Genomic DNA, 57,671 nt, shown 5'->3' with positions numbered 1-57,671 from the left:
CTATTTTGGAATGAAATTAGGTCCACATTGGGAAAAGGCTGCGGATATTGTTGGACAATATATGCTACCGATATTATTAGTCGTGATTATTGTTGTCGGTGGTATATTTATCTATAAATTTATGAAAAAAAGAAACAAAACGGAATCTATCTAGCCACATGAATATTTTTTGAAAATAGACGAATAGTACAGGCAAAAGACTCTGGGGGACATACACATATAGGGAATATAAAAGAGAGAGGGGAAACAACTATGTCTTGTGAGTGCTCAGGGTCAGCTTTAACTTGTTGTCCAGATAAAAATTATGTGCAAGATAAAGTGTGTAGTCCGTGGTCAGGAACTGTAGTAGCAACTGCTATTACGAATGTACTGTACAACCACAAAGTAGTGGGTCATTTACAGTAAGATACTTTACTACAATTCAAATCGTAACAACGGGAACGGGAGTAAGTCAAGGGCAATTATGTCTAACAGTACGTTATCCAATTTCATAAGAAAAAGCATACCAAAATGGTATGCTTTTTCTTATAGTTTGTAAGTTGAGGTCATAAATCACTTTAAAAGCAAAATGAGAATTGACAACAATATTTTCCTTCTATATACCGAATTGGATTATTTGGGAGATTAATAATTGCCACAGATTGTAATGATTGACCTGTATATGACATTGTGTTGCCAGGATAGACAGTGAAAGTATTTGTCACCTGTCCAATAATTTGAACTGTAACCGCTTCAGTACTACTAGTGCTATTATACACAGAAATATTACCCGATATTTTAAGTACACCATCTCCTTCCCATAAGATTAATGTAGAACCTTCAGAAGGCGGTGGAATTTCTTTTGTTATAAAAAAATTACCAGCGAATTCATTGTTGACTAATTCACAAGATGGTGGGTCAGGGGGAGTAGGTGGATCATAGGGAGGGCAAATGATAGATAAAGGGGCATAACAGCCGATATTTTTTTTACAAGCCATTAATAGCTCCTCCCTTCATAGTTTCTTTTTATTACTATTAAATGTGGCAAAACGATAGTTGTGTTAATAAAGGGGCAAAAAATTTCAGGAAAGTTTGTTTAATAGGCGTCCAACTCATAATCATGAATAAGAGTCTGTTAGACAAAAGATGGTTGTATAAGATAATACAAATAATGTTGGATGTTACAGTAAATTGACTGTATATTTACAAAAATTAAATAAATTTTATTTCTAATTTATATGAAGTTAATATGTGTTCAGTACAATAATCATTGTAATTAATTGATTATATGAGGAGGATTCATGTGGAAAGAACAGCTTTACGAAAAGTAAAAGGACTTATTGGATTATTAATGGTTTTTGTATTAGCGTTCGTATCATTTCCGTGGAGTACATCAGTTAAAGCGGAAGAGAAGAAGCAAGAAAAGGCACCGAGTGAGAAGAAGATAGTTTTTCCAGTTGTAAGTGATGTACATATTAAGAATAGTGGAACGGATGATACGTTTCGCTGGAAACGAGCAATCGAGCAACTGAATACACTTGCACCTAAACAAGATGCGTTTGTAATTGTGGGAGATTTTACTGATTCAGGATCACTGCAACAATATGATCGTTTCATGCAAGTGTATAATGAAAATGCAAATAAAGATGCTGTGCGAATGAATTCTCTTGGTAACCATGATTATTGGAACGGTTTATCTGTAGAGGGCGCACAGAAGCGTTTCTTAGAAAAAACAGGAATGGAATCGATTTATTATCACAAAGTGGTAAAAGGGTATCATTTCCTTGTTATGTCTCCGGAAGATGGGACAACTCATGGATATTATTCAGATAAGCAAATTAATTGGTTAAAAGAAGAAATGGCAAAGGCACAAAAAGATGATCCAGAAAAACCAATTTTCGTATTTTTACACCAACATATTAAAGATACAGTATATGGTAGCCAAGAGTGGGGAACAAAAGATAGTGCGAAAATTAACGAGGTGTTAAAAGAATATCCACAAGTTATTACATTTTCAGGCCATTCACATTATCCGTTAGACGACCCGAGATCGATTCATCAAAAAGACTTTACATCAGTTGGTACATCTTCAGTAAGTTATATGGAAGTTGAAGGTGGTAAAGTACAAGGGAATATACCGCCAGGAGCTAGTACATTAAGCCAAGGCTTATTAGTGGAAGTAGACGATAAAGAGGTAACGATTAATCGCCGTGATTTCCATACAAATTCTTGGACAGGCGAGCCTTGGAAAATTAAATTACCAGCAAAGAAAGAAACATTTACACATGTAGAAGATCGTGATAAAGAAAAGCCTTACTTTGCAAAGGATGCAAAGCTTGCGGTATCAAATGTAACAGAAAATGCAGCAACAGTAACATTCCCACAAGCGCTGGATAACCTTCTTGTTCATTCTTATCGCGTACAAGCTAGAGATAAGCAAACGGGAGAAATAAAGAACAAATTGTTGGCATTCTCAGAGTTTTATCGTGATCCAGTGCCGAAAGAGCTCACATTTACACTGGCAGGGTTAGATGGTGGGAAAACATATACACTTGAAGTAGTTGCGATTGATTCATTTGGCAATGAAAGTGTACAACCATTAACGGCGGAAATTACTACGAAAAAAGATAATATTGACCCGAATGTGAAAGTACCAAAGGCTGATGTTTTCGATGTGAACTTTGCAGATGGTACATTTAAAGACAATTCACCATTTGGTACAAAAGGTGATGTGAAGGGCAATGTGACTATTGAATATGATAAAGCATTGAAAAAGAATGTTATGAAATTAAACGGAAAAGCAAACACATTTGGATACCTTCCATTTTCAGCAGCACAAAAAGAAAAAGTTGCAAATACGTTTACTTTAGAAACAGTATTTACAATGAATGAAATTCGCGGACAAGGTATTTTGCAAAATACAGAGAGTGGCGGAATTGGTTTTGAATCTACAGGAAATGGATATGTTGAATTATGGGCTCACATTGGTGGCAGTTATAAACGTGTTGGCGTTCAATTAGAAGCAAACAAAACATATCACTTAACAGGAACGTATAACGGAAGTGAGGTAGCTATTTATGTCGATGGCAAAAAAGTAAATAGCCAACCGGCTACAGGAAAAGTGTATCATCCAAATGTACCATTTGCACTTGGAGCGGATCCTGATAGCAATGGGAATGGTGGCATTCCGTTAAATGGACAAATCGCGCTTGCGAAATTATATAGTAAAGCGTTAAGTTCTTCAGAAGTATTAGCAGCGTACAATGAGTTTTCTAACCGTACGAAATTAGAGCAAGTAAATGCGTTATTTGAAGAGCTTGGAAAAGTGAAAGAAGTGCTAGCTGGTACGTATGAATTTGGTGATAAGCCAGGTCAATATTCAAAGGAAGCTTTTCAAGAATTAGAGAAAAGCTATAATAATGCAAAACAAGTATTTGAAAATGTAGCGAGTACGGGAGAACAAATTGTTCAAGCGTATAATGAATTAAAAACTGCAAATCAAACATTTATACAATCTAAAGTAGTAGAGCAACCGAAAACATTGAAAGAAAAATTACAAATGAATATTGAATCTGCAAAAGCAGTATTGAAAAAAGCGCAAGCTGCAAATGTAACGGACGGTTCAGTGAAATCATTGAGTCAAAAAATTACAGTGGCAGAAGCTGTATTAAAAGATGCGAAAGTAAAAGATGCACAAGTAGAAACGATGAACCGTACGATGGAATATGCGATTTCACTCGTTGAAAAAAGCATAAACAAATAAGAGTGAAGAAAAGAAGCTTATCATGATAGGCTTCTTTTTTGTTATACTAAAAGTAGCATAGAATGAAGGAGCGAATAATTTGGAAGAGAAAAAGTTAAAAAGAATTCTTGAATATGTATGGATCGCGGTTGTGCTCCTTGTAGGATATTATTTCTTAAAAGAAAAAAGTATATGGGTTCTATTTTTAATGACGTTTTTATTAGCGGGTTTAGGCACGTTATTTATTAACTTCTTCTTTGATAGTTTAAATGCATGGAAGAAGAAAAAGAAGGGAACGAAGTAAAGGAGGGAATATATGCAAAAGTGGAAGCTTATATATCAGGTGATTATTTTTCTATTGCTTGTAGGTATTGGCGTTTTTAAATACTCAACACCGATAGGAAATTGGGCATCGTTTACAGCTTGCATCGGCATATTTTTCATTTTACAATCGTTAACGAAAAAATATAATAATACAGAAAGATAGCTCGCCGTTTTATTGGCGAGCTATTTTGTTATGCTTTTTTCTGTTCATCGTTTGCTTTTTCAGTAGCTAAATGACTATGTTTTCTAGAGTAGAAGAAATAGAAGCATAAACCGACTATAAGCCAAGCTATAAAGCTAATCCATGTCGTTTTAGATAAATTAGCCATTAAATATAAACAGCAAAGAATAGCGACAACTGGTAATACAGGTACGAAAGGTGTACGGAATCCGCGTTTCAAGTCAGGGTGTGTTTTTCGTAAAATAAGTACTGCGCAGCAAACGAATGTGAAGGCTGTTAATGTACCGATATTTACTAAATTCGCTAATACGTGCAGATCTAAAAGTCCTGCTAATAAAGCGGCAACAACACCAGTAATCCACGTATTTAATAAAGGGATTTTCACTCTTTTATTTACACGTGCTAACGCTTTTGGAAGTAGGCCATCGCGGCTCATCGCATATGAAACGCGAACTTGTCCATACATAACGACTAAGAGAACGGTTGTCATTCCAGTCATCGCTCCAACAGCGAGTAGTCCTGCAATCGTATCTTCACCAACGAAATGCAAAGCAAACGCAACTGGATCAGAAACATCTAATTGTGTATACGGAACCATACCTGTTAAAACGAAAGATACAATCATGTATAAAACAGTACAAATAAGAAGGGAACCGATAATGCCAATTGGTAAATCACGCTGTGGTTTTTTCGTTTCTTCCGCAGCGGTTGCGATTGCATCAAAGCCTAAGAAGGCGAAGAATACAGTAGCAGCTCCAGTAATAATACCGTCGTATCCGAATGGGATGAACGGTGTCCAATTTTCAGGTTTTACATATTTTGCACCTGCTACGATAAAGGCGATAATAACGGCTAACTTGATCAGAACCATAATATTATTAATGCGTGCGCTTTCACGTATACCAAAACTTAAAAGACCAGTAATGATGAGTAAAATACAAACAGCTGGTAAATCAATGAGACCACCTTTTCCTACGCCAGGTGCCGAGGCGATTATGGCGGGCAGATGGATGTTAAATCCTTGTAGTAAAGACTGTAAATAACCAGACCAACCGACAGCTACTGCTGCGACTGCCAGTAAATATTCGAGCATTAAACACCATCCGACGATGAAGGCGACGACTTCCCCGACTGTCATGTATGCGTAAGTATACACACTTCCTGAGACAGGAATAGAAGAAGCAAATTCGGCATAACAAAAGGCTACACAAGCACAAGTAAATGCAGCAATAAGAAATGATAACATAATACCAGGACCAGAATGTTTCGCTGCAACAATACCTGTTAATACAAAAATCCCTGTGCCAATTACGGCGCCAATTCCTAAAAACGTTAAATCAAGTGCGGTTAATGTTCTTTGTAGTTGTCGTGGTGATTCAGTAGTAATCGCCTTTTTTCGTAATAATGATTTCACTTTGGACTCTCCCCCCGTTTTTCATTTCCATAACTGCGAATGTAGTATGAGCCCACTAGAAAAGAGTATGTAAGGAAATCGAGGTACAGTTATGGTGCGTAGTTTTTAAAATTGCTGGATTAATCTTAATATAATTCAGAATATTTTGTCAAATAAAAATATGACAAATAAAATGCGGATGAATAGGAGAAACTACTTGCAGGAATGGACGAGGGTTAACGACCCACTGATTAAAGTTAAAGTAGGAGAAGATGCTATGTTATTTTATTTTGAACTTGTCGTCATTTTACTTTGTACGAAATTAGCTGGTGATATTAGCGTGAGGCTTGGCCAGCCTTCTGTACTTGGTAAATTAATTATCGGTATTATTATCGGTCCAGCTGTACTTGGTATTATAAATAGTTCTGAACTGATTGATGAGCTGAGTGAGATTGGTGTTTTACTCCTTATGTTTATGGCCGGACTTGAAACAGATTTAGAAGAACTAAATCGGAATTTAAAATCATCATTTGCAGTAGCAGCTGGTGGAATTATTTTTCCTTTCATCGGTGGTTATGTAACAGGATTGCTGTTTGGACTAATACAATCTCATGCAATTTTTTTAGGGTTATTACTTTGCGCAACGTCAGTTAGTATTACGGTGCAAACGCTAAGAGATTTAGGGAAAATGAATACGAGAGAAAGTACAACGATTTTAGGTGCTGCCGTATTTGATGATGTCATTGTCGTTATTTTATTAGCATTTGTTATGAGCTTTTTAGGAACGCAAGATGTGAATATAACACTCGTTATCGTAAAGAAAATTATTTTCTTTGTCAGCATCGTTTTTATTGCATGGAAAGTTGTTCCATGGATTATGAAAATGCTTGTGCCGCTTCGTGTAACAGAAGCGTTAATTAGTGCAGCTCTTATCATTTGTTTCTCGTTTTCGTATTACAGTGAAATGATGGGGATTGCAGGTATTATTGGAGCATTTGCAGCCGGAATTGCCATTTCTCAAACAGAGTATAAGCACGAAGTAGAACATAAAATTGAACCGATTGCGTATGCGATATTTGTGCCAGTGTTCTTTGTAAGTATTGGAATGGAAATTACATTTCAAGGTATCGGAAGCCAGCTTTGGTTCATTATCATTATGACGCTTATTGCGATTTTCACAAAGTTAATTGGATCAGGTTTAGGAGCAAGGTTAACAGGATTCAACCTTCAATCTTCTATTAGTATCGGGGCGGGTATGGTGTCGCGCGGAGAAGTGGCACTTATTATCGCGGCCAATGGACTTGCGGCGAATTTATTAGCGAAAGAAAATTTCACAGCGATTGTTATTGTCGTTATATTGACGACGATTATTACGCCGCCGCTTTTAAAGAAATATTTCGTGTAAAGAGGAAGAGCTTATCTGATGTAGGTAAGCTCTTTTTTTATTGGAAAAGCAATAGTCATGTGGCATGAAAGGTTTGTAATTATGGTAAAATCTATGTATGTGATATGACAAGGAGAAGGATGTGTTTGAGGATTACGAAGGGAAAGATTATAGGTGTAATTATACTTCTTTTATTGTGCATACCATTTACTGCATGGAAAGAATCAAAAGTGAAAGATTTTCCGGTTTCTATTTTCTCGGAAGAAGCAGATGGTGAGTACGACCAGAAGCTGAAATATACTGCTTTTTTACCTGATGTTGCGATTTGGATGAACGGTTGGGAAAAGAAGTGGACAGAAGGGGAAAGAACCGTTTATCAAAAAGGGAATCGCATTGTAAATGTGTTTCATCCTCCTGGCGATGATGGTTTTTACCTTCTTGAAGCAAGAGAAAATAAGTAAACGCAGCCGTAAGAAGTGGAGGTTAAATAGTGAAAGCTTCAACGTTACTATTTAAAATTGAAAGTAATATGGATCAATTTTCACCAGCTGAAAAGAAGGTTGCCATGTACATAACGGAGAATGCAGAGATTGTTCCGAACTTAACGACGAAAGAAGTGTCAACGAATGCGGGCGCAAGTGAGGCGAGTGTTGTTCGCTTTTGTAAGTCGATTGGAATCGGAAGTTTTAAAGCATTTAAAATCGCGCTCGTTCGCGAATTAACGATTGCTGATTATAATATTAACGATTTTTCAGTGATGAATACGGAAGATGGACCGTACGACTTGTTTAATAAAGTTACGTATGTGAATAAAGCTGCAATTGAGGCGAGCGTGACGGCGATAGATAAAAAAGAACTTGAAAAAGCTGCAGATCATATTGTAAATGCCGATAAAATTATTTTTTACGGGGTAGGCGGATCAGCTACTCCGGCGATGGACGGAGCTTATAAATTTACAAGGCTCGGATTTACAGCGATGATGCTATCTGATTTTCATATGATGTTGCCACTTGTGACGAATTTAAAAGAAGGCGATATATTTGTGGCAATTTCAACATCTGGTCGTACGAAAGATGTACTTGAAATGGCGCAATACGCGAAGAGACAAGGTGCAACAGTTATTGCGATTACGAAGCTCGATCAATCATCACCGTTATATAAAGAGGCGGATATTCGTCTTTGTATGCCAGATGTAGAACAAGATCATCGTATTGCGAGTATTGCTTCAAGAATGACGCAATTGAACATGATAGATGCTCTATATGTGATTACTTTTAATCGTATTGGTAATAAAGTGTTGGATCAATTTATGGAGACAAAAGAAGAAGCTTTGCGATTACGGAAGTTGAAATGAGAAGATGGGGAAACCCATCTTTTTTGCATACGGACGGACATAAATTCGTCATGAAAAGAAATTAAATTTCATAAAATAGTAAAGTAATATTGATTTTAAATTTCTTGAAGTTATAATAAAAGTATGAAATTAAATTTCAAAGTAGGTGGGAATATGTTAGAAAATTTATCGACAGAACATCGTAATGAGAAGACGATGAATTTAGATGAGATGAGCATAAAAGAAGTTCTGCAAAGTATGAATGAAGAAGATCGAACTGTTGCATTAGCAGTTGAAAATGAAATAGAGCAGATTGAAAAAGTTGTGCAGACTGTTATTAAATCTTTCGAAGAAGAGGGCCGATTAATTTACATTGGGGCTGGTACAAGTGGCCGTTTAGGTATTTTGGACGCAGTGGAATGTCCGCCGACATTTGGCACAGACGATAAAATGGTGCAAGGATTTATAGCAGGCGGATTGAAAGCGTTTACTAAAGCGGTAGAAGGTGCAGAAGATCGCGAAGAATTAGCAGAAGAAGATTTAAAAAGTATTGGATTAAATGAGAAAGATACTGTAATTGGAATTGCAGCAAGTGGTCGAACTCCTTATGTTATTGGTGGCTTGAAGTACGCGAATCGTGTAGGAGCGAGTACAGCTAGTATCTCCTGTAATAAAAATGCTGAAATAAGTAAATATGCAAAACTAAATGTGGAAGTAGAAACAGGCGCAGAAATTTTAACAGGCTCAACGCGTTTGAAGGCTGGTACAGCGCAAAAATTAGTGCTCAATATGATTTCAACAGCATCTATGATTGGTGTTGGGAAAGTATATAAAAACTTAATGGTAGATGTGCAATCTACAAATGAAAAGTTAATAGAACGATCAAAACGAATTATTGTGGAAGCAACAGGTGTTAGTTATGAAGTAGCGGCAGAGCATTATGAAAAAGCAGAACGTAACGTGAAAGCTGCGATTGTTATGGTGTTATTGCAGTGTGAGTATGGGGAAGCACTGCAGAAATTAAAAGAAGCGAAAGGGTTTGTAAAAAAGGCACTATAAAATAATAGGGAGGGGGATTCTATTATGAAGAAAGAAGAGAGAATGGCCAGAGAAATTTCAGAGCAACTTGGGGGAGTAAAAAATATTCGTGGCATTGCTCATTGTATGACGAGACTACGATTAACGCTTCATGATGAAAGTAAAGTGAATATGGACCTTTTGAAAAAGGTTGAAGGGGTTATGGGAGTTATTGAAGATGAGACGCTTCAAGTTGTCGTTGGTCCGGGGACGGTAAATAAAGTAGCAGCTGAAATGGAAGGTTTAACGGGACTCCGAATTGGTGAGGTGGCAGATCATCACCTTGAAGATCTTGGCCAAGAGATGAAGTCAGAGATTAAGAAGAAAAATAATACACCGGTGAAAAACTTTTTAAGAAAAATAGGAAGTATTTTCATTCCATTAATTCCGGGTCTTGTTGCATCAGGTATTATAAACGGGGTTGCTAACTTTGCGAAAAACGCAGGTGCTGATCCGAATGCAACGTGGCTACAAATGTTGCTACTCATTGGCGGCGGTATCTTTACATTCTTAGGCATTTTAGTCGGCTGGAATACAGCGAAAGAGTTTGGCGGGACACCGGTTCTTGGGGCAATTGCTGGTATTTTAATTTTTAACCCGGCGATGGCGACTGTAAAATTATTCGGTGAAGCGCTCGTACCCGGACGGGGCGGATTGTTTGCCGTTATTTTTGCAGCGTGGCTTATGGTTGTAGTGGAAAGACAAGTTCGAAAAGCTGTACCAAATGCAGTTGATATTATTGTAACGCCGCTTATTACTGTGTTAGTCGTAAGTATCGTAACGATGTTAGCAATTCAGCCAGTAGCAGGTTTCTTATCTGAAGGAATTACAAGCGGAATTAATGGTATTTTAAGTATTGGTGGCGCGTTTGCGGGAGCAGTACTTGCAGGAACATTTTTACCGCTCGTTATGGTCGGATTACATCACGGTTTAACACCGATTCATATGGAGTTTATTAATCAAACGCACGTAACACCTTTATTACCAGTACTCGCAATGGCTGGAGCTGGGCAAGTAGGAGCTGCGATCGCCATCTATGTGAAAACAAAAAACAAACGACTTCGTAACGTAATTAAAGGGGCATTACCAGTTGGATTTTTAGGAATTGGCGAACCGTTATTATACGGGGTTACATTACCACTTGGGAAACCGTTTCTTACCGCTTGTTTAGGGGCAGCTGTCGGTGGTGCATTCCAAGCAGTTATGAAAACAGCTGCACTCGGAATTGGTGTATCAGGATTATCATTAATTCCGTTAATTGCTGATAATAAATATTTACTATATTTCCTTGGATTAGTCGTTGCATATACGTTCGGGTTCATCTTTACGTACTTCTTCGGATTTAAAGAAGAAATGGCAGAAAACATATAGAGAAAGGGATTCCTTTCTCTTTTTTTATTCATAGAAAGGGAGATTCATATGCTAGGAGTATCAATTTATCTTTCAAAAGAGCGAGTAAAGAAACAAGAAGAATGGCTAAAAGTAGCGAAGAAAAACGGGTTTGCATCTATTTTTACATCACTTCATATACCAGAAGATGACCCTGTTACGTATAAAGAGTTAATTCAAATACTTGGGAAGCAAGCTCTTGAAAATGACATGGAATTAATGGTCGATGTTTCTCCAAAATCGTTACACCATTTAGGGATGACGTATGAAAATGTGGAGGAGCTATTGGACTGGGGCATTACAGGCTTAAGAATGGACTACGGCATTGCGCCAAAAGAAATCGCGCGCGTATCCCATAAAATGAAAGTAGCCTTAAATGCGAGTACGATTACAGATTCATTTTGGAAAGAGTTAATCACTGAAAAGATACGGATAGAGAATGTAGAAGCGTGGCATAATTTTTATCCGCGTCCAGAAACAGGACTAGCGAAGTCCTTCTTGCAAAAGCAAAATCAATACTTACATGAGTGCGGAATAAAAACGATGGCATTTATTCCGGGAGATGGTGAAAAACGTGGTCCGCTATATGAAGGCTTACCAACGTTAGAAAAGCACCGCAATATGCGCCCGCTTGAAGCGTACTTAGAACTTGTACAAGATTGTGGTGTCGATAAGGTGTTAATCGGGGATATAAGCGGAAGTGTAGAAAGTGTACAAGAGATAGCGAGTGCAAGTAGAGGGATTATTCCGCTGCGGTACAAATCGTTTATAACTGATAAAGAAGTATTAAAAATGGTAGAGCAAGTGCATACGAATCGATTAGATCCAGCTCGTGATGTCATTCGCTCGGTAGAATCGCGAGAAGAGCATAAAGTGATTTTACAGCCGATGCATACCATTTCAAGAAAGAAAGGCAGCATTACAATTGATAATGAATTGTACGGTAGATATGCTGGAGAAATGCAAGTTGCCATACATGATTTGCCTGTAGATGAGAAAGTGAACGTTGTTGGCATGGTTGTAGAAGAGGATATATCTTTATTGCCGTATGTTGGTGCTGGAAAAATGTTTCAACTTTTTTGTGCGATAGAGTAAAAGCTTGAATTAGCACTATTTTGTAAGAAAACATTATCCGTAAAAGGGATAATGTTTTTTGTTTTCTTTAAAAAAGTATTTGACGAATGAAATGAAATACCGTATTGTTTTGACTTGTGAATAAAAGTTCACCATAACAAAACAAAAAGGAGAGTTCAAAATGAATCAATACATTGGTAATTTAATTATTCGTATTGTGTTAGGAGTAACGTTCTTTGCACATGGTTTAGCGAAGTTTCAATCAGGTATCGATAACGTAGCAGGCTGGTTTACAAGCATTGGTTTACCAGGCGGTCTTGCATATGGCGTAGCAACAGTTGAATTAGTTGGTGGTATATTATTAATTATCGGTTTAGGCGTACGATATGTAGGATTGCTATTCGCTCTTATTTTAGCTGGAGCTATCGTAAAGGTAAATGGAGCAGCAGGTTTATTAGGAGATGGAAAGAACCCAGGATATGAATTAGATCTTGCATTATTATCAATGGGTGCGTATTTATTCGTTGTAAAAGCAGAAGGATATGTAGATCGTTTCGTAAAAGAGAAAGTAATGAAAACGAAGTAAACTTATTAATAAATTGTTGACTTGAATCATTGTTGTAACTATATTGATTACAATGTGTAGAGTAAGAATAAAACAATTTAAATATTTTTACACACAGTGTAACAGTTTCGGTTACACTGTGTGTAAAAAATAAATAAAACGGGAGGAAGTAACATGCCTAAATCAAATTTAGAAATGATTCGAAGTACATATGAAGGATCAGCTTCTTCGAATGCAAAACATTTAGCAGAAGCCCTCTCTGAAAAAGTAGAATGGACAGAGGCGGAAGGGTTCCCGTACGGGGGAACTTATATCGGTGTAGAAGCAATAATGGAAAATGTATTTAGCCGATTGGGATCAGAATGGGATGATTATAAAGCGAGTGTAAATACATATCATGAAGTAAGCGGAAAAGATGTAATTATTGCTGAAGGTATGTATTCAGGAGTTTATAAAGACACGGGAAAATCATTTGAAGCAGAATTTGTTCATGTATGGCAACTTGAGAACGGAAAAATTGTGAAGTTTAAGCAGTATGTAGATAGTCATCTTGTTAGAGAAGCGATGAAGAGATAATGCTTTTTAAATGGGGCGTAGGTATATGCATTACAATTATAGTAATTTTCTCGTCTATAGTTGGCGGAAAGAAATTGCTTGCATATGTGGAAAAAGAAAATAAAAATATTCAAACCCAACAAGTGGCAAACGAAAAAGAGAAGAAAATTGCAGAAGACTCTTCACAAGTTAGTGAAGGTGAAATTATTTCTACTATGCACAAAATGGTACACCAAAAGGTAAAATCCTCTGAAAAATGGGGTTTTGTAGAAATGACAAACAAGGAAATTTCTAATGTGAAAAGAGATATTGAAAATAGTACAGGTTTTCAATATAAAATGAAGTTATTTTCTATTATAAATAGATGGGAAAGAGGAGATTTTTCTCAAACTGTTGAGGAGCACAACTTTTTATGGAGCCTTCAAGGTGGAGATACTGGCAAGGCAACAGAACGTTTATCACCAGAAGAGGAAAAGCAGTATATAAAAGAAATGAAGAATAAATAAAAACATCGCCAACTCAGATGACGATGTTTTTTCATTACGAATGTTTTCGTATTAAAGCTCTAGTTGGCTGAACAGCAACTGTTTTGAAATGAGAAAATAAATAACATCCTGTCACAACGATTATTGTCCCTACAATTTGTATCCATGTTAGTTCTTCACCGAGGAACAGGAATGCTAAAATAGCGGTAAAAATGGGATTAAAGTTTAGAAAAATACCAGATGTAGTTGCTCCTAATTTTTGTACGCCAACATTCCAAAATACCATACAAAGAACTGTGGAAATGAGTCCCGTATATAAAAGTGATGTTATAAAAGAAGTGTTGATATTTGTAACAGTGAAGCTTCCAATGTTAAATGGCAGTAATAAAATAACGCCGAAAATACCAGAGTATAATGTGGCCATGAGTGGTGTCGTTGTTTTTGTTGCCCATTTACTACAAACAGAATACATTCCCCAAATGCAAACAGCCGCAATCATCCATAAATCACCGCTATTAAAATGTAGTGAAAATAAAAGTGCAAGGTTACCTTTTAATAGGACGAGGATAACCCCGAAGAATGAAAGAATCATAGATAAAATTTGAAGTGTATTTACTTTTTCTTTTAGAAATAAGACAGAAAATAGTGCGATTGAAATCGCATTTAATGTAGAAATAAGCCCTACATTCGTTGCGGATGTTTTCTCTAGTGCTAGAAATTGAAAGATGTTAAAAAGAGCGACCCCTGAAATCCCCATTAGTATTAAAGGAAGTATGGCAGCACGAGGTGGAATGATTTTCTTTTCTTTAAACCATACCATCGGTAATAAACAAACGATCGCAATCATCCATCTTAAACTTGTAAGTGTCATTGGAGATGCGTGATCAACGAGTGATTTTCCAACGACGAAATTTCCTCCCCATAATAAGCTCGTTAGTAATAGTAAAAAGATATAAAAATAAGGCATATTAAAATCCCCTTTGTTGTAATCAATGTGAATTGTAAATAATTTTAGCATTTTTCTTTATTGTGTAATATATTATTTTGTATAATGGATAAAAGTTGATAAAATGTTTCGTTTTAGATAGTGTTTTGGAAATGATATTCAGTTTTATATAAGTTGTAAGGTGTTTTTTCGAATAATCATCGGTAAGAAAAAGGGGGAATTGTAATGGAGTCGTCAGTTATTAAAGTGTTGGATGATTTGGACGTACAAATTTTAGATATATTGCAGAAGGAGTCACAAGTAAGTAATGCAGAGCTTGCGCGACGTGTTAATTTATCACCAGCTGCGATGCATGCGAGAATAAAAAGATTAGATGGAGAAGGATTCATTGATAAGCAAGTAGCCATTTTAAATCAAGAAAAGCTTGGTTTTGATTTATTATGCTTTATTTTTATGAGTACGAATATTCATCAATTTGACAAGTTGGAAGTGCTGGAAAAAGAATTAGAAGCGATGCCTGAAGTGTTAGAATGTCACTGCTTAACAGGAGAGTATGATTATTTATTAAAGGTTGCAAATCGTGATCGTAAAGAATTAGAGCAGTTTATTAGAAAGCTAAATAAGCTTGGTATTACAAAGATACAGACGAGTTTAGCACTTCGTGAAATTAAATATTCGACCGTATTACCGATACGAAATGAGGGACCGAGCATCGATTAGATCGCTTGGTTTTTTGTTTGTATAAAGTGATTGACGAGGAGAAAAGAGAGATGTATTATTATATAAAATTGTGTATTAAAATTCATTTTAAATTATAAATATTAATATTAGGGGCAAGGGGATAGAATATGAAAATCTTTAATGCGGTTACGAGTGATGTGAAAGAAATTTATGGTCTCATTGAGATTTACGCAAAAGAGGGAGTGGTTTTACCGCGTTCTCTTTTATCTCTCTACCAATATTTACAGTGTTTGTATGTTGTGAAAGAAGAGGGGGAAATCGTCGGAGTTGCTGGTTTACATGTGTTAGGGGAGGACCTTGCAGAAGTCCGGTCGTTAGTCGTTTCGCATACATATGCAGGGAAAGGGATTGGACGTATGTTAGTAAACCATGTAATAAATGAGGCAGCGAAAATAAAAGTGAGTAAAGTTATTTCTTTAACATATGAAACGGAATTTTTTCAAAAGTGCGGGTTTGATTTTGTGAATAGAGATGCATTGCCAGAGAAAGTATGGATTGATTGTAGGCATTGTCCAAAGGTAGATTATTGTGATGAAGTAGCGATGATTCGGTATGTTGGGTGAAGTTTTCAGGGAGAAAAGGGCCCATTATTATTTATGTAATAGTGGGTATCTATATTTTAGTCAAATATGAAATGTTGTTAAGAATTTCAATTAGTTTTTCATACTGTAAAATTCAAATACATGACATATAAACAAAGAAGAGCCTGATATGGCTCTCAGGCTCTTCCCTCAATAGCAAAGAGTAAGTCTTTTAATTACTCTTCTCCTACATAATACACAATATGTATTTGGATGTGTAGAGCAAGAAATTCCAATATAATTATCCGAATATAGTGTTTAAAAATAAAAACTAGATATTTTAAATAAGGAATTAAATTACAAATGCTGATTTAACGCACAATAGAAACGCGTTTATATAATGAGATGGTTAATAAAGTGATATTGCAATAATGAAATATGAAATATTGCATATCGAATTGTAGAACAAAAAAGTGAAATGATAATTGAGTGAAAATGCTATTTTGTAGAAAGGAATATATAGCTTGAAATCTGAAGAAGCTACACATCTCATTACTGATTTAGAACGAAGAAAATCAGATTTAAAAAGAATTCAAAATGGCTTTTTGGGAATTTATAGAGAGGAATATCGTGACAGTATTGCATAAGTAAATATTTATTTTGAATCAAGTGAACATGCGATTGGGATTATGAAAGATGAAAATAAAAAGAGCAGCTATAAAGTGAAGTGAACCCTAAAAGTTAGACACGGTTATTTCATTAGGCAGCTTGATAAAAGGGAATCCGGTATTGTACCGGGCTCATTTTTAATTTTGCCTTAATCCGTTTCGTATTATAATAATCGATATATTTTTTTAATTCTATTTTAAAATGTTCTACACTTTCAAATTCTTTTATATAGAGGAACTCCGACTTCATAATCCCAAAGAAATTCTCTATTACTGCGTTGTCGTCACAGTTACCTTTTCGAGACATACTCTGGACAATCGCTCTTGATTCAAGTGTACGGACGTATTGTCTCATTTGATAATGCCACCCTTGATCCGAATGCATCAGTAGTTGGTGGTTTTCAGGTAAACGTTCTAATGCCTTCTCTAACATCTCTGAAACAAGTGAATACGTCGGTCTAGAACCAATTGTATAGGTAATCATTTCACCATTATACAAGTCTAATACAGGTGATACATACAGTTTTTCTCCAAACAATTTAAACTCTGTGATGCCCGTTACCCATTTTTGATTCGGGGCATCTGTGTAGAAATTACGCTCTAACATATTAGGTGCAATTTTACCGACTTTTCCTTTATAGGATTTATATTTCTTCATACGCACAACACACTTTAATCCAAGCTCTTTCATAATGCGCTGAATCTTCTTGTGATTCACTTTCTGACCACGATTCATTAATTCATCACGAATGCGACGGTAGCCATAACGACCTTCATTTTCCTCATAAATCGCTTTAATTTCAGCTTTCAAATCGGCATCTTGATCCGGAAGATTCATTTTTTTTTACTAAATCATAATACGTAATCCGTGGAATACCAGCTAGCTCCACGAGTGCCTTCACCGAATATTTATGCCTTAATTCATAGACTACTTGCGCGTTGTCTTGTTTCGTGATTTTTCCTTGTTTTGAACTAAGGCATTCAACTTTTTTAAGTACTCATTTTCCATTTCAAGCTGTTGAACACGTGCTTCAAGTGCCTCAACTGACCCTTCAGCTAACGCTTGTTTTAATTGTTTATTTGAATCTTTTTTCATGGATGGACGCCCCTTTTTCTTAGATTGAAGGGCATCAATTCCTTGTATTTCGAACTGTTTTTTCCAAACAGAAATCGTTGAAGGGCAGGAATGTTAAAGATAGCTGCCGTCTCAAATAAGGACATACCGTTTTCAATCATAAAGTTTAGTACGTCTAGTTTAAATTGTTGTGTGTAATTTGTACACCGTTTTAGAAAAGCTTCCACACCATTCTGTTTATATTGGTTTACCCAATTCAGAATGATTGTGTTACTTATACCGATTTCTCGACAACTTTCATTTCCTTTCAAATAACGTAGAACGATTTGTATTTTTTCATCAGCTGTAAATTTAGCCATAGAAAAACTGCACCTCCAATTGTTAGACTGTGTCTAACAATTGGGGTGCAGTTCATATTCAAGGGATCTCTCCAAGGGGGAGTGGAGAAAATATTATGTTACTAGCAGTATTGACAGGTTATTAGGAAATATACAAATCGGATGGAATAAATTTTTGGCATTGACAGTTTTTTAAATATTCATGTACAATATTTATGAATGACACTCAGTCATTTTGTGTAGCAGGATGCCATTTGCTTGAAAACGGAACAAATATAAATGGTAAATGAGGATGATAGTTGTTTATATAGTAGTGATGAAAGAGTATATTTTTTTAAAACAAAAATGACTGATAGTCAGTCATAAGAGGTGAGAGGTATGAAGAATAGAGCTTGGTTATATGTCATATTAACATGTATCTTTGAAATTTTTTGGGTGTTTGGTTTTAATACAGCCGATACTTGGTGGCATTGGATTATTATTTTAGGCGTTATCGCTGTTGATTTTCACTTCCTTTCTAAAGCGTGTGAGCATCTTGCAACAGGGACTGTATATGCTGTTTTCGCCGGAGCTGGTACGGTAGGTACTTTCTTAATGGATGTATTCCTTTTCGGCGGGAGTTTCAGTGTAGGGAAATTATTCTTTATCGTGATGGTTGTAGCCGGCGTTATCGGTTTAAAACTAGCTGATAATAAAGAAGAAACTGTGGAAGGAGCTGCTTAAAGATGGGTTGGTTTTTCGTATTTTGTGCTGCAATTAGTGAAATAGTCGGTGTGATCGGTCTTAAAATGTATAGTAAAGATAAAACGTTAGCAAATGGTGCACTTTATATAGGTGGGTTTGCTACATCTTTTGCATTCTTGTATACATCTTTCTTATTTTTACAAGTAAGTGTCGCGTATGCGGTTTGGATTGGTATTGGAACAGCAGGTGCCGTTTTATTAAACATGTTCCTGTTTGGGGAGTCGAAAAGTAAAGCACGTATCATTAGTGTGGCTCTTATTGTATGTGGCGTGACAGGGTTAAAGGCTCTTTCGTAAAGATATACTGTATCTCCTAACAAGTCGTTAGGAGATTTTTATCGTAAAAAGTACACGATAATTGACAGTATAGCTAGTTATTCTATAAAATGAGTGACAGTCATTCAATACGCGTGTGAAAGGGTTTAGATGATGAATAAAAAAGAGAAAATTGTCTATGCAGCTATTGAAGTGTTTCAGGAAAAGGGCGTTGAAAAAACGAAGATTTCTGATATCGTGAAATTGGCTGGCATTGCACAAGGAACTTTCTATTTATATTTTCCTTCTAAGTTATCTGTTATGCCTGCAATAGCAGAAGTGATGGTTGAGAAGATGATCCTTGCAGTGAAAGAAAAAGTGCAAAACGATGCGCCTTTTTCAAGTAAAGTTACGCAAGTAATAGATGCGGTGTTTCACTTCATAGCGGAATATCGTGAAATACAAGCTTTAATGTATGCGGGTCTTGCATCTACGGAACATATAAAAGAATGGGAAGCTGTGTATGAGCCTCTTTATATGTGGCTAAGTGAATTTTTAAGTGGGGCGAAAGAAGCTGGTGAAATTCGTGATTCGGTTCACGCAGAGCGAACAGCGAAGTTATTTATCGCTCTAGTTGAATCAGCAGCGGAACAAGTGTATTTATATGATCATAAAGATGATGAGCAAGTGGAGCTACAAAAGGCAGAAGTACTAGATTTTTTAACACATGCATTACATATAAAGAAATAGTGAGATGAACCTGTCTGAGAAGGTAGGTTCATTTTTGAGGAAAACTGAATGATAGTCATTCACCTAATGCGTATGTATGTGTGGAAGGATATAGTGAAATTCTAACGAGTGGGGGCATCTCTACTCATGATTAGCCCACAAATAGCAGGATAAAGAAAAAGCTTCTTGGGCATTATTTTTTGAGAGGAGCTTACGGGAAGAGGTGTTAAAAGTGAAGAAACCGATAAAAGAACAAAAGATGGTATTGGTCATTCTTTTGAGTAATATATTTATCGCTTTTTTAGGGATTGGATTAATCATTCCGGTTATGCCGTCCTTTATGAATGATATGGGTTTAACAGGTAAGACGATGGGATATCTCGTTGCAGTGTTTGCAATGGCTCAGCTTATTGCTTCACCTATTACAGGTCGGTGGGTCGACCTTTATGGTAGGAAGAAAATGATCATCATTGGATTATTTATTTTTGGTGTTTCAGAGCTTCTGTTTGGATTAGGAACAGATGTATGGATGCTCTATGCAGCGAGGGTGTTAGGTGGAATTAGTGCTGCGTTTATTATGCCTGGTGTTACGGCATATGTTGCGGATATTACATCTATACAGGAACGTCCAAAGGCGATGGGATATTTATCTGCTGCTATTAGTACCGGCTTTATTATAGGACCTGGAATCGGCGGATTTATTGCAGAATACGGTATACGTGTGCCGTTTTTCGTTGCAGCAGCAATTGCTTTTATAGCATGTGTAATTTCGATCTTTATTTTAAAAGAACCGTTAACGAAAGAGGAGCTTGCAGAGATTTCTTCTAATACGAAAGAATCAAGCTTTATTGGTGATTTAAAGAAATCATTACATCCAATGTATGCAATCGCATTTATTATCGTATTTGTACTTGCGTTTGGTTTATCAGCGTATGAAACTGTGTTTAGTCTGTTTTCTGATCATAAGTTTGGATTTACACCGAAAGATATTGCAGCAATTATTACAATTAGTTCAATCTTTGGGGTAGTTGTGCAAGTATTTATGTTTGGTAAATTGGTTGATATATTCGGTGAAAAAGTGTTAATTCAAATATGTTTAATTGTAGGTGCAGTATTAGCGTTCGTTTCAACTGTAGTCTTTAATTATTGGATTGTACTTCTCGTTACGTGCTTCATTTTCCTTGCATTTGATTTACTTCGTCCAGCTTTAACGACGTTTTTATCAAAAGCAGCTGGAAAAGAGCAAGGATTCGTCGCTGGTATGAACTCAACTTATACGAGTTTAGGAAATATAGCAGGACCGGCGATGGGCGGAATATTATTTGATATGAACATTCATTATCCATATGCATTTTCAGGAGTTGTTTTAATAGTTGGTCTCGGCATTACATTTATGTGGAGAGAGAAACAGCTAGCTGAAAGTTTTGCGAAGTAATAAAACCCCTTACGACGGTAAGGGGTTTTTGTTTTATAAGCTTAATCCAAACCGTTTTAATTCAATAAATATCCCCTCTAATTGCTTTCCTTTATCCGTTAATGTGTACTCTACACGAGGCGGAACTTCTGGATATACTTTTCTCGTTATAATGCCTTGAGACTCTAATTCTTTTAGTCGAAGCGATAATGTTTTTGGACTAATACCATCCATTGATTTTTGTAAATCACTAAAGCGTAATGTTCCTTCGATAAGAAGGTCACGAATGATTAAAAATGTCCATTTCGTACTAATTACATTAAGCGTTTTAGCGATAGGACAAGGTATGCCAGGTAAACCTTTCGTTAATTCAACTGAATCTATATTGTTCATGGAACTAGCCTCCATAAAATTTTTTTGGCTGAATTTTCTTTATAGTATCACATAACTATACTTTTGGTAACTATATGAAAAAAATATCATTACTTCCATAAAGGAAGTTAGTGCATATACAATAGCAATACGAAATACAAAGGGTTTAGATGAGGAGGAGGTGATTTTCATGGGGATAAAAAAGTTGTTTAGATTCCTTAGTTTGTTTGTTGTTTGTATTGTACTTGTAGCATGCGGCGTGGAAGAAAAAACGGAAGTCCAGTTATTAAAAGAAATGCCAAAGCCAAAAGCGATGACAATTGATCCCTCATTAAGTCAAAAGGAGGCGACCGAAATGGTTCATGCAGCGCAGCGTTTTTATGCATTTTGGGATACAGGTAAAGAGGAGCTTATTCCGCAGACTGTTACTGAAAATTTTTTCGATCATACATTGCCGAAAGGGCGACCACAAGGCATGGAAGGATTAAAGTTTGCGGCGCAAAACTTTCATAAAGTTGTTCCTAACATACATTGCGAGATTGAAGATTTATTAGTCGTCGGTGATAAAGTAACAGCTCGTCTTTCTTTTACAGGAACGCATAACGATAAAAAAATCGATTTTTTTGCAATTGATATTTTACATGTAAAAGACGGAAAGATTACAGAAGACTGGCATTTAGAAGATAATCTTACGCTGAAACAACAACTTGGGTTAGTAGCTGAGGAGTAAATTATATAGGGGAGAGAAAAGTGATGAAAAATATATTTATTATAAATGGACATGAAAAATACGGTACGAAAGAAGGACGATTAAATAAAACGTTAGTTGATTATATGGTAACGGTATTAAGTGAGAAGCATCATGTGAAAACAACAACGATTCAAGATGGCTATAGTATTAAAGAAGAACAAGAGAAGTTTTTATGGGCTGATGTGGTGATTTATCAAACGCCAATTTATTGGTTTAGTGTACCGGGCTTATTTAAAACGTATATGGATGAAGTGTATGAATACGGTTTGTTCTTTAAAGGTGCAGATGAATATGGAACAGGTGGTTTATTAACAGAGAAAGAGTATATGTTCTCTACAACTTGGAATGCACCTGAAAATTCTTTTGGAGATAAGACGAAGTTCTTTGAAGGGGAAAGTCTAGAATCAACGCTTAGTCATTTACACCGCGTGCAGAAGTTTCTTGGTATGAGCCCGTTAAAGAGCTTTGCTTGTTATGATGTGGTGAAGAATCCGGATATTGAGCAGTATTTATTGAACTTGAAAGATCATTTAGATGGAGTAATTAAATAATAGTTTATACTTGTATGTGAAGAAGGTACTACTAAGGATGTAGTACCTTCTCCTTTTATAAAAACTCATACTTTAATACGTAGATGGCTGTATCCATAACTTCGCAAAATTTGCCCAGCCGAATGAATCAATTGTTACATTTTTTAAAGCAGAAGGATATGTTTTTCTTTTTAAAACGTGATAGTTAAATAAAATGATGTGTTCTGTTTGTAAAAATTCTTCAATCTCATACATGAGCTCGTAGCGTTTCTCCTTATTTTCTTCTAGTAAAAATGTATCAAGTAAACAGTTAATTTGTTTTTCATAGTGCGGGTCCATGAACCGGTTTACGAAGCAACTTTTATTTTTGAATACATTTAAGAATGCAAGTTCATGATCGGCAGCAAACACTTCTCCCATGAAAATAATATCGGCATGTTGATCGATAGAACGGTTCATATAATCTGAAACGAGAAAGGGGTGAAGCTCTACTTGTATACCTAAACTTTCACATCGTTCTTTTAAGAAATATGCATCATTTGCACTATCTTTAAATGCGAAGAAGTAAATATGTATCGTCTCTCCATTATAAGTGCTCTTTTTTAAATACTCTTTCGCTTTTTCTAAAGAGTAAGACCTTTTAGAAGCTTGGCGACTTCTTTCAGGGAAAAAGCTTGATGCAGCAATTGTTCGTCTACCCTCTATGCTACGAAGTATCGTTTCAACATCATATAGTTCTCTCCAAGCCTTTCGAAAGTAAATGTCGTGATGGGGACCAGGTTTTGTAAAGTTGAATCCAGCATAAATACAACCTATTTCTTCTATTTGTATATCATGCCTTTCATTTTCTTCTTCATTTGGTAGTTCATAATCAGCATCGATTTGTACATGATCAGGAATACCCCAAAATTCAATGCGGTCTAATAATGCGCGCTCTTTAAAATAATGAGTGAATGCTTCGAGTACGATATTATCTTCAGAGTAATGAGCAAGTTTGAAAGGTCCAGTACCTATATAATGATGATTTTCAATACTAGCATCATGTGGCAAAATTGCTAGTTGTATGGAACTTACATAGTGTAAGAAAAATAAATTTGGTTTTGCTAAATGAAATCGAATTTGCAGTGGTGATGGCGTTTCAATTTGAACAATTTCTTCTGTTAACCATTCAAAAGGAGAGTGAACTTCTTTTAGTCTTTCAAATGAAAATTGTACATCTTTAGAAGTTAAAACTGTTTCGTTATGAAAATATACATCCTTTCGTAAATAAAAAGTCCACGTAAGCCCGTCTTCACTTAATTCCCACGTATGCGCAATGTGTGGTTCCATTTTTTCCGTAACATCGTTATAAACGACTAACGTGTCAAAAATTTGACCCGTAAGATGGCTCTCTGTAGTTACAGCCACAAAAGCCGGATCTAAGGGGAATATCTTTCTCGATATAGGAATCTTTAATATGTCGTACATATCATTTGAAGGTTCGTATCCAAAATGATGATGTAGTTTATTTTCTATCTTTTTTTGAAGTGCAAGGGGTAGGGGTTCTTTTAAAAGAAGAAAGATATCTTTTAATTTTTCTTGCGCTAACAGTTCATCTGTATAGGACTCAATCGCTTCTACGAAATTATGTATAAATAGAATTTCCGTTTTATTCCCGCGGCCTCGCCCTGGAGTCCAGCTAATTAATTGCTCCTCGCTCATTTTCTTTAATAAAATCTTTACGTTTTTCGTACTGCAATATAAAGCATCCGCTAATTCTTGTAAGCTATTTCGCATATGCTGTTGATCTTGTGCATGTAGTCTTAGTCTAATGTAATAGTCCATAATTTTCATATATACACTTCCTTCTATCATAAAAGGGGAAACTCTTTAGAATATTCTAACCTTTTTCTTCCTTTTTTTCAAAGTAAAATAAATAAGCATAAGGAGGGGGAAACAATGGGATTTTGGAGTATGCATCGAAATATAAAGATTAGAATTATAACTTCGTTTTTAACACGTACTGTGTCCACGATGATTTTTCCATTTATGGCGATTTATTTTTCAATAAAGTTAGGTAGTGCGATTGCTGGTGCGTTACTACTTATTAATGTCATAGCTTCATTAGTAATTGGTTTGTACGGTGGGTATGTTGGAGATCGGCTTGGTCGTAAAAAGGTTATGATTATCGGTCAAAGTATACAAGTCATTTCCATTGCTTGTATGGGGATTGCAAATTCCGATTATGTAGATTCACCTTGGTTAACATTTATCTTTATGCTAGTGAATAGTTTAGGATCTGGACTTATGAATCCTGCGACAGAGGCGATGTTAATTGATGTGAGTACACCTGAGAATCGAAAAGTGATGTACAGCATTAACTACTGGGCAATTAACTTATCCATTGCGATTGGAGCGATATTTGGAGGACTACTATTTGAAAACTATAGATTACAATTGTTTATCGCATTAACACTTGTTGCAATTATTACTCTATATATAATGGCAGTATATATGGAAGAAGTGTATGTAGCTAGAAAAACGGTGGAGAAGAAAAATATATTAAAAGATATGGCGGATAGTTATAAAGTCGTAATGAAAGATAGAGCGTTTTTAATTTTTTGTGCAGCAAGTATATGTACGTTATCTTTAGAGTTTCAGATTAATAATTATTTAGGAGTACGTTTGCAGCAAGAATTTGAAACGGTGCACTTTTTCTTTGGGAATGGTGTTACGTTTGATTTAACAGGTATTCGCATGCTGAGCTGGATATCAGCGGAGAATACAATTTTAGTTGTGTTATGTTCAGCACTTCTTATTAAAATGCTGAAAAGCTTCAACGATTTGAAAATCTTATATGTAGGTTTATTCATTTATACAATTGGATTTACAATACTCGGAGCGAGCAATAGTTTATGGATTTTATTAATTGCAGGGCTTTTCCAAACGGTAGGCGAGATGATGTATGTGCCAGTGCGTCAATCTATTATGGCAGATATGGTGCCAAATGAGGCAAGAGGTTCATATATGGCGATTAACGGAATGGTCTTTCAAGTGGCAAAAATGAACGGGGCATTAGGTGTTATGCTAGGTTCATTTCTTGCATCTTGGGGCATGAGTGCTCTGTATTTTATCGTTGGTATGAGCAGTATTTTATTATTTATGAAGGCGATAGGGAAAGAGAAGTATGAGGGTGAAAGAAATGTGTCCCAGATTGGATAAAACGATATGAAAAGCGATGCTAGAAACCGCTTTTCATATGGCTTTTAAAATGGATCAACTTCAGCTAAATTCGGAGTGGTATCCGGCTGTAGCAAAAGATTTTTTAATGTGCCTACTTCAGAAAGAGTGACTAATATGTAGCCACTAATTAGTACAATAAGCCCAATGACGCGTAACGTTTGTAAGCTCACTTCATTATTATTCGTTTCCGTTGGATTTGGGGGCGTTGAAGGTGGATTGTTATTCATAAATAAGGCTCCCATCTTTTGTATTTATATATGTGTAAAATCATGATTTAACTTATGGATAGGAATTGTATAGTCATTTTCACTATATGAGAATTGCCTATGAAAAGTGATTGGAAATTTGGGGACGAAAAAAGAGGGATCCAAAAGATTATTAAAACTGAACTTTTGGATTCCCTTCTTTTTATTTATCCCGCTATTTGTGGAGGTCGGATTGCATGTAAACGACCAGTTGGTGAGGGCTGATTAAATTTTTTTATATAAATAAAAGGAGGTTAATCAAAGTAGCTATCCTAATATACGCAACGATTCTTCAATAAACGCGGGGATGTCCTCAGGTTGTCTACTTGTGAGCAGTTGATTTTGGCATACGACTACTTCTTTGTCATGAAAGTTGCCGCCAGCATTTCTTAAATCGACTTCAATAGATTTATATCCAGTTACATCACGTCCTTCAAGTGTTTGTGCAGTGATGAGTAGCTGAGGTCCGTGACAAATAGCGAAAACAGGTTTTTCTGCATCCATAAATGCTTTACTAAAGCGTACAAAACGCTCATCTGCACGCAGTATATCTGGGGAAAATCCACCTGGTATGAAGAGGGCATCAAAGTTATCTGGAGAAACATCATCGATACCTTTATCAATTACAACTTCACTTTTTCCTTGTTTGCCGTGTACCGTTTTCCCTTTTTCCGTTTCAATGGTTGTTAATTCATATCCCTTTTGATGAAAAGCTTCTACTGGCTCTGTGTATTCTGTATCCTCGAAATAATCCGTTATTAAAATAGCAATTTTTTTACTCATTGCGGTCAGCTCCTTACATTATAGTATCGGTTCCAGAATCATCTTTGAGCAATGCATCGTAGTGTTTGCTTCCTTTTAAATTTCTAATCCCCCCAGTTCGTTTCCCTTGTTAATTTAATACATACCCTTTTTATTAGGACGTAAACATGTATTATCGTTTTTGTATGTAAAAATCATAAAATATCGGTTGTGCCGATGATTCTTGTTTGAAGAAGGAAAATAAAAAAGCCAAGGAGAAAATTTATTCGCTCCTTGGCTTTTAAGATATTTCTTTTCGTTAAAATGCGGAAATTCGTTGCTTCGTTTTTGGTACAATAATAAATTTGATCCAGAGTAACCCGATAATCATAATGATAAGGCTATGTAAAAATTGACCTGTAGCAATGAGTATAACAATTGAAAATACAACAAGTTGAATGCTTAGCAATATAAAGATTAAGTGAAGAAATTGATTCATTCGTTTTTCAGTATCAATTGGATATAATGCTACAATAATATTTCCCGAAAAATATTTCCATAGGGAACGGAGCTGCATAGAAATCATATATAGGACGATATATGCGATAGCGCCTTTTACGTATATGTTTGGTATAAAATATAAGGCGAAGGTACCGATCAACCCTAAGCGAATATATATACCGAAATAATCATTCCCGCGTAAAAATGCGAGTGTATGTAAATAGAAGAAAGTTGCTCGTTTTTTATGTAATAAAGGTTCAATCCAATTTGTAAGCCATTTTCTTTTATTTACTTGCTTATTCAGTTGAGGAACATCGGTGAAAATGCTCGCAAATTGATAGAAACGAACGTTCATTTTTTCTTCTTGCTCAATTATGTAATCCCATGGTATTCGTTTTGTAGGCTGTTTTTTCGTGTATAGAAAAAGGAAAGTAAGTAGTAAGAGTAATCCGCCTAATATGAGAACATTTGCCGCATAAAACAGCATGTAAATAATGAGGGCGTTACAAGCAATACGAATAATGAACCATATGCTTTTTTCATGACTATCACGCCACATCCAATGTATGTACATGTTCCAAGCTTTCGTAATCATTAAAACGATAAAGATTGTACATAAGAAAGGTACAGTTAATTGTAATGATTGCAATGCAAGCGGAACGAGAATAAGAAACGTAAATAACAATGGGAAAAGCTGAATGATGTAATTATATAGAAGAGATTTTTTGAAATAAGATGTTAATTTCTCTTCTAGTGCTAGTAAATAGACAGCATCAGGTTTTTGAAGAAATGTACGGATCGGGCATCTCGTTATAATGAATGTAAGTACAATCGTGATGAGTAGTAAAGAGATTCCTTTAGAAGGAGATGCTTTTAGAAACTGAGCATAGTAGTATGCGCCAACGCATGAAATAAAGATAAAGCTATATAGTAAACCGTTAATCATACGTGCAAAGTATGTAATAATATTTTGAATATGTTGTTGGAAGCGACTGCTCCATAGTGATTCAATTGACATGTTTCTCACCTCTTTGTTCTATTATATATGTTTTAGAAAAGAAAAAACGAGCAAATTGCGTTATGCAACTTGCCCGTTTTTCTTTTCGTTATTTTTTTTCTGATCACGATTCATTAAAGGATAGAAGGCAAAGCCGATTACGAATAAACCAATTCCGAGAAGGAATGTTTTTATATCGGCTGCACCGGTTTTAATAACCCATAGTGCGTAGCAAAGTGCAATCACTGCGACTATACCATCTGTAATTCTCGCCCGCATTTCATTTTTATACGTTTCACCAGTAGCGACTAGTTTTAACTGGAAGATTGGTGAAACGAGATATGGAATGAGGTAGGCTAGTGTTGATACGGTAATAACGAATGTATAAGCTTCCGCAATTGTTCCTGATAATGTTGAGAATAGGAATACTTGCGACATAATGTTTGTTAATCGTAATGAGTAAATTGGACTTCCTTTTTTATTTGTTTTCGTAAAGAAGGAAGGGAAGAAACCTTCTTTTGCTGCTTGATACGGTACTTCTGAGCTTAATAAAATCCAGCCTAAGATAGAACCGAACAGGGAAGTAAGAGCAAGTAATGCCATCAGTTTCCCGCCGCCATGACCCATTGCAGCGTTTAATGCGTCTGCTAATGGACGTTCAGATGCTTGTAATTTATCGACGTGAAGTACACCCATTGTTAAAATTGTAATTCCTAAGTAAATCGCAACTGTAATAAGTAATCCAGCAACTGTTGCGCGTTTTACCGTTTTTGGAGAAACAGCACGGTTTGATAAAAGAACCGCTGATTCAATTCCGATAAATGCCCAAAGTGTTGTAAGAGCAGCTAAGTTTACTTGTGAAAGAAGACCGTGTGATACACCTGATTTATCGATCATCGGTGTGTACCATTGTCCAAACTTAGAAGCTTCGAATGCAAATAACGTAACGACGATGAATAAAAGGAATCCAGTTACTTTCGTTGTTGTTGCTAAGAAGTTTAGCTTTCCAGCTCCGCTTACACCGTTTGTTAATATAATATGAGTTCCCCAAAGTAAGATGGAACAAATCGTAAATGTAATTAGTTTTCCGACTTCTACGTTAAACGAACCGATTGAAAATAGTAGTCGCGTATCTTTCATAATTGGGAAGAAGAGTGATAAATATCCCGCAAATGATGTAATGATGGCAACGTTACTTGCCCAGTTTGCAACCCAATATCCCCATACCATACTGAAACCAGCCATTTTTTTCTTTTTTGGTGTTGAGAATAAAGCATATGCATGACTTTGTGGTCCTGTCGTTAAATCAGGACGACGAATTGCTAAATTACCGAAAACAAGAGCTAGCATTAAAACACCAAACCCTGTTGTTAACCAAGCTAAAGTGACACCGAGAGGGCTTGCTGTTTGTGCCAACGTACTTGGCACCATGAAAATACCAGCGCCAACCATGTTACCGACAACGAAAGCTGTGAGTACCCAAAAGCCCCATTTTTTTTGTTGCATAGAAAATACCTCCAAAGTTAGTATAACCAAGTCAAGCGAGGAGATATGTATGTCTTCCTGAGTCAGGAAGAGAAGTCCCAAACAAAACAAAAAAAGCACGTAATTTGCCGCTACATGCTTTCTATCTTATAAGAAACCCACGACATACCTCTCGATAGCTCTCCACAAACGAAACGTTTGTGACAGTTCTGCACTTATTAAATGCAGACCCAGCAAGTGTGCATGGTGGACACAACTTACTTCGGCAACCATTCCTTTCTCATTCCTTCATCAATGCCACTACATCTCCGGAAATGATACTCTTAATGATTGCAACCTCTACCTCACCGAGATACGAATGAGGATTTAAATATTAAATTAACGTATTTAAGAGTAACAAATGAATTTTTATACGTCAATGGATATAGTAATAATCAGATTATAGAGAAGAGTTTGTGATTAAAAGTATGAGGGATTATTATGTAATATTGAATTTTCATAATATAATAAATGTTATTAGCGCTAGATGATTGAAAAGGGGATGAAGTATATGTCTGTATGTCATAAACATTCAGTAATAGGTGTGTTAGATTCGGGAGTTGGGGGATTAACAGTTGCGAGCGAAATTATAAGACAATTGCCTAAAGAGAGCATTTATTATATTGGTGATAATGAGCGTTGTCCGTATGGGCCAAGAAGTGTAGAAGAGGTACAATCTTTCGTATTTGAAATGGTTGAGTTCCTCAAACAGTTTCCGTTAAAAGCTCTAGTTGTAGCATGTAATACTGCTGCAGCAGCTGCATTGGCTGCGTTGCAAGAAGCACTTTCTATTCCAGTTATTGGCGTTATACATCCGGGAGCAAGAGCGGCAATTAAAGTGACAAAGAAAGGGAAAATCGGAGTAATTGGAACTGTAGGTACGATACAGTCTAATATGTACGAAAAAGCATTGCATGAGCTTGATACATATTTGAAAGTGCATAGTCATGCGTGCCCAACCTTAGCTACAGTTGTAGAAAATCAATTAGAAGATACAGCATATGTAACCGAGCAAGTGAAACAAGCTTTACTGCCATTAACGAAAGAAGATATAGATACGCTAATTCTCGGATGTACGCATTATCCACTTTTAGAGTCCTATATTAAAAAGGAACTAGGAGAGGATGTAACGATTATTAGTTCTGCAGAAGAAACAGCGATAGAGTTAAGCACAATTTTACAGCACAAAGGAATTTTGTCTGATAATCTGAATCCGAAGCATCGCTTTTTTACAACGGGATCTGTTTTATCATTTGAACATATTGCTGAGCGATGGCTAGGGTATCACATTTCTGTAGAATGTGTGGATTTACCCGTAAAGAATGCTCGCATCTGTAATTAGACTGTATGAAAGTACTTTTTGTTCAATAAATTAGGTTAGTTGCATAAGAAGGAAAAAATGCACTTTTAATTGAAAGGATTAAGGTCATTTCAATTAAAGGGGAGATTGGATTATGGAATTATCAAGGTCTCAATTATTTGCTTTAGAGTATATTTCAAAATATGCAGAGAATGAAAAACGTGAGGCTAAAGCAACAATTAATCATATACTTAACATGTGTAATATTACAGATGAAATATTTGAAGAAGCTGTCGCTAACTTGAAATCTCATGCAAGGATTGCTTTACACTTTCATCCAGACAGACTCGATTCGAGTATGAAAAGTATTGCTGAAGCATTGTTTGAACAAGGAATATATAAAAGTCAGTTTGAAACATTGCTATCTAACGGAAGTGTGTCTGCTTATCCGGGTGGTGAACGTGACCTTTGGGAACAGAGAATATTTGGAGGCGCATATCAATTGGAAGGCGTAACGAATAATCAACGGCCAAAGTATGGGGCGCTAAATTTGATGTTACATCCAGATGGGCCTGCCCCGCGCTTTGGATCCTGTTATTTTCTCTTATCTCCAAAAGTTTCTTATCGCTCTACATATACGTATTTAGATTCGCATCAAGATCCAAAAGAAAAGGGGACTTATGAGGAGTTTGATATGATTCTAGCTGCTCTTTTGGAAGAAACATTCGTAAGAGAGTATGCAATTGGTGAAGGGAATTTGACTCCAACAAGATTAGTTAATCATTTACTGGCTAACCTGGAAAGGTCGTTTATAGATTTAATAAACAAAGAGTCAGCCCGTAACCTTAATCATTATATTGAAGCACAGGTTCATGGAGATATTTCTCTTAAAGAAGACGTGGAAGCTCTTGTTGTAGATCCTTCATTTAAGGGTACGGATGTAGGAAGAACATTAGAAGAAATGTGCCTGAAGTATGCTATTGATTTGTATTGGCACACAGGTTTTGTACTTATGGTAGACGACGTTCCAATGGATTTTAGAGGTTCAAAAATGCCATCTTTAGCAAGACGCATTGCACGGAATCATTGTATCGATGCAAATATAATTGGTTCTGCTGTAGCGGATTTGAAACGCAATCCATTATCTTGGAGTGATCGTGGAACTTATGAAGAAGTGCTTCAGGAATTAAAATTATTATGGCATGTTTTAGTTCGATTTGGAAAACCAAATCGGAAGTAGAACGAAATCCTTCGTTTTTGGGAAGTATCTATATAGAAAAGAATCTGATCTAAAATTAGATCAGATTCTTTGTATAAGATTAAACTAAGTTTAATACAGTTACTTTTTCACGTGTCATAGACTCAAGGCTCTTACGAATACCTTGTGCGCCCATACCTGAACCTTTTACGCCGATGAATGGGAAGTGGTCAGGACCGCGCTCTGTGCGTCCGTTAATTTGAACAGAACCAGTTTCGATTTTGTTCGCAATTGCAAATGCTTTGTTAATGTCTTTAGTGAAGACACTTGCTTGCAGACCGAACTCTGATTTGTTAGCAATTTCAATTGCTTGCTCATCTGAAGAAACACGGATGATTGGAAGGATTGGGCCGAATGGCTCTTCCCAAGCAACTTTCATTTCTTCAGTTACGTGGTCGATTAATGTTGGGTAAATTAAGTTGCGCTCACGTTTGTTACCGATAACGATCGTTGCACCCTTTTCTACAGCGTCGTCAACTAAACCTTGAACGAAATCAGCAGACTTGTCGTCGATTAATGGAACGATTGTGCTGTCTTGTTCTGGAGATCCAACTGATAGTTTAGCTACTTGCTCTTGTAATAAGCTAACAAGCTCGTCCGCTACGTTTTCGTGTACAAGTACACGCTTAATAGCTGTACAACGTTGACCAGAGTAAGAGAATGCACCGCTTACGATATGGTTTGCAGCATCTTGTAAGTCAGCATCTTCACGAACGATACCAGGGTCTTTACCACCAAGTTCTAATACAAGTGGAATCATTGCAGCTTTTTTCGCTAAATGTTTACCTGTGTTTGTACCACCTGTGAACGATACCATATTGATGCCTTCGTGTTCTACTAAGTAGTCACCAATTACAGAACCGCGTCCTGTCGCTACGTTCACAAGACCTTTTGGAAGACCAGCTTTATGAAGTGCTTCCACCATTTTAATACCACTAATTGCACCTTGAGTTGCCGGTTTGAAAATAACAGCGTTACCCATAATTAATGCTGGTGCAAGTTTTGCAGCAGATAAGTTTACTGGGTAGTTAAACGGTGCGATTGCTAATACAACACCAAGTGGTGCACGTTGGATAATCGCAAGTTTAGATTTTGTACCGCCCGGGAAGCTATCGCCCATCATGCTTTCTCCGTGCATATGTAAAGCTTCTTCGATTGTGTAACGAATGAAGTCAGCTGTACGAACAACTTCTTTCTTCGCATCTTTATATCCTTTACCGACTTCTTTCATAATGATATCGGCAATTTCATCTTGCATATTTACGAGCTCATCAGCCCATTTATATAAATATTTTGCGCGATCTTGTAGAGAAGCTTCTGCCCATGATTTTTGAGCTTCTTTTGCAGATGCAATTGCTTCATCTACTTCTCCGCGAGTAATTGCTTGTACTTGTCCAATTACTTCGTGTAAGTATGGAGATGGAATTTCAATTGTTTCTCCTGAAGAGCTTTCTCTCCATTCTCCGTTTAAATAAAATTTGTACGTATTGCTAGTTGTCATGATTAGTCCTCCTAAAATAGCAACTTGTAAGAGTGAGTATAAGGTGATTGTAGGGGGTTTGATAACATTTTTCAAATGAAATGTTTGTGAAAACGATTTCTTATTCCTTTTTTATTTTGTATGCCCTTTCTTGCAGAATATTCCCTTATTTCAAAATGATGTAGCGTATATTTTCGTTCAGTCTGTAAAAAAACAATTGACAGAATACTCAATAAAGTTGTAAGATTATAAATGGAAAATAAATGAAGGGGGTGTGCGTAATGATTGTAATCGTAAATGTAATGGGCTTAGCTCTGTTAAACGGCAGAAAACATTCATATCATTACGCAACCCGTACGGATATATAGGGCATCTTTGTCTTATAAAAAGCGTACGTTGCGTATATCGTAACGTACGCTTTTTATGCATTTTTGTGCATATCGTCAAGCGACGGTATGCTTTTTTTTGTTTATTTTCCATGTTACTAAATAAAATTTTGGAAGGTGGAAAAATGTGATGAGATTGTATGGGTTACGAAATGTAAATGTGATGGGTCTGGATAGTGGATAAAGAAACGAGAGGTAAACGAGAATGAGAAGGGAGAGGTTATATTGTTTTCAGTATTACTAAAGTTAAGATGGTTTTTTAAAGAACATTGGAAGAGATATAGTATCGCCATTGGTGCACTTTTAATTGTAAATATAGTTGAAGTTATTCCTCCGAAAGTACTCGGGGTTACGATTGATAATATAAAAACAGGAACGTTATCAAACGAAGCTATTATACAGTCTATTCTTATTTTAATTGGGGTTACGATCGTTGGATATGGCCTCACTTTCGTATGGCAGCATCAATTGTTTGGCGGTGCATTCGTACTTGAGAAAACGATGCGCTCTAAATTTATGGGGCATTTACTTAAAATGACGCCGACTTTTTACCAAAAAAATCGTACTGGCGATTTAATGGCGAGAGCGACAAATGATTTAAAAGCAATCGCTATGACAGCTGGTTTCGGTATATTAACGCTCGTGGATTCAAGTTTATATATGCTTACGATTGTCTTTATGATGGGATTTACAATTAGTTGGGAGCTTACATTTGCGGCACTTATACCGCTTCCGATTATGGCATATGCGATGAATATATATGGAAAGAAATTGCATGAAAGATTTACAGTTGCGCAAGATGCGTTCGGTGATATGAACGATAAAGTACTTGAGTCAATAGCTGGTGTGCGCGTGATTCGTGCATACGTACAAGAAAATGCAGATCAAGAAAGATTTCATCATTTAGGAGATGACGTCTACGAAAAGAATATGAAGGTAGCAAGAATCGATGCACTATTCCAACCAACTGTGAAAATGCTTGTTGGTCTTAGTTATTTAATTGGTTTAGTGTACGGTGCATATCTTGTATTTCAATCAAAGGTGACGCTTGGGGAACTCGTTTCATTTAACGTGTATTTAGGGATGATGATTTGGCCGATGTTCGCAATTGGCGAATTAATCAATGTTATGCAAAGAGGAAATGCTTCATTAGACCGTGTAAATGAAACGTTAGCGTATGAACCAGATGTAAAGGATCCGAAACATCCAAAGGTTGTACAAGAGCCGGATTATATTCAGTTTGATGATGTTACCTTTTCATATCCTTCATCAACTGAAACAAATTTAAAGAAGGTTTCGTTTACATTAAAACAAGGAGAAACGCTTGGTGTTGTCGGGAAAACAGGAAGCGGAAAGACGACGCTTGTCCGTCAGCTTCTTCGTCAATATCCGCTTGGAGATGGGGATATTGCAGTCTCTGATGTGAGGTTAGATAAAATGACGAATGAAAATGTACTCGGCTGGATTGGATATGTACCGCAGGAACATATTTTGTTCTCAAAAACAGCGAGAGAAAATATTTTATTCGGAAATAGGGAAGCGACGGAAGAAGAACTCGAGAAAGCGATTGAAATCGCGGCGTTTAAAAAGGATTTAGAGTTTTTACCAGAAGGGTTAGAAACGCTCGTTGGAGAGAAAGGTGTTTCTTTATCAGGAGGACAAAAACAAAGGATCTCGATTGCGCGAGCTGTTATTCAAAATCCAGAAATTTTAATTTTGGACGATTCTTTATCAGCTGTTGATGCTCGTACGGAAGCAGCGATCATTGACAATATAAGAACAGAAAGAAGCGGCAAGACGACGATTATTACGACGCATCGTTTATCTGCCGTACAACATGCGGATTGGATTCTCGTTATGGATGACGGGCAAGTAATAGAAGAAGGTACGCATGATCAGCTTGTTAAGAGTGGAGGCTGGTATGCTGAGCAGTTTGAAAGACAACAAGGGGAAAGTGAAAGTGCGGATAGTGGGGTGAAAATATGAGCGTTTCAAAACGATTGTTTCAATATGCGATGAAGGTGAAAGGGACGATTTTTGCAGCGATGCTAATGTTATTTATTTTCGTCATCGCAGAGCTTGCGGGTCCTTTCGTCGCGAAAACGATGATTGACGATCATATCGTTGGAATAGAGAAGCCTTGGTATGAAACAGAAAAGAGTGAAGAGGCTGTTTCGTATAATGGCGCCTTTTATAAGCGAAGCGATCGCTTCCAGGAAGGTGAGAAAAAAGGAAAAGAAGTACGTGTGATGCAAGTCGGTTTTCAATATTACTTTGTACCGAATAAAGTAAATCTGGAAGGGTCACGGACTGTAAAAGGTGATATGATTACCGTTCAAAACGGTAAGGCGGTGCAAGTGTATAAAGCGAAAGCATTGACGAAAGAAGAAGTGTTTGCGTTTTATAAACCAGAAATAAACCGTCTATTATTACTTGGTGGTGGATACTTCGCTTTATTAGTAGTCGTATCCTTGTTTGCATACGGAAAGCAGTTTTTCTTACAGAAGGCGGCGAACAAAATTATTCAAATTATGAGGGAAGATGTCTTTTCTCATATTCAAACGTTGCCGATTCGTTATTTTGATCATTTACCAGCAGGGAAAATTGTATCGCGTGTAACGAATGATACGGAAGCCATTCGTGATTTATATGTAACGGTACTTGCGACATTCGTCTCTAGTATCATTTATATTATCGGGATATTTGCGGCTTTATTTTTACTCGATGTAAAATTAGCAACGATATGTTTACTTATTATCCCGATATTAATCGTTTGGGCAATTCTTTATAGAAAGTATGCGTCTGTATACAATCATAAAATGCGTTCACGTTTATCTGATATTAACGGAACAGTGAATGAATCCATTCAAGGGATGCCAATTATTCAAGCGTTCCGTCAAGAGCGCGAAACGAAAAAAGAGTTTGATGAATTAAATGGAGATTATTTTAAGTATCAAAATAAAATTTTGAATTTAAATGCAGCAACTTCTCATAATTTAGTATCCGTATTAAGAAATATCGCTTTCACAGGTGTAATCTGGTATTTCGGTGGTGCTTCATTAAGTGCTACAGGCGTCATTTCTCTAGGGATACTGTATGCGTTCGTTGATTATTTAACACGATTGTTCTCACCGATTACAAATATGGTAAATCAGCTTGCTAACTTAGAACAATCGCGCGTTGCATCAGAACGTGTTTTTGAATTGTTAGAGGAAAAAGGGGAAGCAGTAGAAGAAGAACGTATGCCTCGCTTACAAGGAAATGTGAAGTTTGATAATGTGTCGTTTTCTTATAATGGAAAAGATGAAGTGTTAAAAAATATTTCTTTTGAAGCGAAACAAGGCGAGACAGTCGCGCTTGTCGGTCATACTGGCTCAGGAAAAAGTTCCATTATGAATGTACTCTTTCAGTTTTACGAATTTGAAAAAGGAAAGCTTACGATTGATGGTCATGATGTAAAAGAGATGCCGAAACAAGCAACTCGTGAACATATGGGAATCGTATTGCAAGATCCGTTTTTATTTAGCGGAACAGTAGCATCTAATGTAAGTTTAGAAAATGAAAACATTTCAAAAGAGCGCATTGTAAAAGCGTTGCGTGATGTTGGTGCGGAAAGATTTGCGAACAATATAAATGAAGAAATTACGGAGAAAGGAAGTACCCTTTCAACCGGAGAACGTCAGCTTATATCGTTTGCTAGAGCACTTGCATTTGATCCAGCCATTTTAATTTTAGATGAAGCGACGTCTAGTATTGATACAGAGACGGAAGCTATGATTCAACAAGCATTAGAAGTTGTGAAAAAAGGAAGAACGACATTTATTATCGCTCACCGACTTTCAACGATTAAAAGCGCAGATCAAATTATCGTGCTTGATAGAGGGACGATTTTAGAAAAAGGCTCTCATGATGAACTAATGAAAAAGCGCGGGCGTTATTACGATATGTACAAAACGCAAATGGAAGGGAACCAGAGCGCTTAATATGTATGGCGGAGAACTTGTGATTTTCACAAGTTCTTTTTTTAATGAATCAGGGCAGTTAAATAAGAAGTATTATTTTACCTTTCGTACAATAAATGCTATATTAAAAAATGTTACTTATTTTTTGTATGTGGTGTTATTTTTCCCTTTTGTTTGATTATGAAGAAAAAGGATAAACTAAATAAGAACATTTTCATTGAAAAATTGTTCAAGATTGCATACAATCAATATAGTTTTTAAATTCCTATCAGAATACTTGGAGGATTATCATCATGAAAAAATTATTTTCAGTACTTGCAGTAACTACATTAGCGATCGGGATTGTAGCGGGCTGCGGTAAAGAAGAAAAAAAAGATACAGCTAGTCAAGACGCGTTACAAAAGATTAAACAAAGCGGTGAACTTGTAATTGGTACAGAAGGTACATATCCACCATTTACGTTCCACGATTCAAGTAATAAATTAACTGGATTTGACGTTGAATTAGCAGAAGAAGTTGCAAAACGTTTAGGCGTAAAACCTGTATTTAAAGAAACGCAATGGGATAGCTTACTTGCTGGTTTAGATGCAAAGCGTTTCGATATGGTTGCAAACGAAGTTGGTATTCGTGAAGACCGTCAAAAGAAATATGACTTCTCTAAACCGTATGTTTCATCTTCAGCGGCATTAGTTATTGCAAAAGATAAAGATAAACCTGCTACATTTGCTGATGTAAAAGGATTAAAAGGAGCACAATCTTTAACAAGTAACTATGCAGATATTGCTAAGAAAAATGGTGCGGAAATCGTTGGTGTAGAAGGATTTAGCCAAGCGGCAGAATTATTAGCTTCAGGACGCGTGGATTTTACAATTAATGATAAATTATCAGTGTTAAACTATTTAGAAACGAAAAAAGATGCAAAAATTAAAATTGTAGATACAGAAAAAGAAGCTTCAGAAAGTGGATTTTTATTCCGTAAAGGTAGCACTAAGCTTGTACAAGAAGTAGATAAAGCGTTAGAAGATATGAAAAAAGATGGTACGTATGACAAAATAGCGAAAAAATGGTTCGGTGAAAATGTATCTAAGTAGTGCATTAGTTTCAGATCGATTGTCTACTTGGATGGATATTATGCAGTCTTCCTTCATGCCTATGCTGAAGGAAGCTGTTTTTACGACAATTCCATTAACGCTAATTACATTTATTATCGGCCTTATACTTGCGACGTTAACGGCGCTTGCACGTATTTCAGGTAGTCGTATTTTACAATGGATTGCTCGTATCTATGTATCTATCATTCGCGGAACGCCACTTCTTGTACAGTTATTTATTATTTTCTATGGTCTTCCAACTCTTAATATTGAAGTTGAGCCATATACAGCAGCAGTTGTTGGATTTTCATTAAATGTTGGTGCGTATGCATCTGAAATTATTCGTGCTTCGATCCTTTCCATTCCGAAAGGGCAGTGGGAAGCAGCTTACACAATTGGGATGACGTACCCACAAGCGTTAAAACGTGTTATTTTACCGCAAGCGACGCGCGTATCAATCCCGCCGCTTTCGAATACATTTATTAGCTTAGTGAAGGATACTTCATTAGCATCGTTAATTTTAGTAACAGAAATGTTCCGAAAAGCGCAGGAAATTGCGGCAATGAACTATGAGTTTTTAATTGTTTATTTCGAAGCAGGTCTTATTTATTGGGTTATTTGTTTCTTATTATCAATCGTACAACAGATGTTAGAAAAGCGTTCAGAACGCTACACATTAAAATAATCCTTTTACAAAAGGAGTTTTTGTTTTTATGATTTCAATTCAGCACTTACAAAAAAGTTTCGGAGATAATACCGTACTAAAGCATATAGATTTAACAGTTGAGAAGGGCGAAGTTGTTGTTATTATCGGACCGTCTGGATCTGGTAAAACGACATTCTTACGTTGTCTTAACGTGTTAGAAACGCCAAACGCTGGTCATATTCGTATCGGTAATAAAGAACTCGACTTCTCTCAAAAAGTAACGAAGAAAGATATTGTTAATCTTCGTACGCAAACAGGTATGGTATTCCAGCACCATAATCTATTCCCGCATTTAACAGCACTTCAAAATGTAATGGAAGGGCTCGTTACAGTGAAAAAGATGGGGAAAGAAGAAGCGAAGAAAAAAGCAAACTATTTCCTTGAAAAAGTTGGTCTTGCGGATAAAGTAGACTTATATCCGTTCCAACTATCAGGCGGACAACAACAGCGCGTTGGAATTGCTCGCGCGCTTGCGATGGAGCCGGAAGTGTTACTATTTGATGAGCCGACGTCAGCACTTGATCCTGAACTCGTTCAAGAAGTTCTGAAAGTAATGAAAGAACTTGCTAAAGAAGGCATGACGATGGTCATTGTAACGCACGAAATGCGCTTTGCACATCAAATTGCAAACCGCGTTATTTTCATGGATGGCGGTGTCGTTGTCGAACAAGGTACACCAGAAGAAGTATTTACAAATCCAAAAGAAGAACGTACGAAGAAGTTTTTACAAATGTTGCAATAAATGAAGGAAGGTCTCAAGGCATATGCCTTGAGACCTTTTTGCCATATATATTTATTTGTGGAATCCGCCAAGGCTTTGCTCAGCCATTGCAACTAGACGTTTTGTAATTTCGCCACCAACAGAACCGTTAGCACGAGCCGTAGAATCTGCTCCTAATTGTACACCAAATTCTTGAGCGATTTCGTACTTCATTTGGTCGATTGCAGCTGTTGCTCCTGGTACTACTAATTGATTTGAAGAATTTTGGTTTGCCATAGGAATATATCCTCCTTAGAGTTATAAAAATTTTTTTGGTTGGACTAGCTGGAGTTGAACCAGATTATCGCCCCGTTTGGCGCTAATCCATCGGTAATTAAGTTTGTACTCATAGTATGGATGTTACCTAGAAAGATATACGAAATAATAATTTGTAAATTTTGTAAAAAAATCTTAGTGATTTCGTAAATTATGAAATAAGAGTAATCGTTTTATTTTTTAGAAAGAAGGTAAAACTAAGAGCGATATGAAATATATTTTTCTTTTTGTATCCTGCTATTTTGAGGAGAATGTAAGTAAGAATGGGGCAAGCTGCTCCTATACGTAGCTAGATCCAATTATATGGAGGAATCGTGATGGGAATTTGTCCGCTTTGTAACGCATTAGAATCACAAACATATTCTTGTCAAAATTGCCAAAGTATACTCCAAGATTATGGGAAGGCTGTAGATTACATAGACGATTATAGTGCGTATATGGACCAAGAATTATTGAGTGCAGTAGATGGATTAACACATAATAATTCAAATGAATATTGCAATCATATTTTTTATTGCGGAGTATGTAACGTGGAAACAGAGGTTGTCGTAAAACTTGTGTAAATAGAAAACTTCCACCTTATGAATGAGGTGGAAGTTTTTGTTTTTGTATTTGTGAGTGAATCATAGGGGACGGGATATGCTCGTTGTTTGAGGAAGTCTCTGATTTTATTTGAGACATTTTTTCTTTTGTATCGCGCAAAGAATGTTCAGTTAAGTAGATGGCATATTCGTAAAATAATTGGCGCGTTAGTTCACTCTGTTCTTTTAACTTGGCATCTTGGAATACAGTTCGCCCTGGTTTAGAGTTTGCTTCAAAGAGCCACGGGTTTTCCTGCGTGTCTAAACCGATATCAAAACCGATTTCTCCAATATTTCCGGTTACTTGTTCATCGAGCGCATAACTAATTTGTAAGGCGGTATGTTTTAACTTATTTTCAATTTGAACTTGTTTCGTTGAATCTGGAAAAAGTTCTTGCAACAATTTCGTATCGCCACCACTATTTACATGCGTTGTTAAGCTACCTTTGCCAGCAATTTTTGCCACGATTGCACTGACCATCCATTGGCCGAAATGATTTTTATTTGTATGAATGCGGAAATCAACAGGTTGCCCATCGAAGCGAAGTAAGGAAATACCTTGTTGTACGATAAACTTTTTTAAATCATGTCCTTTTAACACATGGTTCAGAAGCGTTTCTAATGATTGGTACTTTCTTAGTTTATTTTCTTCATTTTCGCGATAACGACAGTAGTAGCAATTCTCTGTTTGGGAATAAAATATTTGATGAATGTTTCTACCGAAGCTACCATGAATCGGTTTCATGTAAATGGATTTATACGTTCCGAGAAATCGTTCCACTTGTTCGAAGTGCTGAAATGTTTCTGTGTTTGGTAATAACGGCATAATGGATTCATCTTTCATAAGAAGTTGATGCACTTCCCATTTATTAAAAAAACCTGGATTAAACCATGGAATCGCATAGTCATGCTCTAACTTTCTTTTTGCTCTTACAATCGGTTTATAACTTTCGGCTTTCCGATTTGGTAATCGATCGTAAATGACATTCGGTAAAGGGACTTTTTTCTTTATCCACTTTTCCTCTTGAAAGAAATACCCTTCAATTGTTTCGTCTTCCCAGTCTATATGTTGCACACCAAAAACGAATACAAATGGTCGTAAGGTGAATGGTGGCGTTAGTAACTCGCCAAGAGAAATTGAACGGTTCCCTAAAGGATTAGAAGCGCCATCGTTAAAACCAGTTGTGAAAATCCCGATTAATGGTCCGAAAATAATCGTTTGGTTTTGTGTGAATGCATGGATAGTAGTGGAATGAGGAAGTAAAAGTTTCTCTGCAATTTGTTTTCCAATAATGATTTCGCGAGTAAAGGAATAATGAATTTTTACCTCTTCACTTGCAACATGGCGTAGGCCGAAGGAAAGGGATGTAATTGGTGGTGTGATGGAAAAAATATAAGGTAAAGTAATACTATTTGGATGCTCATCTGAAATATTTAATGTATATATGTGCTCTTTCAAAATAGACTTACCCCCTTTCTTTATGGTGTAAAGCGACTAAATTGTAATGGTCCGTGATATATTTTTTCGGCTAATGAATCACTATGGCGGATGTAATGTTCGTACGGGGGAATCGTGTTGACATACATAAGCCAAATTGCCCCTTTTTGATCCATAATAGTGGAAAGCTCTAGCTCGAATAACGAAGAATAAGATTGATCTAATGTTTGAAATACTTCATTTATAATGTCTTGTAAAGCGTCCTGTAATAATTGTACACCGGTACTAGATAGTACGTATTTAATTTTTGAAAATGCATGCAGAGAGGAATCATCGGTTACCGAAAGTAAAAGTTGATTCGGAAATGAACTTTTTTGTATAAACTGACCGATAACGTTCCACTTCTGTTCTTTATTTTTTTGTAAAATGGTCCGAATATGGAGCGGGTATGTTAATTGATTTGGTGGTTGCAGCATTGTATGGGTGATGTAACGTGCTGATCGTATATTAGATTTGTACCAAGAAATAAATTCATCGGTCCGTTTAATGGGAGTAGAAATATGATAGGCATCATTTATCGTATCAATATGAAATGTTTTATTTTTATAAACGATCCGGTACAGACTTTCATTGGAATGTGCGTTAGTAGGACGTATAATAATATCTTTTGTTTTTAATAACAGTTTGAAAACGTTGTGTATCGTTGCTATTTCAAATTTTGGTATATAAGGTGATAATTTTTTATTCGTGAGAAATACATCATGTAGTTCGCTTAAGTCAATGAGTGTGTTATTTAAAAAGGTAGTGGAAGGACGGTTGTGTAGTGAGTGAATAATTGATTTTGCCTTGTCGAAGTCCGTTTCCTCGTTAAAAGAAGAACGATCATATATATAAGAAGGAATAGGGAATGTTTGCTCTTTCCATTTTCCTGTATCTGTATCATAAATCAGACCAGAAATAAGATCTGTTTTAGGATCAATACAAAATGGCGTAAACTGTGCAACGACATTATGATAAAGCCGAGCGCGTTTAGCGATTTCGGTGTAATACGTTTGCTCATAATGAGGCTGAGAAGTTAAAATACCGAGAACCAACGAAATCACTCCTTTACTAACAAAATGTTGACATAATAGGCGAAGCTATATATTGCAAATACATTTTTATACCATTATACTTTTGTCCGTATGATGATATGCTATAGTTTTGGAGAAGCGAAAGGTTGATTGTAATGAATATATGGTTAAGTATGTTAACGACGACAGGGCTCGGAGCAATTATTGGAGGATTTACAAATCATTTAGCGATAAAAATGTTATTTCGTCCTCACCGTCCTATTTATATTGGGAAATTTCAAGTTCCATTTACACCAGGTTTAATTCCGAAGCGCCGCGATGAGCTTGCAGTTCAATTAGGGAAAATGGTTGTAGAGCATTTGTTAACGCCGGAAGGAATCGGAAAGAAGTTAACGAATGAAGAGTTTCAAAAAGGTTTAATCCACTGGGCACAAGTAGAAGTGGATAAAGTAATGACGAATGAACAATCACTGCGAAATATGTTAGAAAAATGGAACGTAGCGCATGTAGAAAAAGAAGCAACTGAGAAAATCGAACAGGTAATTACAGAAAAGATTCAGGCATTTTTAGAAGAGTACTATACATATACATGGGAACAAGCTTTACCTCATTCTGTTCACGAGAAAATAGAGAGTGCGATTCCAAATGTTTCGGCATTTATTTTAGGGCGAGCAACTCAGTTTTTTGAGAGTGAAGAAGGGAAAACACGTCTTTCAAAAATGATTGATGATTTCTTTGCTTCTCGCGGGACATTGCTTAATTTAGTCGGAATGTTTTTAGGGAATGTAAGTGTAGTGGATCGTGTGCAGCCAGAAGTCATTAAGTTTTTAGGGCAAGATGGCACAAAGCAGCTTTTAACTGATGTACTGCAAAAAGAGTGGGAGAAGTTAAAAGGAAGAGATGTAAAAGAAGTAGAAACGTTTGTAGAAAAAGAAATGATTGTAAGCTCCATATTGTCTGCAGTTAAAGTTGAGGAAACAGTGAGTAAGTTTTTAAATCAATCTGTGCAGCAAGTATGTGAACCGGTTCGAGAAACAATGATAGAAAAGGTAGTCCCGAGTGCAGTAACGAAAGGCTTGAAGTGGGGGACGGAAAACGTAGATAGCATTCTAAACAATCTACATCTTGCGGAAATTGTCCAGCAAGAGGTATCTACATTTTCAACGGAGAGACTAGAAGATTTAGTGCTGTCCATTACAAAAAATGAACTAAAAATGATTACGTATTTAGGTGCCTTATTAGGCGGTATGATTGGAATTGTGCAAGGATTATTACTGTTGTTTCTTAAATAATAAGATATGTACATACAAATAAAAGTGAAATTTCTTCACATCTCTTGCATAGTTTGATATGGTAAGAAGAGGTGCGTATGTAAATGCACGTAAAAGGCAGTGCGTATGATAAGCGCTAGCCTTCTAAAGGAGGAAAAATAAAATGACAAAAAACATTCATGATGTAGCATATGAATTACAAAAAGCAATCGCTGAAAACGATGACTTCAAAACGTTAAAAGAGAGCTACGCAGCAGTTCAAGCTGATGCTGCTTCAAAGAACTTATTCGATGAGTTCCGTACAATGCAACTTAGCCTACAACAAAAAATGATGCAAGGTCAAGAAATTACTGAAGAAGATAACCAAAAAGCACAAGAAGTTGTAGCTCGCATTCAACAAGATGCTAAAATTACAAAGTTAATGGAAACTGAGCAACGCCTAAACGTTGTAATCGGCGACGTTAACAAAATTATCATGAAGCCACTTGAAGAGTTATATAGCGCGCAACAACAAGCGTAATAGTGGAAGACGCCCCTGTATAGGGGCGTCTTTTTTGTTTAGGGAATTTGATAGTTAGACCACAAAACCTCACTTTCAAAATAGCTATTTTGAAAGTGGTATGTAGTACATCCGTTAATTCTTTTTATTGCTGTTAATTGAAGTTTTAATGTTTTTTTCGTTTAAAAACTTTTCAATCTCTTTTTGCTTCCGTCCATTAGCTTTCTCAAGGTGCTTCGTAAAAGAAAAATCGGCTTTGAATAAGTTACCATCTTGGGCGAGTTTGTTTAATTCTTGATCTAGTTCTACGAAAATAGCCGTAGATGATGACATAAATTCATAGATTTCTTTTGAAGGTTTTTTATAATCAGTAGGTAAATTATTATTACTAATAAACTCATGGAAATTCATATCGTTTTGTTTCGCTAGATCGATTAGTTTTTGTAATTTTTTTCGATCGGAATCAGTGAAATTCTTATCAGGAGTTGTTGAGGCAAGTGGAATGATGTTTTCAGATAACTCCCAGCTATAATCTATATAATCTTTTATATTTTTTCTCATTTCATCTTCATTAATAGTTTCATTCTTTTTTGAGGAAGTGAATATAGTTTCCGGAATTTTAACCGTAACATCTTTAATAGATTGTACATCGTTTTCTTCCTTAGGTTCTGCACTGTTTGAACAAGCTGATAGAAATAAAACTGTAAGTAGCATGAGTGAATATAAAGTATATTTCTTCATTTTAATCTCCTTTTTTATTCATTAGTGTCTTTGTAAAATAGCTATATTCCATTTCAAATACTTTACTAAAAGTGCATATAGATGTTTGATCATTTGATAACTTATGACGGATATGAGTAAACCGACGCAAAAAGCGATAAACACATTATAAACATCGGAGTAACTAATTTGATGAAACCCTTTAAAAAATCCTAACCCTATTAATAAAATAGGTGAAATGATTAATACTGGAGTGGCAATGATAAGCGCTAGAATAATCGGTAATAAAAAGAGTAATATGAAAAAGGCGATAAAGATAAAGGCAAAGTTTAAAACACTTAAGCTCATAACAGAAAATAGTGCAGTTATCATATTTTTGAAGCTGCGTTTCTTGTCAGCATTGCTTATTGCATAGGAAACATTCAATTCTTTCGCGATCGTTTTAGGGTTTCCTAGTTTTCTAGCAATTTCTTCTTCACATTTTCCGTCTTGTTTACCACTAATAAAATGAGTTTCGTACTCTAAAATAATATCTTTCTTTTCTTCATTAGGCATATTCCGCAGGGAAGAACTAAGTTGTTCTAAAAATTCACTTTTGTTCATAATAATCACTTTCCTTTATAGAATGATGAATGAAAGCTGAGAATCGTATCTTTTGAAAAGGGGGCTCTGAATTACAATTAATGGGTATTCCATTATTTACAAATATATCATTTAGTATTATTCTTTGCAAGGTACTGATATTTTTTTAATACTGTGATGATATGGAGGTTTTTTCAGCTTTTTTCGAGGAGATATAAAAATATTATTTTAAGATAAACAAAGGTTTGTAAGCGTATTCCTTATTGTTTGTCAAAATAATGTCAAATTCATATTGTTGGAAAAATAATGCATTTGTAATATAATGATAAATAATACTTCACCACATTAATTAACCAGGTGAAATTCAAAATCTTTATTACACAAATTATGAAACAAAGGAATGATTAGTTTGAGTACAGGTGTAAAAGCAAACGACGTGAAGACAAAAACAAAAGGAGCAGATCTTGTTGTTGATTGTTTAATTAAACAAGGTGTTACACATGTTTTCGGTATTCCAGGAGCAAAGATTGACTCTGTATTTGATGTACTGCAAGAAAGAGGACCAGAGTTAATTGTTTGTCGTCATGAACAAAATGCAGCATTTATGGCAGCTGCGATTGGTAGATTAACAGGAAAACCGGGCGTATGTCTTGTAACTTCAGGACCAGGGACATCAAATTTAGCGACAGGTCTTGTTACTGCGAATGCGGAGAGTGATCCCGTTGTTGCTTTAGCTGGTGCAGTTCCGCGTACAGATCGATTAAAACGTACGCACCAATCTATGGATAATGCTGCACTATTCGAACCAATCACAAAATATAGCGTAGAAGTAGAGCATCCTGATAATGTGCCAGAAGCATTATCAAATGCATTCCGAAGTGCGACTTCTACAAATCCAGGTGCTACTTTAGTCAGTCTGCCGCAAGACGTTATGACTGCGGAAACGACTGTAGAGTCTATCGGTGCGCTTTCTAAGCCACAGCTTGGAATCGCTCCCACACATGATATTACATACGTAGTAGAAAAAATAAAAGCAGCGAAATTACCGGTTATTTTACTCGGTATGAGAGCAAGCACAAATGAAGTGACGAAAGCCGTTCGTGAATTAATTGCGGATACAGAACTTCCTGTCGTTGAAACATATCAAGCAGCTGGTGCGATTTCACGTGAGTTAGAAGATCATTTCTTCGGCCGCGTTGGACTATTCCGTAACCAACCAGGTGATATTTTACTAGAAGAAGCAGACCTTGTTATTTCTATCGGTTATGACCCAATTGAGTATGATCCGAAATTCTGGAATAAACTTGGAGACAGAACGATTATTCATCTTGATGACCATCAAGCAGATATCGACCATGATTACCAACCAGAGCGTGAATTAATTGGTGATATCGCTTTAACTGTAAATAGCATCGCGGAGAAATTACCGAAACTTGTATTAAGTACGAAATCAGAAGCGGTGTTAGAACAATTACGCGAGAAATTATCAGAACAAGCAGAAATTCCAAATCGTCCTTCAGAAGGTGTTACGCATCCACTTCAAGTCATTCGTACACTTCGTTCTTTAATTAGTGACGACACAACCGTTACATGTGACATCGGTTCCCATTCTATTTGGATGGCGAGATGTTTCCGTTCTTATGAACCACGTAGATTATTATTTAGTAACGGTATGCAGACGTTAGGTGTTGCACTTCCTTGGGCAATTGCAGCTACTTTAGTAGAACCAGGTAAAAAAGTAGTTTCCGTATCAGGTGACGGTGGTTTCTTATTCTCAGCGATGGAGTTAGAAACGGCGGTACGTTTAAATTCTCCAATCGTCCATCTTGTTTGGAGAGACGGCACATATGATATGGTTGCATTCCAACAAATGATGAAATACGGCAGAACATCAGCTACAGAGTTTGGGGATGTTGATCTTGTGAAATATGCGGAAAGTTTCGGGGCGTTAGGTCTTCGTGTTAACACGCCTGATGAATTAGAAGGTGTATTAAAAGAAGCACTAGCAGCAGACGGCCCTGTCATTATTGATATTCCAATCGATTACCGTGATAACATTAAATTAAGCGAAAAATTATTACCAAATCAATTAAACTAATGGAGGCAGATTTGAGATGACGGTTGCGCAATTAATCGATATTGATGCAAAAAGAACGAAAATGAGTAACGAAGTATATCAAACATCTACAATGCTTGCGCTATTAGATGGTATATATGATGGTGTGATTAGCTTTGAGGAACTAAAAGAACGTGGTGATTTCGGCATCGGCACATTTGATCAATTAGATGGTGAAATGATTGCGTTTGATAACGAATTTTATCATTTACGTTCAGACGGTTCAGCAGAAAAAGTAGAGCCAGAAGAAACAACACCGTTTGCGACTGTAACGTTTTTTGAAAAAGAAATGAGTTATACGATAGAGCGTCCGATGAATCGTGAAGAAGTAGAAGCATTATTACATGAATTAATGCCGAGTAAAAACTTATTTTACGGTATTCGAATGGATGGTACATTCCGCGAAGTAAGAACGAGAACTGTTCCAAAACAAGAAAAACCGTATACACCGCTCGTTGAAGTGACGAAATCACAACCAATCTTTTCCTTTAAAAATACAGAAGGTACGCTTGCTGGATTTTGGACACCAGATTATGCGCAAGGCATTGGTGTAGCTGGTTTCCATTTACATTATATTGATGATGAAAGAAGCGGAGGCGGACATGTTTTCGACTATGTTGTTGAAAACTGTACGATCCAAATTTGTCAAAAAGCTCATATGCATTTAGCACTTCCAGAAACAGCTGATTTTATGGCGGCTGAATTATCGAGAGAAAACTTAGAGGATAATATTGCGACTGCGGAAGGTGCGGAGTAAAAAGGAGAGACTGTTCCATTGTGGAACAGTCTTCTTTTATTTGTCGGTAGGTCGATATTTCTTGTCAAATCGTTGATATTATTTATTTCTTTGAAACAAACGGATGCCCCTCATAATAAAAACGCCACGGATAATGTACAGCTTCTTCTGCATAGTCGATGTTAATTCGAGGTCCTGCTGTTATTTTATATTGTGATGATATGTGTTCTTCTTCGGGGACGAGTTCAATATGTAATGTGTCACTTTGCAATGATACGCCTCGTTCTTCTAAAGTAATTCCGAGTGCACGGCATAGTTTGCCAGGGCCGTTCGTTAAATTTTTATACTGCGCCTTTGTAATGTCAGTTTTGTTATAGCGCGCTAGTTTTATTTCTTCTATTCCATCTACCGGCTCAAGGGCTCGAATGAGAACACCTTGCGGGGTGCCCACTGGTGCTGTAATGACGTTAAAACAATGGTACATACCGTAAATTAAATATACGTAAGCATGTCCTGGCGCACCAAACATGACTTCTGTACGATCAGTCCGTCTGCCGCCGTAACTATGTGCGGCCTTATCATCGGGACCTTTGTATGCTTCTACTTCAACAATGATTCCACTTCGCTTTATTCCATCTACAATATGAACAAGTTTCTGTCCGAGTAATTTTTTTGCGACTTCTAACGTATCGCCTTCATAAAAGGAAGGAGGTGCTTGCATTGTACTATCTCCTTTACTGAGTGTATATGTATATAGTAAACCAAATTTTTAGTAGAAATTCTAACTCGTTCTATTTGCTACATTTATTTCATAAATTATGGATAGAGTACAACAGCGAAGAGGGGGAGTGCGACATGATTTATCGCTTACTAGCTCTTAACATAGATGGGACACTACTATACAACAACGGAAAAATTGCAAAAGGATTAAGAGAAACAATTGAATTTGTGAAAAGAAAAGACGTATACGTTACATTATTTACGAGCCGTAATTTTCAGTCCGCTCATAAAGTAGCAAAGGCGTTAAAATTAGATTCTATATTAGTGACACACGGCGGTGCTTTCGTTTCAGCGACGTTAGATAAGCCTTATGTTCAAAGAAGATTATCGGAAGAGAAGACGTTTAACATTGTGCAAGTATTAGAGCATTTTGACTGTAACGTCCGCATTTCTCATGAACGGTTTTCAATCGGAAATCGTGAGAGAAATACACCAAACTTAATTGCACGTACTGTGTTATCGAGTGCAGATCCGTTATTTTATCCAGTTCAATTTGTAGATTCATTAGGTGATGCGCTTCGTGATCATCCAGTAGCGGCACCAAAAATTGATGTTCTTTTCCAAACGAAAGGTGAAAAAGAACGAGGGCTTAATACATTAAGAAAAGCGTTTCAAGATGTAGAGTATGTTGAGTGCGATTCAAAACGAATAGAAATTTTGCCACAAAATGTATCAAAATTACGTGGATTACAATTGCTTGGAGAGCATTTAAATATTTCGCTAAACGAAATGGTTGCGATTGGAGATAGTTTAGAAGATCTAGAAGTAATTGAAAATGTAGGGCTTGGTGTAGCGATGGGGAACGCGCCTATAGAATTAAAGCAAGCAGCCGATTGGATTACACGTTCAAATAGTGAGAACGGTGTAGAGTATATGATTAAAGAACATTTCCGTAAGCAATTCCCGCTTCCGTTTTTGAAGAATCATAAAAATACACCGCAATGATGAAAGAAAAACGTAGCTTTTTGGCTACGTTTTTTTGTTTTGCTATCTTTTTCATACCGTTTGGGCTGATGCATGTATAGGATAAGGGGATAACGAAAGAAGATAAGGTAAAACCTTCTGTATTGACCTGCAAACGCCCTTCAAGTAAACTAAAGAGAGTTTGCAAATGAAAAGGTGATAATGTTGTTAATTTCAATTAAAACGTTACAAGATGATCGTTTTTTACGTCCGCTACAAAATATTGGCGGCTTATTTTTTGAAGATAGTACGATTGGATTTGAACAAGAGGAAGCAAATCTTATCGTTGATATACACATTGAAGAGAATGTGAAAGCATCAGCTCGTTTAACAGATGTTGCGACTGGAAATGTGTATGAAGAAACATTCGCAAAAGATTTATCTGCTTTTACAGATGAAAAAGAGCGTATGAAGCAAGTGAAGCACGTTGTTTCTTATGTATATCTTTCTGTTCTTCAGCAGTTAACTGGTATGGAACAAAGCTGGGGTATTTTAACTGGAGTTCGTCCAACGAAACTTCTTCATAAAATGCTTCAAAATGGTATGTCAAAAGAAGAAGCGCATCAAGAACTTCGTGAAAGCTATTTAATTCATGAAGAGAAAATTGAACTTCTTCAGCGTATCGTTGATTGTCAATTAGCGGTAGTTCCGGATTTATATCGTTTGAAAGAGGAAGTAAGTATTTATATCGGTATTCCATTCTGCCCAACAAAATGTGCATATTGTACATTCCCGGCGTATGCAATTAACGGACGCCAAGGCTCTGTTGATTCATTCTTAGGTGGTTTACATTATGAAGTTCGTGAAATTGGTAAGTTTTTAAAAGAAAAAGGTGTAAAAGTTACGACGATTTATTACGGCGGCGGTACACCGACAAGTATTACAGCAGAAGAGATGGATATGCTGTATGAAGAAATGTATGAAGCGTTCCCAGATGTGAAAAATGTGCGTGAAGTAACAGTTGAGGCAGGTCGCCCAGATACAATTACGCCAGCGAAGCTAGAAGTGTTAAATAAATGGAACATTGACCGTATTAGTATTAATCCGCAGTCATACCACCAAGAAACATTAAAAGCAATTGGACGTCATCATACTGTAGAAGAAACAATTGAGAAGTATCATTTAGCTCGTGAAATGGGAATGAACAATATTAATATGGATTTAATTATTGGTCTTCCTGGTGAAGGGTTAGATATTTTCAAGCACACGTTAGATGAAACAGAAAAGTTAATGCCAGAATCATTAACAGTTCATACGTTATCATTTAAACGTGCTTCTGAAATGACGCAAAACAAACGTAAATATAAAGTAGCAGGTCGTGAAGAAATTACAGCGATGATGCACGAAGCAGAAGAGTGGACGCAAAAGCATAATTACGTACCATATTACCTATATCGTCAAAAGAATATTTTAGGTAATTTAGAGAACGTTGGTTATGCAATGCCGACGCAAGAAAGTATTTACAACATTGTCATTATGGAAGAAGTACAATCAATTATCGGACTTGGTTGTGGTGCATCAAGTAAATTTGTTCACCCGAAAACGGGAGCAATTACGCACTTTGCGAATCCGAAAGATCCAAAATCATATAACGATGGCTTCGTAAAATATACAGAAGACAAACTGAAAATTTTAGAAGAGCTATTTGCATAAAAAGAAAGAGGTTATTCCGAGTCGGAATAACCTCTTTTTCTATTGTCAGTTTTTGTCGGTAAGTCGATATATTTGAAAAATCGCTGATATAATTCAAGTTGCGCCGATATATCCGGAAAATCGCCGATATAATTTCACTTATCGCCAAAAGCGGAACTGTTTGTAAAACTATGTCGATAATAATCAGAAAAATTAGTCAAATCATTAAAGGACAATGTCTACTTATGGACGAAATGATAGATTTATGAAAGAGAAAAGGGGGAAATTGTTGGCATGTACATGACGATAGGGAGAATTTTCGATTTATCTGTTGGTAAGTATCCGAATAAAGAGGCATTAGTGGAACCAGAAAAAAATATTCGCTGGACGTATAAACAGTGGGATGAGCAAATAAATAAAACGGCGCATGCTCTATTAGAAGAAGGGGTAAGAAAGGGCGATACTGTATCTGTTTACTTATATAATTGCCGTGAATTTGTAAACGTTTACTTAGCCTGTGCAAAAATTGGAGCGATCTTTAACCCGATCAATTTCCGCTTAAAAGCAAAAGAAGTATCTTATATTCTCCAGGACGCATCCTCGAAAGTAGTTGTTTTTGAAAAAGCAGTTGAGCCAACCGTGGCTATCGTTGAACGAGATTTTCCGAATTCGTCTTTTTGGTATGTAGAAGACGATACACCTTCTTATGCTAGTTCCTACCATGAAAAAGTAAATGCGGCATCTTCTGAAAAAATAGATATCGAAATTGATGAAATGGATTATTGTTCTATGCTGTATACGAGCGGTACGACAGGTCATCCGAAAGGTGTATTACATCGTCATCGCGAAATGGCTGAGCATAGTATGATTTGTACGTATTTCCTAAAATATAATCGAGATAGTATTGGGCTTGTTGTAGCACCGTTATATCATTGCGGTGAGTTGAATGCTGGAATTATACCGCGCATTCAAGTTGGTGGAAAGAATGTTATTTTACATCATTTTGATACAGAAACAGTATTACATACAATTCAAGAAGAGAAGATTACGACGTTTTTTGCAGCGCCGACGATGTGGAATATGCTGTTGCAAAAAGATTTAACGAAGTACGATTTAACTTCGATGAAGATTGGTATATATGGCGGGGCTGCGATGGCTCCAGCGTTAGTGAAGGAATGTAAAGAACGTCTTTATATTGATCTTGTACAAATTTATGGAATGACAGAAATGGGACCTGTTGTTGCGTTTCTCGTAGAAGAGGATCAAATTACGAAAGCAGGTTCAGCAGGAACACCGTGCTTTAGTCATGAAATTCGAATTGTGAAACCGAATGAAGATGTACCAGCAGAACCAGATGATGTATTGCCTCCTTATGAAGTAGGGGAGATTATTTTACGTGGTCCAACTATGATGGCTGGTTATCATAACCGAGAAGAGGCAAATGCAAAATCGATGTATAAAGGGTGGTATCACTCTGGTGATTTAGGTTACTTCGATAAAGACGGCTATTTATTCGTCGCAGATCGCGTGGATGATATGGTAATTAGCGGAGGCGTTAATATTTATCCACGTGAAATTGAAGATTTCCTTCATAGCCATCCTGGTATATTAGATGTTGCGGTGCTTGGTGAGCCAGATGAATTATGGGGAGAACGTGTTGTGGCAGTTGTTGTGAAGAAAGATGAAACAATTACAGAGGCTGATTTAGAAACGTATTGTAAAGAAAGTGATGAATTAGCGGATTATAAACGTCCACGTCATTATTTATTTGTGGATGAACTGCCTCGTAATGCGAGTGGGAAATTACAAAAATTTGTGCTGAGAGAGTCGTTGAAAGGTGCAAAACAATAAGGAGTAGAACAGTCGTCTATACAGATAAAGCTACCTTTTCTAATACGAAAAGGTAGCTTTATTTTTAAAAAACAATTAAAAAAATGGTATTTATCTTCTAGTCAAATTCTCTTTTATTATTATGTTAAAGTACTTTTTTGTAGCATTAAGCTTTGATTGTAAATGCAAATATCCCGCTTTAAATAAGGGTTTAGTAATTTAATTAGGTGAATTTTATAGATGTAATATAATTGTAGTGTGAGTGGAATAAAGGTATTGGAGGAGTATATTTAAAAGATAAAGATAGTCAGTCGTCAGATGACCTTATGAATAAAATGGTCATTCAGTTTGGAAGGTTACTACTATAATAGTAACAAATTAAATGGTGGATGAACAGTCTTGTAATGCACTTTTATAAGGACTAATATTTATTGTTGGCTGCCCAAAAGATAAGTAAAGATAGTTTGATGCTGCAAATAATCTTTATTTTAAAGTGTAATTTAGGGTAGAAAAATGAAGTAACCAAAGATGGAGGGTTTATGAGTACATATTTCAAAAGAATATCGGTAATTTGTTTTATTTTTACTGTTCTTATTGGACAAGTTTTTATGCCTATCATAGGGCATGCTCAAGAATTAAATACGACAGGATTTGTTGATAGTTTTGCATTTGAAAAGACGAAATTAAATTATGGAGAAAAAACCACGATACATGTAGACTTTAGTGAAAAACCTGGAAAGAAGATGAAGTCTGGGGATACATTAACGTTAGCACTTCCGCCAGAATTAAAAGGTTATAGTGGCACAATTCCATTAAAGGATGATTCAGGGCGTATTTTTGGTACGTGCCAGATTAATGCATATAATGTAGTTTGTACATTTAATGATACGGTAGAAAAGCTTGAAAATATTAGAGGGAACTTTAATTTCACTGTTCAAGGTACGAATGTTGAAGCCGGAAAGACGAAAGATGTACAAACGAATTTAGGGACAGATTTAGAAAAACAAATGGTAAGTATTACGCATCCAAAAGGAGAGGGTACAGAACCGGGGATCTTTTTCTATAAGTCTGGTGATATTCAGCCAGACAAAAGTAATGAAGTGCGTTGGTTTTTAAATATAAATTTAAAGAAACAATATTTACATGACAACATCGTTTTAAAAGATACGTTACAAGAAGGACAAACGCTAAATAAAGATAGTTTTACTATTACTATCAATAATAAAGAGTATTTATCTCTTAAACAATTTCAAGACCGAGGTTATGGATATATTAAGCTCACTAGTGATAACTCATTTGAAGTAGTAATTTATAGACATATGGCGAACGCTACGTCGTTTACCATTTTCTATACATCAACGATTACTGATAGTGGGAAAAAGTTGAAACATCTACAGAATGACTACAAGCTTGATTATCAAATTTTATATGAGAAACCTAGTACTGAATCTAATAGTGTAAAGGTTGAAAATATATCATTTGGTGGAGAAGCTGAAGGGGTTTTACCTGCGAAAGGAACGCTGCAAATTGTAAAACATATTGAAGGAGACGAGAAGAAGTTTATTCCAGGTGTTTCTTTTAAATTGTTTACAGAGTCAGGACAGCAAATTGGTGATTCCTATACAACAAATCGAGACGGAATAGTTGAAGCACCAAACCTTGCTCCAGGTAATTATTACGTACAGGAAATTTCTGCTCCGAACTATGTAGAGTTTGATTCACAAGCGAAAATTCCTTTCACAATTAAGACGGATGCTACAAATGGAATAAAACTTATGGTTCCAAATAAGTTAAAAACTACATCTGTTGCAGGAACGAAAACGTGGGAAGGCGATAAAGTAAACGATCGCCCGAAAACGATTAAAGTAGATTTACTGCAAAATGGTAAAGTCATTGCAACGAAAGAAGTTACGGCAGAAAATGATTGGAAATATGAGTTTGGAAAGTTACCAGCAGTTGATAGTGAAGGAAAAGCTCATACGTATGAAGTGAAAGAACAACCAGTATCAGGATATCAATCGAAAGTTAACGGATATGATCTTACAAATATAAAAATCCACGAAGTAACAGAAGTGGAAGAACAAGGTAAAGAAGAATCGGTAGAAGAACTGGAAGCTCCAACTAACCCAGAAGAACCGAAAGTAACAGAAGAGCCGAAAGAGTTAGAGAAGCCAGAAGTTACGGAGAAACCGGAAATTCATATAAAACCAGAAGAAGAGAAAGTTGAAGAAGAAACAACAGAAGAAATAAAAGAAGAAAAACCGGAAGAACCGAAAGTAACAGAAGAGCCGAAAGAGTTAGAGAAGCCAGAAGTTACGGAGAAGCCGGAAATTCATGTAAAACCAGAAGAAGAGCAAGTTGAAGAAACAACAGAAGAAATAAAAGAAGAAAAACCGGAAGAACCGAAAGTAACAGAAGAGCCGAAAGAGTTAGAGAA

Annotated in this window: 55 protein-coding genes, 2 pseudogenes and 1 riboswitch (1 of these 58 running past the window's edge); of the genes and pseudogenes, 40 read left to right on the top strand and 17 right to left on the bottom strand. The window is 36.3% G+C overall.

What is annotated here, in order from left to right; translation table 11 throughout:
• Both PDQ68_RS22280 and PDQ68_RS22275 read left to right on the top strand, forming a co-directional pair.
• A protein-coding gene (locus PDQ68_RS22280; protein WP_061183532.1) for a DedA family protein crosses the window boundary here: on the top strand, window positions 1-154 show its 3' end. The gene continues 452 nt to the left of window position 1, outside the view; the window shows 154 of its 606 coding nt (coding positions 453-606); its start codon lies beyond the left edge, outside the window; it ends in the stop codon at window positions 152-154.
• A 98-nt stretch (window positions 155-252) separates the two neighbouring features.
• Window positions 253-494 (top strand): annotated as a pseudogene (locus tag PDQ68_RS22275) (S-Ena type endospore appendage).
• Between the two features lie 63 nt (window positions 495-557).
• Here PDQ68_RS22275 and PDQ68_RS22270 read toward each other — a convergent pair.
• Window positions 558-977 (bottom strand): S-Ena type endospore appendage, encoded by a 420-nt coding sequence (locus PDQ68_RS22270; protein ID WP_016716547.1) that lies wholly within the window; start codon window positions 975-977, stop codon window positions 558-560.
• A gap of 305 nt (window positions 978-1,282) precedes the next feature.
• On the opposite strand from PDQ68_RS22270, the gene PDQ68_RS22265 reads away from it, so the two are divergent.
• The 3 genes from PDQ68_RS22265 to PDQ68_RS22255 all read left to right on the top strand — a co-directional run bounded on the left by PDQ68_RS22265 (window position 1,283) and on the right by PDQ68_RS22255 (window position 4,208).
• On the top strand, window positions 1,283-3,742 hold the full coding sequence (locus PDQ68_RS22265; protein WP_061183533.1) for a LamG-like jellyroll fold domain-containing protein: 2,460 nt from the start codon (window positions 1,283-1,285) through the stop codon (window positions 3,740-3,742).
• 79 nt (window positions 3,743-3,821) lie between these two features.
• Window positions 3,822-4,025 (top strand): hypothetical protein, encoded by a 204-nt coding sequence (locus PDQ68_RS22260; protein WP_000391504.1) that lies wholly within the window; start codon window positions 3,822-3,824, stop codon window positions 4,023-4,025.
• A 12-nt stretch (window positions 4,026-4,037) separates the two neighbouring features.
• On the top strand, window positions 4,038-4,208 hold the full coding sequence (locus PDQ68_RS22255; RefSeq protein WP_016716549.1) for a hypothetical protein: 171 nt from the start codon (window positions 4,038-4,040) through the stop codon (window positions 4,206-4,208).
• Between the two features lie 28 nt (window positions 4,209-4,236).
• Here the strand turns inward: PDQ68_RS22255 and PDQ68_RS22250 are convergent, their stop codons facing one another.
• Window positions 4,237-5,640 (bottom strand): branched-chain amino acid transporter BcaP, encoded by a 1,404-nt coding sequence (locus PDQ68_RS22250; protein WP_000838699.1) that lies wholly within the window; start codon window positions 5,638-5,640, stop codon window positions 4,237-4,239.
• Between the two features lie 160 nt (window positions 5,641-5,800).
• On the opposite strand from PDQ68_RS22250, the gene PDQ68_RS22245 reads away from it, so the two are divergent.
• From PDQ68_RS22245 to PDQ68_RS22205, 9 genes are all read left to right on the top strand, one after another.
• A complete protein-coding gene (locus tag PDQ68_RS22245) occupies window positions 5,801-7,024 on the top strand; it encodes a cation:proton antiporter (RefSeq protein ID WP_410973922.1) in 1,224 nt (407 codons plus the stop codon).
• Between the two features lie 125 nt (window positions 7,025-7,149).
• Entirely contained in the window at window positions 7,150-7,464 is a 315-nt protein-coding gene (locus PDQ68_RS22240) for a hypothetical protein (protein ID WP_001223243.1), read from the top strand.
• A 29-nt stretch (window positions 7,465-7,493) separates the two neighbouring features.
• Window positions 7,494-8,357, top strand: coding sequence for a MurR/RpiR family transcriptional regulator (locus tag PDQ68_RS22235; protein WP_061183534.1), 864 nt, complete (start codon window positions 7,494-7,496; stop codon window positions 8,355-8,357).
• Between the two features lie 153 nt (window positions 8,358-8,510).
• Window positions 8,511-9,395, top strand: a complete 885-nt coding sequence (murQ, locus tag PDQ68_RS22230) for an N-acetylmuramic acid 6-phosphate etherase (protein ID WP_061183535.1) — start codon at window positions 8,511-8,513, stop codon at window positions 9,393-9,395.
• Window positions 9,396-9,419: 24 nt separating this feature from the next.
• On the top strand, window positions 9,420-10,784 hold the full coding sequence (locus PDQ68_RS22225; protein ID WP_049114271.1) for a PTS transporter subunit EIIC: 1,365 nt from the start codon (window positions 9,420-9,422) through the stop codon (window positions 10,782-10,784).
• A gap of 48 nt (window positions 10,785-10,832) precedes the next feature.
• Window positions 10,833-11,897 (top strand): DUF871 domain-containing protein, encoded by a 1,065-nt coding sequence (locus PDQ68_RS22220; protein ID WP_061183536.1) that lies wholly within the window; start codon window positions 10,833-10,835, stop codon window positions 11,895-11,897.
• Between the two features lie 160 nt (window positions 11,898-12,057).
• Window positions 12,058-12,462, top strand: a complete 405-nt coding sequence (locus PDQ68_RS22215) for a DoxX family protein (RefSeq protein WP_014893281.1) — start codon at window positions 12,058-12,060, stop codon at window positions 12,460-12,462.
• Between the two features lie 153 nt (window positions 12,463-12,615).
• Window positions 12,616-13,017, top strand: a complete 402-nt coding sequence (locus tag PDQ68_RS22210) for a nuclear transport factor 2 family protein (RefSeq protein ID WP_061183537.1) — start codon at window positions 12,616-12,618, stop codon at window positions 13,015-13,017.
• Window positions 13,017-13,502 (top strand): PRK06770 family protein, encoded by a 486-nt coding sequence (locus PDQ68_RS22205; protein ID WP_061183538.1) that lies wholly within the window; start codon window positions 13,017-13,019, stop codon window positions 13,500-13,502. The genes PDQ68_RS22210 and PDQ68_RS22205 overlap by 1 nt, the downstream gene beginning before the upstream one ends.
• 34 nt (window positions 13,503-13,536) lie before the next feature.
• On the opposite strand, the gene PDQ68_RS22200 is transcribed toward PDQ68_RS22205, so the two are convergent.
• Window positions 13,537-14,448: a DMT family transporter gene (locus PDQ68_RS22200; RefSeq protein ID WP_061183539.1), complete on the bottom strand. Its 912-nt coding sequence runs from the start codon at window positions 14,446-14,448 to the stop codon at window positions 13,537-13,539.
• 204 nt (window positions 14,449-14,652) lie between these two features.
• Here PDQ68_RS22200 and PDQ68_RS22195 point away from each other — a divergent pair, with 204 nt between their 5' ends.
• From PDQ68_RS22195 to PDQ68_RS22185, 3 genes are all read left to right on the top strand, one after another.
• A complete protein-coding gene (locus PDQ68_RS22195; protein WP_000446093.1) occupies window positions 14,653-15,147 on the top strand; it encodes an Lrp/AsnC family transcriptional regulator in 495 nt (164 codons plus the stop codon).
• Window positions 15,148-15,275: 128 nt separating this feature from the next.
• Window positions 15,276-15,731, top strand: coding sequence for an N-acetyltransferase (locus PDQ68_RS22190; protein ID WP_061183540.1), 456 nt, complete (start codon window positions 15,276-15,278; stop codon window positions 15,729-15,731).
• A 482-nt stretch (window positions 15,732-16,213) separates the two neighbouring features.
• A complete protein-coding gene (locus PDQ68_RS22185; RefSeq protein WP_016716560.1) occupies window positions 16,214-16,336 on the top strand; it encodes a hypothetical protein in 123 nt (40 codons plus the stop codon).
• Between the two features lie 112 nt (window positions 16,337-16,448).
• Here PDQ68_RS22185 and PDQ68_RS22180 read toward each other — a convergent pair.
• Window positions 16,449-17,791: pseudogene (locus tag PDQ68_RS22180) on the bottom strand (IS3 family transposase).
• 357 nt (window positions 17,792-18,148) lie between these two features.
• On the opposite strand from PDQ68_RS22180, the gene PDQ68_RS22175 reads away from it, so the two are divergent.
• The 4 genes from PDQ68_RS22175 to PDQ68_RS22160 all read left to right on the top strand — a co-directional run bounded on the left by PDQ68_RS22175 (window position 18,149) and on the right by PDQ68_RS22160 (window position 20,932).
• Entirely contained in the window at window positions 18,149-18,493 is a 345-nt protein-coding gene (locus PDQ68_RS22175; protein WP_000796016.1) for a DMT family transporter, read from the top strand.
• A gap of 2 nt (window positions 18,494-18,495) precedes the next feature.
• A complete protein-coding gene (locus PDQ68_RS22170; RefSeq protein ID WP_000539674.1) occupies window positions 18,496-18,810 on the top strand; it encodes a DMT family transporter in 315 nt (104 codons plus the stop codon).
• Between the two features lie 129 nt (window positions 18,811-18,939).
• Complete coding sequence (locus tag PDQ68_RS22165) at window positions 18,940-19,518, top strand: TetR/AcrR family transcriptional regulator (protein WP_016716563.1); 579 nt, start codon at window positions 18,940-18,942, stop codon at window positions 19,516-19,518.
• 211 nt (window positions 19,519-19,729) lie between these two features.
• Window positions 19,730-20,932 carry an MFS transporter gene (locus tag PDQ68_RS22160; RefSeq protein WP_061183541.1) on the top strand — a complete coding sequence of 401 codons (1,203 nt, stop codon included), beginning with the start codon at window positions 19,730-19,732 and terminating at the stop codon, window positions 20,930-20,932.
• Window positions 20,933-20,965: 33 nt separating this feature from the next.
• Here the strand turns inward: PDQ68_RS22160 and PDQ68_RS22155 are convergent, their stop codons facing one another.
• Entirely contained in the window at window positions 20,966-21,304 is a 339-nt protein-coding gene (locus tag PDQ68_RS22155; RefSeq protein ID WP_061183542.1) for a winged helix-turn-helix transcriptional regulator, read from the bottom strand.
• A 169-nt stretch (window positions 21,305-21,473) separates the two neighbouring features.
• On the opposite strand from PDQ68_RS22155, the gene PDQ68_RS22150 reads away from it, so the two are divergent.
• Window positions 21,474-22,013: an ester cyclase gene (locus PDQ68_RS22150; RefSeq protein ID WP_016716565.1), complete on the top strand. Its 540-nt coding sequence runs from the start codon at window positions 21,474-21,476 to the stop codon at window positions 22,011-22,013.
• 23 nt (window positions 22,014-22,036) lie between these two features.
• Window positions 22,037-22,585 (top strand): NAD(P)H-dependent oxidoreductase, encoded by a 549-nt coding sequence (locus tag PDQ68_RS22145; RefSeq protein WP_011040036.1) that lies wholly within the window; start codon window positions 22,037-22,039, stop codon window positions 22,583-22,585.
• Between the two features lie 72 nt (window positions 22,586-22,657).
• On the opposite strand, the gene PDQ68_RS22140 is transcribed toward PDQ68_RS22145, so the two are convergent.
• Window positions 22,658-24,418 carry an SgrR family transcriptional regulator gene (locus tag PDQ68_RS22140; RefSeq protein WP_153016945.1) on the bottom strand — a complete coding sequence of 587 codons (1,761 nt, stop codon included), beginning with the start codon at window positions 24,416-24,418 and terminating at the stop codon, window positions 22,658-22,660.
• Window positions 24,419-24,502: 84 nt separating this feature from the next.
• Between PDQ68_RS22140 and PDQ68_RS22135 the strand changes: the two genes are divergently transcribed.
• Window positions 24,503-25,765, top strand: a complete 1,263-nt coding sequence (locus tag PDQ68_RS22135) for an MDR family MFS transporter (RefSeq protein ID WP_061183543.1) — start codon at window positions 24,503-24,505, stop codon at window positions 25,763-25,765.
• Window positions 25,766-25,809: 44 nt separating this feature from the next.
• On the opposite strand, the gene PDQ68_RS22130 is transcribed toward PDQ68_RS22135, so the two are convergent.
• The 4 genes from PDQ68_RS22130 to PDQ68_RS22115 all read right to left on the bottom strand — a co-directional run bounded on the left by PDQ68_RS22130 (window position 25,810) and on the right by PDQ68_RS22115 (window position 29,776).
• Entirely contained in the window at window positions 25,810-26,013 is a 204-nt protein-coding gene (locus PDQ68_RS22130) for a hypothetical protein (protein WP_001063865.1), read from the bottom strand.
• A 285-nt stretch (window positions 26,014-26,298) separates the two neighbouring features.
• Entirely contained in the window at window positions 26,299-26,814 is a 516-nt protein-coding gene (locus PDQ68_RS22125; protein ID WP_061183544.1) for a type 1 glutamine amidotransferase domain-containing protein, read from the bottom strand.
• A gap of 277 nt (window positions 26,815-27,091) precedes the next feature.
• Window positions 27,092-28,291: an ABC transporter permease gene (locus PDQ68_RS22120; RefSeq protein ID WP_061183545.1), complete on the bottom strand. Its 1,200-nt coding sequence runs from the start codon at window positions 28,289-28,291 to the stop codon at window positions 27,092-27,094.
• A gap of 60 nt (window positions 28,292-28,351) precedes the next feature.
• Entirely contained in the window at window positions 28,352-29,776 is a 1,425-nt protein-coding gene (locus PDQ68_RS22115; RefSeq protein ID WP_061183546.1) for an amino acid permease, read from the bottom strand.
• A gap of 147 nt (window positions 29,777-29,923) precedes the next feature.
• Window positions 29,924-30,105: riboswitch (Lysine riboswitch) on the bottom strand.
• Between the two features lie 200 nt (window positions 30,106-30,305).
• Here PDQ68_RS22115 and racE point away from each other — a divergent pair.
• Both racE and PDQ68_RS22105 read left to right on the top strand, forming a co-directional pair.
• The gene (racE, locus tag PDQ68_RS22110; protein WP_061183547.1) at window positions 30,306-31,136 is read left to right on the top strand and encodes a glutamate racemase; all 831 of its coding nucleotides are present in this window, start codon (window positions 30,306-30,308) and stop codon (window positions 31,134-31,136) included.
• A 112-nt stretch (window positions 31,137-31,248) separates the two neighbouring features.
• The gene (locus PDQ68_RS22105; protein ID WP_061183548.1) at window positions 31,249-32,334 is read left to right on the top strand and encodes a DUF3626 domain-containing protein; all 1,086 of its coding nucleotides are present in this window, start codon (window positions 31,249-31,251) and stop codon (window positions 32,332-32,334) included.
• 79 nt (window positions 32,335-32,413) lie between these two features.
• Here the strand turns inward: PDQ68_RS22105 and gapN are convergent, their stop codons facing one another.
• Entirely contained in the window at window positions 32,414-33,853 is a 1,440-nt protein-coding gene (gapN, locus tag PDQ68_RS22100) for an NADP-dependent glyceraldehyde-3-phosphate dehydrogenase (RefSeq protein WP_061183549.1), read from the bottom strand.
• 590 nt (window positions 33,854-34,443) lie between these two features.
• Here gapN and PDQ68_RS22095 point away from each other — a divergent pair.
• The 5 genes from PDQ68_RS22095 to PDQ68_RS22075 all read left to right on the top strand — a co-directional run bounded on the left by PDQ68_RS22095 (window position 34,444) and on the right by PDQ68_RS22075 (window position 40,719).
• Window positions 34,444-36,204 carry an ABC transporter ATP-binding protein gene (locus PDQ68_RS22095; RefSeq protein ID WP_000493207.1) on the top strand — a complete coding sequence of 587 codons (1,761 nt, stop codon included), beginning with the start codon at window positions 34,444-34,446 and terminating at the stop codon, window positions 36,202-36,204.
• A complete protein-coding gene (locus PDQ68_RS22090; RefSeq protein WP_061183550.1) occupies window positions 36,201-38,201 on the top strand; it encodes an ABC transporter ATP-binding protein in 2,001 nt (666 codons plus the stop codon). Before PDQ68_RS22095 ends, PDQ68_RS22090 begins: the two co-directional genes overlap by 4 nt.
• A 272-nt stretch (window positions 38,202-38,473) precedes the next feature.
• A complete protein-coding gene (locus tag PDQ68_RS22085; protein ID WP_000732845.1) occupies window positions 38,474-39,271 on the top strand; it encodes an amino acid ABC transporter substrate-binding protein in 798 nt (265 codons plus the stop codon).
• Window positions 39,258-39,956 (top strand): amino acid ABC transporter permease, encoded by a 699-nt coding sequence (locus tag PDQ68_RS22080; protein ID WP_014893277.1) that lies wholly within the window; start codon window positions 39,258-39,260, stop codon window positions 39,954-39,956. Before PDQ68_RS22085 ends, PDQ68_RS22080 begins: the two co-directional genes overlap by 14 nt.
• A 28-nt stretch (window positions 39,957-39,984) precedes the next feature.
• The gene (locus PDQ68_RS22075) at window positions 39,985-40,719 is read left to right on the top strand and encodes an amino acid ABC transporter ATP-binding protein (protein WP_061183551.1); all 735 of its coding nucleotides are present in this window, start codon (window positions 39,985-39,987) and stop codon (window positions 40,717-40,719) included.
• A 51-nt stretch (window positions 40,720-40,770) separates the two neighbouring features.
• Here PDQ68_RS22075 and sasP read toward each other — a convergent pair whose 3' ends face one another.
• A complete protein-coding gene (gene sasP, locus PDQ68_RS22070; protein WP_000013338.1) occupies window positions 40,771-40,974 on the bottom strand; it encodes a small acid-soluble spore protein, SasP family in 204 nt (67 codons plus the stop codon).
• A 356-nt stretch (window positions 40,975-41,330) separates the two neighbouring features.
• Here sasP and PDQ68_RS22065 point away from each other — a divergent pair, with 356 nt between their 5' ends.
• Window positions 41,331-41,576 carry a hypothetical protein gene (locus PDQ68_RS22065; protein WP_000510468.1) on the top strand — a complete coding sequence of 82 codons (246 nt, stop codon included), beginning with the start codon at window positions 41,331-41,333 and terminating at the stop codon, window positions 41,574-41,576.
• Between the two features lie 16 nt (window positions 41,577-41,592).
• On the opposite strand, the gene PDQ68_RS22060 is transcribed toward PDQ68_RS22065, so the two are convergent.
• Together PDQ68_RS22060 and PDQ68_RS22055 are read right to left on the bottom strand one after the other, a co-directional pair.
• Window positions 41,593-43,053: a YheC/YheD family endospore coat-associated protein gene (locus PDQ68_RS22060; RefSeq protein ID WP_016716577.1), complete on the bottom strand. Its 1,461-nt coding sequence runs from the start codon at window positions 43,051-43,053 to the stop codon at window positions 41,593-41,595.
• A 20-nt stretch (window positions 43,054-43,073) separates the two neighbouring features.
• A complete protein-coding gene (locus tag PDQ68_RS22055) occupies window positions 43,074-44,126 on the bottom strand; it encodes a YheC/YheD family endospore coat-associated protein (protein ID WP_061183552.1) in 1,053 nt (350 codons plus the stop codon).
• A gap of 134 nt (window positions 44,127-44,260) precedes the next feature.
• On the opposite strand from PDQ68_RS22055, the gene PDQ68_RS22050 reads away from it, so the two are divergent.
• Together PDQ68_RS22050 and PDQ68_RS22045 are read left to right on the top strand one after the other, a co-directional pair.
• A complete protein-coding gene (locus PDQ68_RS22050) occupies window positions 44,261-45,397 on the top strand; it encodes a DUF445 domain-containing protein (RefSeq protein ID WP_153016946.1) in 1,137 nt (378 codons plus the stop codon).
• A gap of 142 nt (window positions 45,398-45,539) precedes the next feature.
• Window positions 45,540-45,896, top strand: a complete 357-nt coding sequence (locus tag PDQ68_RS22045) for a YlbF/YmcA family competence regulator (protein WP_061183554.1) — start codon at window positions 45,540-45,542, stop codon at window positions 45,894-45,896.
• A 114-nt stretch (window positions 45,897-46,010) separates the two neighbouring features.
• On the opposite strand, the gene PDQ68_RS22040 is transcribed toward PDQ68_RS22045, so the two are convergent.
• The gene (locus PDQ68_RS22040) at window positions 46,011-46,616 is read right to left on the bottom strand and encodes an NDxxF motif lipoprotein (RefSeq protein ID WP_000760978.1); all 606 of its coding nucleotides are present in this window, start codon (window positions 46,614-46,616) and stop codon (window positions 46,011-46,013) included.
• Window positions 46,617-46,637: 21 nt separating this feature from the next.
• Window positions 46,638-47,198 (bottom strand): DUF1700 domain-containing protein, encoded by a 561-nt coding sequence (locus PDQ68_RS22035; RefSeq protein WP_061183555.1) that lies wholly within the window; start codon window positions 47,196-47,198, stop codon window positions 46,638-46,640.
• A 388-nt stretch (window positions 47,199-47,586) separates the two neighbouring features.
• Between PDQ68_RS22035 and alsS the strand changes: the two genes are divergently transcribed.
• Together alsS and alsD are read left to right on the top strand one after the other, a co-directional pair.
• Complete coding sequence (alsS, locus tag PDQ68_RS22030; protein WP_016716582.1) at window positions 47,587-49,275, top strand: acetolactate synthase AlsS; 1,689 nt, start codon at window positions 47,587-47,589, stop codon at window positions 49,273-49,275.
• 16 nt (window positions 49,276-49,291) lie between these two features.
• Window positions 49,292-50,050, top strand: coding sequence for an alpha-acetolactate decarboxylase (gene alsD, locus PDQ68_RS22025; protein ID WP_016716583.1), 759 nt, complete (start codon window positions 49,292-49,294; stop codon window positions 50,048-50,050).
• An 82-nt stretch (window positions 50,051-50,132) separates the two neighbouring features.
• Here alsD and PDQ68_RS22020 read toward each other — a convergent pair whose 3' ends face one another.
• Window positions 50,133-50,750, bottom strand: a complete 618-nt coding sequence (locus PDQ68_RS22020; protein ID WP_001148786.1) for a DNA-3-methyladenine glycosylase — start codon at window positions 50,748-50,750, stop codon at window positions 50,133-50,135.
• Between the two features lie 134 nt (window positions 50,751-50,884).
• Between PDQ68_RS22020 and PDQ68_RS22015 the strand changes: the two genes are divergently transcribed.
• The 4 genes from PDQ68_RS22015 to PDQ68_RS22000 form a co-directional block, all read left to right on the top strand.
• On the top strand, window positions 50,885-51,754 hold the full coding sequence (locus PDQ68_RS22015) for a Cof-type HAD-IIB family hydrolase (RefSeq protein WP_061183556.1): 870 nt from the start codon (window positions 50,885-50,887) through the stop codon (window positions 51,752-51,754).
• A 180-nt stretch (window positions 51,755-51,934) separates the two neighbouring features.
• Window positions 51,935-53,425 carry a coproporphyrinogen III oxidase gene (locus tag PDQ68_RS22010; protein ID WP_029141065.1) on the top strand — a complete coding sequence of 497 codons (1,491 nt, stop codon included), beginning with the start codon at window positions 51,935-51,937 and terminating at the stop codon, window positions 53,423-53,425.
• 273 nt (window positions 53,426-53,698) lie between these two features.
• Window positions 53,699-55,255 (top strand): fatty acid--CoA ligase, encoded by a 1,557-nt coding sequence (locus PDQ68_RS22005; RefSeq protein WP_061183558.1) that lies wholly within the window; start codon window positions 53,699-53,701, stop codon window positions 55,253-55,255.
• A 518-nt stretch (window positions 55,256-55,773) separates the two neighbouring features.
• A partial coding sequence (locus PDQ68_RS22000) for a Cna B-type domain-containing protein (protein ID WP_270786959.1) occupies window positions 55,774-57,671 on the top strand: 1,898 nt, incomplete at its 3' end.

This window comes from Bacillus cereus group sp. Bc010 (assembly GCF_027716745.1).
GTDB classification, from domain to species: domain Bacteria; phylum Bacillota; class Bacilli; order Bacillales; family Bacillaceae_G; genus Bacillus_A; species Bacillus_A pacificus.
Note: the sequence above shows the minus strand (reverse complement) of the source record. Positions and strands in the feature narration are given on the sequence as shown.

What these genes read in the sequence shown, in the direction of transcription:
- PDQ68_RS22270 (WP_016716547.1), bottom strand. Translation starts at nt 977, where the DNA reads ATGGCTTGTAAAAAAAATATCGGCTGTTATGCCCCTTTATCTATCATT.
- PDQ68_RS22255 (WP_016716549.1), top strand. Translation starts at nt 4,038, where the DNA reads ATGCAAAAGTGGAAGCTTATATATCAGGTGATTATTTTTCTATTGCTT.
- PDQ68_RS22245 (WP_410973922.1), top strand. Translation starts at nt 5,801, where the DNA reads ATGACAAATAAAATGCGGATGAATAGGAGAAACTACTTGCAGGAATGG.
- murQ (WP_061183535.1), top strand. Translation starts at nt 8,511, where the DNA reads ATGTTAGAAAATTTATCGACAGAACATCGTAATGAGAAGACGATGAAT.
- PDQ68_RS22225 (WP_049114271.1), top strand. Translation starts at nt 9,420, where the DNA reads ATGAAGAAAGAAGAGAGAATGGCCAGAGAAATTTCAGAGCAACTTGGG.
- PDQ68_RS22220 (WP_061183536.1), top strand. Translation starts at nt 10,833, where the DNA reads ATGCTAGGAGTATCAATTTATCTTTCAAAAGAGCGAGTAAAGAAACAA.
- PDQ68_RS22215 (WP_014893281.1), top strand. Translation starts at nt 12,058, where the DNA reads ATGAATCAATACATTGGTAATTTAATTATTCGTATTGTGTTAGGAGTA.
- PDQ68_RS22210 (WP_061183537.1), top strand. Translation starts at nt 12,616, where the DNA reads ATGCCTAAATCAAATTTAGAAATGATTCGAAGTACATATGAAGGATCA.
- PDQ68_RS22205 (WP_061183538.1), top strand. Translation starts at nt 13,017, where the DNA reads ATGCTTTTTAAATGGGGCGTAGGTATATGCATTACAATTATAGTAATT.
- PDQ68_RS22200 (WP_061183539.1), bottom strand. Translation starts at nt 14,448, where the DNA reads ATGCCTTATTTTTATATCTTTTTACTATTACTAACGAGCTTATTATGG.
- PDQ68_RS22195 (WP_000446093.1), top strand. Translation starts at nt 14,653, where the DNA reads ATGGAGTCGTCAGTTATTAAAGTGTTGGATGATTTGGACGTACAAATT.
- PDQ68_RS22190 (WP_061183540.1), top strand. Translation starts at nt 15,276, where the DNA reads ATGAAAATCTTTAATGCGGTTACGAGTGATGTGAAAGAAATTTATGGT.
- PDQ68_RS22175 (WP_000796016.1), top strand. Translation starts at nt 18,149, where the DNA reads ATGAAGAATAGAGCTTGGTTATATGTCATATTAACATGTATCTTTGAA.
- PDQ68_RS22170 (WP_000539674.1), top strand. Translation starts at nt 18,496, where the DNA reads ATGGGTTGGTTTTTCGTATTTTGTGCTGCAATTAGTGAAATAGTCGGT.
- PDQ68_RS22165 (WP_016716563.1), top strand. Translation starts at nt 18,940, where the DNA reads ATGATGAATAAAAAAGAGAAAATTGTCTATGCAGCTATTGAAGTGTTT.
- PDQ68_RS22155 (WP_061183542.1), bottom strand. Translation starts at nt 21,304, where the DNA reads ATGAACAATATAGATTCAGTTGAATTAACGAAAGGTTTACCTGGCATA.
- PDQ68_RS22150 (WP_016716565.1), top strand. Translation starts at nt 21,474, where the DNA reads ATGGGGATAAAAAAGTTGTTTAGATTCCTTAGTTTGTTTGTTGTTTGT.
- PDQ68_RS22145 (WP_011040036.1), top strand. Translation starts at nt 22,037, where the DNA reads ATGAAAAATATATTTATTATAAATGGACATGAAAAATACGGTACGAAA.
- PDQ68_RS22140 (WP_153016945.1), bottom strand. Translation starts at nt 24,418, where the DNA reads ATGATAGAAGGAAGTGTATATATGAAAATTATGGACTATTACATTAGA.
- PDQ68_RS22135 (WP_061183543.1), top strand. Translation starts at nt 24,503, where the DNA reads ATGGGATTTTGGAGTATGCATCGAAATATAAAGATTAGAATTATAACT.
- PDQ68_RS22130 (WP_001063865.1), bottom strand. Translation starts at nt 26,013, where the DNA reads ATGAATAACAATCCACCTTCAACGCCCCCAAATCCAACGGAAACGAAT.
- PDQ68_RS22125 (WP_061183544.1), bottom strand. Translation starts at nt 26,814, where the DNA reads ATGAGTAAAAAAATTGCTATTTTAATAACGGATTATTTCGAGGATACA.
- PDQ68_RS22120 (WP_061183545.1), bottom strand. Translation starts at nt 28,291, where the DNA reads ATGTCAATTGAATCACTATGGAGCAGTCGCTTCCAACAACATATTCAA.
- PDQ68_RS22115 (WP_061183546.1), bottom strand. Translation starts at nt 29,776, where the DNA reads ATGCAACAAAAAAAATGGGGCTTTTGGGTACTCACAGCTTTCGTTGTC.
- racE (WP_061183547.1), top strand. Translation starts at nt 30,306, where the DNA reads ATGTCTGTATGTCATAAACATTCAGTAATAGGTGTGTTAGATTCGGGA.
- PDQ68_RS22105 (WP_061183548.1), top strand. Translation starts at nt 31,249, where the DNA reads ATGGAATTATCAAGGTCTCAATTATTTGCTTTAGAGTATATTTCAAAA.
- gapN (WP_061183549.1), bottom strand. Translation starts at nt 33,853, where the DNA reads ATGACAACTAGCAATACGTACAAATTTTATTTAAACGGAGAATGGAGA.
- PDQ68_RS22090 (WP_061183550.1), top strand. Translation starts at nt 36,201, where the DNA reads ATGAGCGTTTCAAAACGATTGTTTCAATATGCGATGAAGGTGAAAGGG.
- PDQ68_RS22085 (WP_000732845.1), top strand. Translation starts at nt 38,474, where the DNA reads ATGAAAAAATTATTTTCAGTACTTGCAGTAACTACATTAGCGATCGGG.
- PDQ68_RS22080 (WP_014893277.1), top strand. Translation starts at nt 39,258, where the DNA reads ATGTATCTAAGTAGTGCATTAGTTTCAGATCGATTGTCTACTTGGATG.
- PDQ68_RS22075 (WP_061183551.1), top strand. Translation starts at nt 39,985, where the DNA reads ATGATTTCAATTCAGCACTTACAAAAAAGTTTCGGAGATAATACCGTA.
- sasP (WP_000013338.1), bottom strand. Translation starts at nt 40,974, where the DNA reads ATGGCAAACCAAAATTCTTCAAATCAATTAGTAGTACCAGGAGCAACA.
- PDQ68_RS22065 (WP_000510468.1), top strand. Translation starts at nt 41,331, where the DNA reads ATGGGAATTTGTCCGCTTTGTAACGCATTAGAATCACAAACATATTCT.
- PDQ68_RS22050 (WP_153016946.1), top strand. Translation starts at nt 44,261, where the DNA reads ATGAATATATGGTTAAGTATGTTAACGACGACAGGGCTCGGAGCAATT.
- PDQ68_RS22045 (WP_061183554.1), top strand. Translation starts at nt 45,540, where the DNA reads ATGACAAAAAACATTCATGATGTAGCATATGAATTACAAAAAGCAATC.
- PDQ68_RS22040 (WP_000760978.1), bottom strand. Translation starts at nt 46,616, where the DNA reads ATGAAGAAATATACTTTATATTCACTCATGCTACTTACAGTTTTATTT.
- PDQ68_RS22035 (WP_061183555.1), bottom strand. Translation starts at nt 47,198, where the DNA reads ATGAACAAAAGTGAATTTTTAGAACAACTTAGTTCTTCCCTGCGGAAT.
- alsD (WP_016716583.1), top strand. Translation starts at nt 49,292, where the DNA reads ATGACGGTTGCGCAATTAATCGATATTGATGCAAAAAGAACGAAAATG.
- PDQ68_RS22020 (WP_001148786.1), bottom strand. Translation starts at nt 50,750, where the DNA reads ATGCAAGCACCTCCTTCCTTTTATGAAGGCGATACGTTAGAAGTCGCA.
- PDQ68_RS22015 (WP_061183556.1), top strand. Translation starts at nt 50,885, where the DNA reads ATGATTTATCGCTTACTAGCTCTTAACATAGATGGGACACTACTATAC.
- PDQ68_RS22010 (WP_029141065.1), top strand. Translation starts at nt 51,935, where the DNA reads ATGTTGTTAATTTCAATTAAAACGTTACAAGATGATCGTTTTTTACGT.
- PDQ68_RS22005 (WP_061183558.1), top strand. Translation starts at nt 53,699, where the DNA reads ATGTACATGACGATAGGGAGAATTTTCGATTTATCTGTTGGTAAGTAT.